Here is a 57,197-nt window from a genome sequence, read left to right as displayed (position 1 = left end):
GCCTGCTCGGGCATGCCGAGCACGTCACGGTAGAACCGCAGCGCCTCGTCGACGTCGTCGGTCTCGATGATCAGGCGCAGCTGGCGGGGAGCGTTCGTCATCGTCATGACGCCCAACCTATGCCCGGCGAGCGCCCGCCCGCGTGAACCCCCGCGACCACCCATGCTCTCGCATGACCCCGCCCGTCATCCGCGCTCATACGTCATCACGCGGGATCGCACTCGGTCACGTTCCTCGCCCGGCCCTGCCGGCCGTCTCTAACGTTCCGGGCAACCCGGCCGCTCTCCCCGAGCGATGCCGCAGCCACGTCGAGAGACCGGAACCACCCCGAGGAGACCCCGTGCGCCGTCGACCCGTCCTGATCGCGCTCGCCGCAGCCGGTGCCGGCACCGTGCTGGGCGGATGCGGCACCGCCGCCCCCGGTGCGGACCTCCCTCCCGGCACCAGGGACGGCGGGCACCTGGTGTTCGCGACCGACCGCGAACCCACCTGCCTGGACCCCCACAACTCCGGGGACATGCCGCAGACGTACATCGCCCGCCAGTACCTCGACTCGCTGGTGTCGATGAAGGTCGACGGCTCCGTGGTGCCGTGGCTGGCCGAGTCGTGGGAGATCTCCGAGGACGGCCTCCTCTACGACTTCACCCTCAAGCCCGGAGTGTTCTTCACCGACGGGGATCCGCTGACCGCCGAGGCGGTGGTCGCGAACTTCACCCACATCATGGATCCGAAGACCCAGTCCTCCACCGCGCTGCTGTACCTCTCCCCCTACTTCGTCTCCGCGACGGCGCTGTCGGAGCTGGTGGTGCGGGTGGAGCTGAAACGGCCCTACTCGCCGCTGCTGCAGGTGCTGGCACAGGCGTTCTTCGGCATCGAATCCCCGCGCTCGATGGCGCGCGGGCTGAGCGAGAACTGCGAGGGGCCGGTGGGCACCGGACCGTTCATCATCACCGAATGGAAGCGCAACCAGGAGGTGGTGATGGTGCGCAACGAGAACTACAACTCCGCCCCGGCCGACGCCCTCCACCAGGGCCCCGCCTATGTCGAGTCGCTGACCTGGCGGTTCCTCAAGGACAACACCGCCCGGTTCGGTGCGCTGCAGTCCGGGAAGGTGCATGCGATCTTCAACCTGCCACCGGAGTCCGTACCCGCCGCCACCGCTGACGACAAGATCACCACCGACGACTTCATCCACTCCTGCATCCCCTTCGCCTTCGACCTCAACACCACCCATCCCGCTCTCGCCGATATTCGGGTGCGCCGCGCGCTGGTGCATGCGGCCGACGCCGAAGGGATCGTCCGCAGCGCCTACGCGGGAGTGTTCCCCTACGAGGGCAATGCGATCTCCACCGGCACCCCCTTCTACGACCCCGCCTACTCCCTCCCCTACCCCTACGACGAGCAGACCGCGAACGCGCTGCTCGATGACGCGGGCTGGACCGGACGGGACGAGGAGGGCTACCGCACCAAGGACGGCCAGCGCCTCTCCCTGCGCCTGCCCTACAACTCCGATCCCGGTGAGACCCCGCCCGCTGATCAGACGATCCTGCAGAACTTCCAGGCGATGCAGAAGCGGGTGGGGGTGGAGATCCAGCTGCTGCCCAAGGACTCCGCCTCCCTCACCGCGATCCGCCGCGACCCGCTCGCCTTCGACATCCGGGCCGGGTACTGGAACAGCCCCACCGCCGGGGTCATGTACATCAAGTTCTCGCAGGAGACGTACGAGCTGGACAACGGCCAGAACGTCTCCTACGCCTTCGACGCGGAGCTCGACGAGATCCTGCTCGACGCCGCCGCGACCACCGACCCGGACCTGCAGCAGCGCCTGTACTCCCAGGCGCAGGACCTGCTGACCGCGCAGGCCTGGCACATCCCGCTCTACCCGATCCAGACCCGCCTCGCGATCCGCAGCGACCTGGTCTCGGACATCTGGATCGAACCCAGCGAGGGCGAGCCCGTCCTCCACGACGCCTACCTGAACCGAGAGGGGCTCTGACATGAACGTCGTGCTGATCCGCAGGATCCTCACCACGATCGCCTCCGCCGCGCTGCTGCTGTGGGCGGTGGCGACGATCGTGTTCTTCCTCCAGCACCTTGTGCCCGGCGATCCGGCCATGGCGATCCTGGGCGGCGCCTCCGCGAACCCTCCCGAGGAGACGCTGCAGGCCATCCGGGACCAGTACGGCTTCGAGGACCCGCTCCTGGTCCAGTACGGCGCGTTCCTGACGGGCCTGGTCCAGCTGGATCTCGGCGAGTCGTACACGATGAAGCAGCCCGTCACCGCGATCGTCTCCGAGCAGATCCTTCCCACCCTGCAGCTGACCGGGGCCGCTCTGGCGATCGCCTGGGCGCTCGCGATCACGCTGACCCTCCTCACTGCCGGCCGACGCGGCTGGCTGGGCCGGCTCGGCGCCGGCATCGAAGTGGTGTTCGCGGCGCTGCCCCACTTCTGGCTCGGGGTGGTGCTGCTGGTGGTGTTCGCGGTGGTGCTGCAGTGGCTGCCGGTGGTGGACGACGGGCCGCTCGGCCTGGTGCTGCCCGCCCTCACCCTCGGGATACCGCTGGGAGGGTTCCTCGCCCAGGTCACCCGGGACGAGTTCGATGTGGCGCTGCGCCAGCCGTTCGTGCTCTCCGCCCTCTCCCGCGGCGCTCGTACCGCCGATGTGCGCTTCCGGCAGGTGCTGCGCCACGCGGCCCTGCCCGGCATCGCCCTGTCCGGCTGGGGGCTCGGCTCCCTGATCTCCGGGGCGGTCGTGGTCGAGGTGATCTTCTCCCGGCAGGGGATCGGGCAGGTGCTCGTCGCCGCCGTCAACGCCCAGGATCTCCCCCTCGTCATCGGCGTGACCTTCGTGGTCGCCCTCGTCTACGTGATCGCGAACATCCTCAGCGACGCGGCCTCCGTGCTCGTCGACCCCCGCCTGCGCCACACGATCGGAGCCACCTCATGACCACCCTCGCTCCCCCGCTGCCCGAGGTCGAGAAGCCCGCGGCCCCACCTCTGCGCACCGCCCGATCCTCCCGCTCCCCGCTGCGGCATCTCGGGGTGGCGCTGCCCGGCGCAGTCGTCGGCGCGGTCGTGCTGGCCGCGCTGGCCCCGGGGCTGCTCGCACCGCAGGACCCGCTGGAGATCAGCCTCTCGGAGAGCTTCGCCCCGCCGAGTGCCGAGCATCTCTTCGGCACCGACCAGTCCGGCCGCGACGTGTTCAGCCGCGTGATCCACGGGGCGCGCCAGTCACTGCTGATCGGTCTCGGTGCGACCGCGATCGGTCTGCTCGGCGCGATGGTGCTGGGCCTCGCCGGTGGGCTCGGCGGGCGACTGGCCGACGGTGCCGTGACCCGGGTGATCGAGATCCTCTACGCCTTCCCCGGCATCCTGCTCGCTCTCATCCTCATCGCCGTGTATGGCAACAGCGCCCTGACCCAGATGGTGGCGGTGGGCCTGGCGACCATGCCCGGCTACGCCCGGATGGTGCGCAGCCAGGTGCTCGTGGTGCGCCGCTCCGCCTATGTCGAAGCGGCCCGCACCCTCGGCCACCCGCCGGCGCGAATCCTGCTGCGCACCCTGCTGCCCAACGCGTTCCGGCCCCTGACTGTCCTGATCACCCTGGGGGTGGGACAGGCGGTCGTGTGGGCGGCGGCGCTGGGGTTCCTCGGCATGGGCGTCCAGCCGCCCACCGCCGAATGGGGCGCGATGCTCAACGCCGGGCGCCACTACATCCAGCAGGCCTGGTGGATGGACTTCTTCCCCGGCGTCACCATCGTCCTGTTCACCCTGTCGCTGACCGTGCTCGGTCGGCGCCTCCAGCAGTCCACCGATGCAGGAGCACTGCGATGACCACACTGATCACCGTCCGGGATCTCTCTGTCGCCTTCGACGGCAAGGAGGTGGTGCGCGATGTGTCCTTCTCGCTGCGCGCCGGGGAGTGCCTCGGCATCGTCGGCGAATCCGGTTCCGGCAAATCCGTGACCGCCCGCAGCCTGCTCGGCCTGAACGGGCACGGCGCCCAGGTCACCGCGACCACCCTGGACGTGGGGGTCGACGTGCTCGAGGCGACCCCCGAGCAGCTCCGCCACCTGCGCGGCAGCCGCATCGGCTATGTGCTGCAGGACGCCCTGGTCTCCCTGGATCCGCTGCGCACGGTGGGCACCGAGATCGCCGAGCCGTTGCGCGCGCACCGGGTGCCCGCCGCGCAGCGCCCCGCCCGCGTCCAGGAGCTGCTGACCTCGGTCTCCGTCCCGGAGCCGGAGCTGCGCGCCCGGCAGCTGCCCAGCGAGCTCTCCGGCGGGCTGCGCCAGCGGGCGCTGATCGCCGCCGGGCTGGCATTGGATCCCCAGGTGCTGATCGCCGACGAACCCACCACCGCACTGGATGTGACGGTGCAGGCCCAGGTGCTCGAGCTGCTCGAGCAGAACCTCTCCGCAGGCCGCGCGATCATCCTGATCAGCCACGACCTCTCCGTCGTCGAACGGCTCGCCGACCACGTGCTGGTGATGCACCGGGGCCGCGTCGTCGAGGAGGGGCCCACCGCGCAGGTGCTCACCTCCCCGCAGGACCCGTACACGCGCCGACTGCTCGCGGCGATCCCCTCGGCCTCCTCCCGGGGCGACCGACTCTCCGACCTGCCGCCCGCCACGATCACCGCAGTGCCCCGCGAACGCGCCCCGGAGGCGGGCCCGGTGCTCGAGGCGATCGGGCTGGGCAAGAGCTACCGCGGGCCCGACGGGCGCACCCGCCCCGTGGTCCAGGACGTGTCCTTCACCCTCGATGCCGGAGAGACCCTCGGGATCGTCGGCGAGTCCGGATCGGGGAAGTCGACCACCGCCTGGATGGCGCTGGGCCTGACCCCACCGAGCACCGGGCAGGTGCTGCTGGACGGCGAGGCATGGACCGGCATCCCCGAGCGGAAGCGGCGCTCCCGACGGCACCGTATCGCCGTCGTGCAGCAGGATCCGCTCTCCTCCTTCGATCCGCGCTGGACCGTCGGCCGCACCATCGCCGATTCCCTGAGCGTCGGGCAGGGCCGGCGGGGTGGAGCGCGAGGCTCCGCCGGATCCAGCGGCCGCGAGAGGGACCGCTCAGCACGGGTCGCGGAGCTGCTGGAGGCAGTGGGGCTCGACCCCGCGTTCGCCGCCCGGCATCCGCTGACCATGTCCGGCGGGCAGCGCCAGCGTGCCGCGATCGCCCGTGCCATCGCCACCGATCCCGAGGTGCTGGTGCTGGACGAGCCGGTCTCCGCCCTCGATGTGTCCGTGCAGGCGCAGGTGCTGGACCTGCTCGGCGACCTGCAGTCAGCGCTCGGCACCGCCTATCTGTTCATCTCCCACGACCTCGGCGTGATCCACCACGTCAGCGACCGGGTGCTGGTGATGCAGGGCGGGCAGGTGGTCGAGCACGGCACCGCCGACCAGGTCCTGCACGCCCCGCAGCACCCTTACACCCGCCAGCTCGTCTCCACCCTCCCCCGCCGCGACCTCCAGGAAGCCTCATGACCACCACCCAGAACTCCCCCGCCACCGATCCGGCACTGCGCGAGTACGACGCACTGCGCGAGCGGTTCGCCCCTGTCCTCGACGAGATCGCTGCCGGCTCCGCCGAGCGGGACCGTGCCCGGATCCTGCCCTTCGCGCAGGTGCGAGCACTGGCCGATTCGGGCTTCACCGCCGTCACCGTGCCCACAGAGCACGGAGGCGGCGGCGCGGGGATCGAGACGTTCTTCCGGCTGCTGATCGATCTGGGCGAGGCCGATTCGAATCTGCCGCAGCTGCTGCGCGCCCACTTCGCCTTCGTCAACGGGCTGCTGCTCGGCGAGGAGGGAGAGGACACAGACGGAGAAGACGCTGCGAGAGAAGACGCTGCGCACTGGTTCCGTCTGGTCGCCGACGGTGCCGTGTTCGGCAATGCCAGCCACGAACGCACCAGCGCGACAGTCGGCGACCTGGTCACCACGGTCACCGCCGACGAGGACGGCTACCGCCTCTCCGGCGAGAAGCACTACTCGACCGGGTCGCTGTTCGCGGACTGGATCAACGTCTCGGCCCGCACCGGATCCGGCGGCCGTGCCCGTGTAACAGTGCGGGCGGACTCCCCCGGCGTCACGCTGCGCGATGACTGGGATGGTTTCGGTCAGACCCTCACCGGCAGCGGCTCCTCGCTGTTCGAGGATGTCGCGGTGCCGGCCAGCCATGTGCGCGAGCGTCTCGAGGGCGGGGACGGAGCGCCGACGCCGCAGACCGCGTTCCTGCAGCTGGTGCTGCTGTCCTCCCTGGTGGGGGTGGGGCGTGCGGCAGTGCGGGACGCGGTCGAGTTCGTGCGCACCCGCACCCGGGTCTACTCCCAGGGCAGCGGCGCGACTGCCGCGGAAGATCCGCTGGTCCAGCAGGTGGTGGGCCGGATCTCTGCGCGAGCGGCGACGGCGGAGGCGACGGTGCTGGCCGCGGCCCAGCTCCTCGCGACAGCGCAGTCGGCGACCGACGAAGAGCGTGCTCACCTGATCGACGCGGCGGAGCTGCGCACCATCCAGGCCCAGCTCACCGCGGTGCCCGACGTGCTCGCGGTGACCGCGGAGATGTTCGAGGTGGGTGGGGCGTCCGCGACCTCGACCGCACGGGCACTGGACCGCCACTGGCGCAACGCCCGCACCCTGGCCTCCCACAACCCGGTGATCTATCAGGAGCGCGCCATCGGCGACCGACTGCTGAACGGGACGGGGCTGGTCTACTTCTGGTCCACGGGCGAGAAGAAGAACTGACCCTCATGCGCACCTGCGGGACGCATCCGCATCAGGCCCCACTCACGCCCACCCCTTCCTCGCCGACGTCTTCCCCACCCCTGCGTTGAACATGTTCAGCGGATCCAGCTGTTTGAAGTGCTCGACCATCGGGCCTGGGGCAGGGTAGATACGGCCATAGTTGTGCTCGGCGGGGACTGCGGCGCCACGGTCCTCGAGCAGCGTCGTCATCTGCTGCTTCAGCGCGACGGGGTCCACGCCTTTCTTGGCAACGTGGTCCTGGTGGAGGACGTGGCAGAAGAAGTGGCCGAAGTAGACACTCTCGAGCAGCTGGTCGGCGATCTCCGTCGGGAGCACCTCCAGCCAGTCCTCGTCATCGCGGCGCAGCGCCACGTCGAAGGTGATCATCTCCGAAGCCTCCGCGCGGTGCATCGTGTAGTAGCGGCTGGCGGCGCTGGCCACGCCGAAGCGGATCAGGGTGGCGCTCTTGGCCTCGTTAGCGTCGCATTCGAAGAACTCGCCCTGGTGCGCGGGCTGGGCGAAGAACTCGGTGAGCAGGCGCTGGGTGGTCTCGCGCTGACTGCCGCTGACCACGAGCAGCAGGTGGTGGGCGAAGCGGTCGCGGAAGTCGAGGAGGCGGGGCGGGAACTTCTCGGGGATCGCGGCGAAGAGCTTCTGGGAGATCGCATCGGCCGTCGCGGGGCCGAAGCCGGGCAGCTTCGCGAACACGCCGTTGGCCCAGGATTTCAGGGCGAACATCTTCACCAGGGTGCTGGAGCCGGCGTGCTTGAGGGAGACGTAGGTGTCCTTGCCGTACTCGATCGCGAGGTCGAAGGCGTGGGAGCTCATGTACTCCCCCGAGATCGGCAGCGGGGAATCCGCTGCGAGGAACGCGCGACGCAGGGCCTCGAGGTCCGCAGGATCATCGGTGCCGATGTAGAAGGTCGCCTTGTCCGCCTCGAGTGGGAAGGTGCGGGTGCGCACCGCGAACACCATGATCTTGCCGGCAGAGCCGGAAGCCTCGTGGAGGAACTTCGGGTTCGCGTTGTAGCGGGCCGGGGTGTCCGCGAGCTCGCGCAGGTGCTCGGCGTAGTCGGTGCCGGTTCCGTCGGCCGGGGGCGGGGTGACGCCGGCCGGGTCCCAGTCGCCGCGCTGGAGGCGGTCGAGGATGTGGGTGGGGTCGGTGCCGAGGTCGATGCCGAGGTGGTTGACGAGGTGGATCTGCCGGTTCTCGTCCACGCGCGCGAAGATCGCCTGCTCGGTATAGGCGGGGCCCTTGCGGATCTGGGAGCCGCCGGAGTTGTTCGCGATGCCGCCCACCACGCTCGCGCCGATCGAGGTGGAGCCGATCACCGAGTGCGGCTCGCGGCCGTGCGGGGCGAGGGTGTCCTCGAGGGTGAAGAGGGTGGCGCCGGCCAGGCAGACCGCCTCGCGGGCATCGTTGATCAGGTGGATCTGGTCGATCCGCGTGGTGGAGATGATGACGATGTCGCGGTCGTAGTCCTGGTTGCCGGGCACCGAGCCGCCGGTCAGGCCGGTGTTCGCGGCCTGGGTGATGACGATCAGGTCATTGTCCACGCACACCTGCAGGGCCCGCCACATGTCCACCAGGGAGCCGGGGCGCAGCACGGCGAGCACATCACCGGCGCCGAAGCGGTCACCGGTGGTGTACGGGGCGGTCGCGCGCGGCGTGGTGAGGACGTGCCGCGAGCCCATGATCTGGGTGAAGGCGTCGACGGCCTCCGCTGATCGGCGGTTCTGGGATGCGTGCATGGGGGAAGCTCCTCTGCCTCGGGTCAGCATCCCGATGCTACTCACGACCGGTGCGTGCTCGCTTCGCGGACCGGACCCGCACGGCCCCGGGAGCCGGGTGCGCCGCCGGAGCCGTCGCTGCCCGGGCCTGCGCCCGATCCCGCCCCCGCTCGAGCCCCGCATCCGCAGGATCGTCGCCGTATCAGGCGGGTCTTCACGGTCAGCTGCTCCACGGGCAGCGAGCGGTCGTCAAGACGTGCGAACAGCCGCTCCGTAGCGAGCTCACCGAGTCGAGCCGGGTCCTGTCTCACGACGGTCACCGCAGGATCCAGCAGATCCGCGTGCCCGAAGTCGTCGAAGCCGATCAGCGCGATCTCGTGCTGTCGGCCGCGGCGCTGGAGCGCCCGCACCACACCGACGGCGATCGTGTTGCGCGCTGCGAACACCGCAGTGGGAGGATCATCCGCGTCCAACAGGGTATCCAGGATGCGGGCTGTGTCCTCAGCGGTGGATATCCCGTCGACCACCCGCAGAGAGTCCGCGGGCAGACCGGCGGCGGACCAGGCGGCGCGCGCGCCCGCGATCCGCTGCGCGGACGTCACCAGGGACGCCAGATGCGCCAGGACCGCGACCCGCCGGTGGCCGTGCTCGATCAGGTGCGTGAGTGCATCACGGGCTCCGCTCTCGTTGTCGACCATGAGCGTGTCGATGCAGATGCCCTTGGGCGGGCGGTCCACGGCGATCACCGGAGTGCCGAGGTCCAGCTCGTGCTGCAGGTAGGCGAGATCTCCGCTCGAGGGCATGAGCACGAGCCCGTCGACCCTCCGTGCCAGGAGGGTGAGGGCACGCTGATGCTCACGATCAGCGTCCTCATCGGTACTCGACGAGAACACGCTGACACGGCGCTCCTGGGCGGCGTCCTCCACGGCGCGGTGCAGCTTCGCATCGAACTCGTTGTCGACGCTCGCGACGAGGAGCCCGATGCTGTCGGTGCGCCCCGCGGCACGGCGAAGGTTTCCTGCGGTCATATCGCGCCGGTAGTTCAGCTCGGACGCGGCTCTGCGGACCTTCGCCGCCGTCTGTTCGGAGACCCCGGCTTCTTCGTTGATCACCCGGGAGACGGTCTTGAACCCCACCCCCGCGCGTGCCGCGACATCCTTCATGGTGGCGCGCTTCTTCGACATCTGGTCTCTTCCGATCCACAGCGACGGACGGTGGCCCCGGGGCGAGGAGCCCCGGGGCCACCAGTGTGTCCTCTCTCAGCCTTCGAGGAGCGCGAGGCGGTCGGGATCGTCTGCGAAGACCTCCTCCGCGTTCGCCTCGGTCACGACGATCGGATCCAGAGCATAGATCGGCACGTCGATCACGCCGTTGTTCTCCGACTCCTCGGTCGCCGGCGCCTCCTCACCCTTCTGGAAAGCGGTGATGATCTCGACGGTCTTGGCCACGAGGTCCTTCGTCGGCTTGTGCACAGTGGAGTACTGCTCACCGGCCCAGATCGACTTGATCGACTCCGTCTCGGCGTCGAGGCCGTCGACCACGGGGATGTCCTGCCCGGCGCCCTTGCAGGAGGTGATGATCGCGCGGGCGATGCCGTCATTCGGGGAGAGCACGCCATCGAGGGGCTTGTCCGAGTAGTTCGCGGCGAGCAGCGAGTCCATGCGGGACTGCGCCTTTCCGTTGTCCCAGTCCTGGGTCGCGACCTGCTGGAAGTCCGTCTGCCCGGAGACGACCACGAGGGTGCCGTCGTCGATCTTCGGCTGGAGGACCGACATCGCGCCCTCGAAGAAGTTCGGTGCATTCGGATCAGCAGGACCGCCGCCGAACAGCTCGATGTTGTACGGACCTTCGCCCTTGCGCTCGGCGAGACCATCGAGGAGGGACTGGCCCTGCAGCTCACCGGTGCGGATGCTGCCGAACTGCACCACACCGTCGACGGCATCGGTGTTCTCGATCAGCCGGTCATAGCCGATGATCCGCACGCCCGCGTCCTTGGCCGCCTTCAGCGCGCTGCCCAGCTGGGTGCCGTCGATGGGGCCCACCACGATCGCCTTCGCGCCCTGCTGGACCATCGCCTCGATCTGCTGCTGCTGCTGCGGCACCTTGTTGTCCGCCGCCTGGATCAGCGGGGTGAAGCCGGCGCTCTTGAGCTGCTCCTCGAACATGGCCTGGGCCTCGGCCCAGTTCTGCGTCCCCAGCCACGGCAGGGACACACCGATGGTGGCGTCGGCCTCGAAGCCGCTGCCGGCTTCTTCACCGCCGGCCGTCTCGCCACCGCTGCGGCCCTCGCCGCAGGCTGCCAGGAGCAGTGCACCGGCTGCGGCTGCGCTGCCGAGTGTGAAAGTCCTTCTCTTCATGATTTCTCCTCAGGTGATGTGGGAGCCCGCCATCGGGCTCCCGGGTTAGGTCAGTGGGTCAGGTGGGTTCAGTGGCCAGTGCTGCTGGCAGGATCCCGGGCGCTGGAGCATGCCCGGAGTCCGGGAGGGTCAGCTCTCGGCAGTTCCCGGCGCGGCGGGCGCGGCTGGCGCGACCTTCGTCGAGTCGGTGGTGCTCTCCGACGTCCGCCGGTCACCGAAGAGCCGGCCGGTGATCGAGGGGCGGCCCTGCTGCTTGTTGTAGACGTCGAACGCGACCGCCGCGAGGAGGACGAGCCCCTTGATGACCTGCGTCTTGTCCTGTCCCACGCCCATCAGGAACAGACCCGAGTTCAACGTGGCCATGACGAGCCCGCCGATCATGGTCGCCGCCACGGTGCCGATCCCACCGGAGACGGCGGCTCCGCCGATGAACACGGCGGCGATCGCATCGAGCTCCCACATATTGCCGTCGGTGGGCCCGGCGGACGTCGCCCGGGCGACGAAGAGGATCCCGGCGAGCGCCGCGAGGAACGACATGTTCATCATGACGAAGAAGTGCACCTTGGCGACGCTCACGCCCGAGAGCGCGGCGGCCTGCTTGTTGCCACCCACCGCATAGATGTGGCGCCCGAACGTGGTGCGCTGTGTGATCACGTGGTAGATGATCACGAGGAAGACGAGGACCAGGCCGGGCACCGGGAAGGACGTGCCAGGACGGCCGCTGCCGAACAGGAACGTCACGTAGGCCAGAACAGCACCGACCAGCACCAGGCGGATGATCACCGCCGTGAAGTTCAGCCCGGTCTCGCCATCGGCGACGCGCTGGCGGTACGTGCTGATCTGGCTCCAGGCGTAGAAGGCGATCGCGAGGATGCCGAGCAGCAGCGTCGAGTTGTTGAGGTTCGTGAAGGCCGGGCCCCACTCGGGCAGGTAACCCGCGCCGAGCACATTCAGCTCCGGCGGCACGGGAACGCTGACCGAACCGCTGAGCCAGATCACGCCCCCGCGGAAGATCATCATCCCGGCGAGGGTTGTGATGAATCCAGGGATGCCGATCTTCGCGAGCCAGAAGCCGTGCCAGGCGCCGATCGCGACGCCCACCACCAGGCCGGTGAGCAGCGCCGCCCACCAGGGGAAGCTCAGGTCGCGGGCGGACAGCGCCACGCACATCCCGACGAAGCCCGCGACGGAGCCGACGGACAGGTCGATGTGACCGATGACGATGACCATGACCATGCCGATCGCGAGGATCAGCACGTAGGCGTTGCCCGCGATGAGGTTCTGCATGTTCCCCGGCGTCAGCATGTTGCCGCCGGAGGCGATGTGGAACCCGAGGAGTAGTACCACGAGGGCGAAAACCATCGTGAACTGACGGAAATCCGTCCCGAAAATCTGCTTCACAACATTCATGAGTGTGCTCTCTCGTTACTGCGTGGGTCAGGCGGCGGAGCCGACGGTGGTGGTCATCATGCGCATGAGCGTTTCCTGATCGGCCTCGGAGCGGGGCACCTCACCGGTGATGCGCCCTTCGCAGATCGTGTAGATCCGGTCGCAGATCCCCAGGATCTCTGGCAGCTCGGAGGAGATGACGATGACCGCCTTGCCCTGATCAGCGAGCTCCTGGATGAGCTTGTAGATCTCGAACTTCGCTCCCACGTCGATCCCGCGGGTCGGTTCGTCCAGGATCAGCACCTCAGGATCGGGGAACAGCCACTTGGCCAGGACGACCTTCTGCTGGTTGCCTCCCGAGAGGGTCGCGACCCCGACATCGATGCCGGGGGTCTTGATACGCAGCGACGTGCGGTACCGTTCCGCGACTGCGCGCTCCTTCGACCCGTCGATCAGTCCACGCCGCACGACAGCGCCCAGGTTCGCGGAGACGATGGTCTGCTTGATGGTGTCCAACAGGTTCAGGCCGAGCAGCTTCCGGTCCTCGGAGACATAGGCGAGGCGATGACGGATGGCGTCCCGCACGGTGTTCAGCACCACGGGCTGGCCGTGGAGGAACAGCTGGCCGGAGCGGTGGATGCCGTAGGAGCGACCGAACAGCGAGCGTGCGAGCTCGGTCCGGCCCGCCCCCATGAGTCCGGCGAAGCCCACGATCTCCCCGCGGCGCGCGACGAAGCTCTCGTCATCGCACACGAGCTTGCCGGGCACGTTCGGATGCTCGACCGTCCAGCCTTTCACCTCGATGATCGTCTCACCCCCGGTGTTCGGCTCGTGCTCGGGGTAGCGGTTGTCGAGCGAGCGGCCCACCATGGCACGGATGATGCGGTCCTCATCGACATGACCGGCCTCGACCGCGTAGGTCTCGACCGTGCGACCGTCTCGGATCACCGTGACCGCATCGGACACGGCGGCGATCTCGTTGAGCTTGTGCGAGATCATGATCGAGGTGATCCCACGACCCTTGAGGCCCTTCATCAGCAGGAGCAGATTCTCCGAGTCGTCCTCGTTCAGCGCCGCGGTGGGCTCGTCGAGGATCAGCAGCCTGACGTTCTTCGACAGCGCCTTCGCGATCTCGACCAGCTGCTGCTGACCCACGCCCAGGTACTTCACCGCCATATCGGGATCGATGTCGAGGCCCACGCGAGCGAGCAGATCACGGCAGCGCCGCCGAGCTTCGCGCCGGTCGATGAGACCACCGGCGACGATCTCGTTGCCCAGGAAGATGTTCTCGGTGACGGAGAGCTCGGGGATGAGGGCGAGCTCCTGGTGGATGATGACGATGCCGGCGCTCTCCGAGGATTTGATGTCCTTGAACGCCATCTCTTCGCCCTCGAACACGATCTGCCCGCTGTAGGTGCCATGGGGGTACACGCCGGACAGCACCTTCATGAGCGTCGACTTCCCAGCACCGTTCTCCCCGCAGATCGCGTGGATATCACCGCGGCGAACGGTCATCGTGACGTCGTCGAGCGCGCGCACGCCCGGGAACAGCTTGGTGATGTTCCGCATCTCGAGAACTGCGTGCGGATCGACCATCTCTACCTCCGACTCCTCATTGAGTGCCACCATGCGGTGGCGTTGCCGTCCCGACGACGGTGGGATATAGCTGCCGTCACACCGAACAGACAACGTTGTCAGTGTAGGGCCGCGATTCGACTCTTCGGTCACGTGTGCATCACGATCCGATAACTCGTGCGCACCCGCTGGTCACGAGCGCGCGCACCGCGCCCCGGGACCGTTGCCCGGTCCCGGGGCGCGGCAGCCGCCTCAGAGTCGCCGCCGCCGGGCTCGGGCGATGACGATTGCTGATGCTCCGGCGACGACCAGCACGAGCGCTGCCGCCGCTCCTGTGAGGGCGTTGATGCCGGTCATGGCGAGGCCCTCACCGGCGCGAGGCGGCCCGGAGCTCTCCGGAGCGCCGCCCTGCGACTGGCCCCCGCCGCCGGGCCCTCCGGACGGCACTGCCTGCCCAGTCGGATCTGCCGGCCCGGTCGGATCAGCCGGATCTCTCGGCTCCGTCGGCGCTGCAGGCTCCGTCGGATCGGCCGGATCGGCAGGCTCCGTCGGATCGGCCGGATCGGCAGGCTCCGTCGGATCGGCCGGATCGGTCGGATCGGTCGGCCTCGCGTTGAACATTGTCTGCTCCACCGGCGTGATCGTCGCGTGGACGATCCGCGCATCCCCTCCCTCAGCGAACGCGAGAACCTGCTGGGAGTCGACGTCAGGGAAGACCAGCTCGGTCAGCGTCCTTGTGCCGTCCTGTGCAAACACCTCGACGGAAGAACGGTCCAGCCAGATGCTGAACGAGACCGTTCCATCCTCCTCGAGCGTGACAGGCGCTTCCACCTGGCCGGGGAAGGCGCTGTGGAAGTCGACTTCGCCCGAGCGAGTCCTGTCGACGAAGACCCTGCCGCGCTCGGCGTTGTAGCCCACCAGAGTCCCCTGCGCACCATCAGCACTGGTGGATGGATCGGCGGTGAATCCATCGGAAGCGCGCAACACGATCCCCGCGCGGTCCGATGACCCCGGATCGAGACTCAGATCGACGCGCAGCATGTCGCCGCCGATCGATCCGCCGTCGGCGCTGAGCGGTGCAGTGCCCGCCGACGCCAGTGCATCGGTGACCGTGCGGCTCGACGCCTCGTCGAGAAAGCCCTCGGCCTGCTCAACCGGGTGATGGACGAGCTCGATGCCGTGGTCGGTGCGGGTCAGCCCGACCTCGCGCGGAAGGGTCATCGCCGAGACCCACGGCGACACCGGGACGTCACCTGCGTAAAGCCAGTTGTTCATCCAGCCCTGAGTGATTCGCTTCCCGTCAGGTGCATCGGAGTAGGAGACGGTCGCGTAGTAGTCGCTGCCCCAGTCCAACCACTGATAGTTCTCCAACGACGAGGCGATCGGCGCGTCCGTGGCGACGAAGTGATCGACGAGGATGTGCCCCCACCCGCCGCTGCTGTTGTCGACGATGCGGAGCGAGGCCTGCTGGCCCGCGAACTCCGCCACGTCCCAGCTCTGCCAGTCCAGATTCTCGCTGTCGGAACCGGTCGCGGTGCGGACCACCTCGCCATCGACCACGAGGTTCACCGTGGTCTCATCACCCCGGGGCAGCGCGACCTCGTCGCCCATGACGACGTGGTCGAGGGTCAGGTGGCCCCAGCCTCCCGTGGCCTCGTCGACCACACGCAACTGCGCAGTACGCCCCTGCAGGTCCGAGATGTCCCAGTGGCGCCAGTTCAGTGCACCATCCCCGGGACCGGTCAGTCTCCGCACCACCTCGCCGTCGACCAGCAGCTGCACCTCGAGCGACTCCTCGGACGCCTCCGAACGTGCACCGCCGCCCACCAGCATGTTGAGGTGGTCGGCATCGATGGTGAACTCGGGGGACGTCAGCGTCCCCACGTTGTCGTCGCCGTGGGGCCCGCCCTCCCAGGTGTTGATGCGCTTGTCGCCGATCGCGTACTCGCCACCCTCGGTCACCGGGTTGTCGGCGGCAGCGAGGTCGCCGGTTCCGGCCCAGCCCATGTCCTCGAGGGTGACCGTGCCGTCGACTTCCTCGAAGCCGTTCCAGAGCAGGGTCCCCGCCGGCGGGTCGTTATCGGGCCGGGTGCCTTCCTGGTGCGGATTTCTCCCACCTCCGACTAGGAAGCTGAGGTAATCGCGCTCCACGGTGAACGGCTCGGACTCCATGGTGCCGACGGGTCCGTCGCCGCCGTGGAACGAGTTGACGAAACCTTCGCCCTCGACGCCGTGGACGGTTTGCTGCCCGCTGACAGGCCCCGACGCAGGGGCCCGCCCGAAGGGCCCGTTCTCGTCATGGTCCGCCTGGTTCGTGACGTGCCATCCGGAGAAGTCCCCGCCCTCGAAGTCCCACAGGACGTCACCGTCCGGAGCGGGGAGATCCTCCACGACGTTCTCGGCGGTGAAGGTCTTCCCGTCGAAGTCGCCCACGAAGTACTGGCCGCCGCTGCCCCCGGCCACAGAGCCGGGGTTGAGGTTCACGATCATGACCCAGCGGGTCTCCTCAGGGTTCCCGTCCACGGGGAGCTCGAAGAGGTCCGGGCACTCCCAGATGCCGCCGACCGCATTCGCGGGCCCGAAATCGGAGGCGAACTCCCAGTGGAGGAGATCGTCCGAGGTGTAGACGACAACCTGGTAGTCGGTCGCCTCGACCGCCACCATGACCCAATGGGATTCCGCCGGCGTGTCCCCCTCGTACCAAAACACCTTCGGGTCGCGAAAATTGCCCGAGTCGCGATCTGCGACAGGATTCCCCTCGTATTTCTCCCAGGTGAATCCTCCGTCCGTGGAGAACGCGAGGGACTGCGCCTGCTTCCCGGCATGCTCAGGGTGGTTGTCCGTGTAGGCACTGGTGTACAGCGCGATGAGCGGGTCCTCGTCGCCCGTGCCGAGCCCGCTGGTGTTGCCGTGATCCACCACGACGGAACCCGAGAAGATGTCCTCGATGCTGTTGCCGTCATCATCGAACGTCTGCCCGATCGCAAGGGGCTGCTCGGTCCAGGTCATGAGGTCGGGACTGGTCGCGTGCCCCCAGGACATGTTCCCCCAGGCGCTCCCCTCAGGGTTGTACTGGTAGTACAGGTGGTAGAGGCCGTCGTGGTACACCATGCCGTTGGGGTCGTTCATCCAGTTCCGCTCGGGGGTGTAGTGATAGCCCGGACGGTTCGGCTCGGAGCCGATGGAGCCCTCGGAGAAGCTGGGGGCTGCGCCCACTGCGAGGGTCAATGCGGCAGCGGCGCCAGCGCACATGAGGCGCAGTGCGAAACGCGGCGCGGTGGTATGGGCCATGTTCGTTTCCCTCCATTGGGAGCGTCTGGGGTGGCGTCGTCACGTCAAGCGCCGGAATCGGCGCAGCGATGACGTTCTGACAACGTTGTCTAGAATGGTGCCGAGTGAACCGTACCGAAAGCTCTGCGGGATGTCCACCAATTGCTAACCGCCACAGGCTTCGTCCTGGTGCTTTTCGCCCCGGGTGGCGACGAAGGCATGATCCGCAGGCCCGCCGGCCGCTGGGACAGCATGCGAACGCTCCCAGGCACGTGTGCACCGGCTACGGGATGAACACCAGGGCGATGTCGAACATCGCCAGCAGCCCGGGCGCCGCAGCGAGGAGCAGCGTGACCACGAGGTCCGTCCGGGTCACGTCGCCGCCGGGTGCATAGATGCCGCGGAGCGCGCCGGTGTTCCGCCACCAGGCGACCACCGCCACGGCCCACAGCAGCAGCCCCGCCCCGTCGATCACGAAGGGGAGGATCAGCTGCAGCGGGCTGTCGTCCCCGGTGAGCCCCAGCACCAGGATCAGGAACCCGGGCACCACCAGGGCGAGCCCGGTCAGCGTGGCGACGGTGAGGGACGTCGGCTGCAGCGGAATGCCTCGCGGGGTGATGCTCGGCTGGCGGACGAGCCGCACCACCGCCGCGACCACGAGCGCGAGCGGGATCAGCGCGCCCATGATCAGACCCTTCGAACTCATCTGCAGCACCGAGATCATGCCGCTGGCCGTCGCGTACGAGTCGTCCTCGTAGGAGTAGGTCCCCGGATACACGTCGGCGAGGATCATCGGCAGCGAGGAGGACATGAAGCCCAGCACCGCCGCGGTCACATGCATCACCGCGGCGAGGAGCAGCGCGAGGGCGAGCAGGTCGATGCGCAGCGCCATCTTCCAGGTGCCCGTGGTGAGGAACACCAGCCCCACGGCGATCATCGCGAATCCGCCCGTGAGCACAGGCAGGTGCAGATCGAGCCACGGCACCGCTTCTGTGAACAGCCGGGGCACCGGGCCCTCGTTCCACGCCATCGTCACGCTCGACCAACCTGAGGCCAGCACCACGGCCCCCGTGACGAGATACAGCCACCCGCGCGCATGGCGCCGCAGCGCGAGCGTTCCCACTATCCCCGCGAGGTAGTACGAGACGAGGTCGAGCCCGGCGGCGTAGAGCACCACCGCGATCAGCCCCAGCGCCACCGCGTCCGCGATCTGCAGGGCTCCGCGCGGAAGCCTCCACAGCAGCAGGGCGCCCGCCAGGCCGAGGAGGGTCAGCAGCGCGGGGAGCGGCACGGTGAGCACGATCGACGCGGCGACGTACACCAGCAGCATGCTGATCACGCCCACGAGCGCGAGGTGCATCCACCCGCCCCCACGGAGGCTGCCCGGCAGGCGGCGAGAGGCGCTGGGCGGAGCTGCGGCGGAGGCCGCGCGAGGGTTCAGCATGCGCACAGGGTATGCCCAGTTTCCGGCCTGCGAACTGACGCCTCGCTCCGCGGGCACCAGGCTCGATGACGAGGGACGAAGACCCGAGCCTCCTGACTCTGTCAAGGCGCTTGACAGCCGACGGTGGGGGCCGCGGCCTGTCACAGCCCTGCGAGAGGCTGAGGGCCTCACCGCAGGGGCACGCTCACCGCCCCTTCACGCCGATCTCTCGGAGTCCTCCATGTTCCCCACCCGTGACACCCTCGACGCCGCCGGCACCGTCCTGCAGCGCGACCGGATCAGGCACGCGATCCTCGCAGCCCACCCCCAGCTGGAGGGCACTCTCCTGGAGCACGAGGACAGGCCCATGCTCACCCTCCCTCACCCCGCCGGCGGCCAGATCGTGATCGCGAAGATGCGACGGGAGCACCTGGTGCGCTGGGTGCTGATGGTGCCCGCCTCCCCGGAGCCGACTCTGCACGAACCGTCATCCCTCGAGGAGTACCCGCGCCTGATCGGTGAGGCGCTGGGTATCGGCGAACCCCGGTAAGGTCACGGCGTGTCCAGCACTCGCCGCTCCACCACCCGCCGACGCCGCAGGTCCCCGCGCCGGAAGGGGTCCAGCTCCGCGCAGCGGCCGCTGCCGTTCGTCGGCCCCGGCGAGCGCACCTGGGTGCTGGACGTCCCCTACGGCACGCAGGTCGAGGGGGCGTCGTGGCATCCGGCGGTGAAGATGCACCTGTTCGTCGGCCGCCATCTGCCCGCGCATCTCGCGCCGTACGCGCCGGGCCCTCACACCCTCGGCCAATTCCTCGAGAACCAGCTCAACCCGGGCGATCCCGCACCGCTGCCCGCGCTGGCCGACGATCTCGAACCGCGCCAGCTCCAGTACGAGGCGGCCGACGCGATCGCCGCGCACGCCGCGGCCGGAGGTCGGCTCTTCCTGCTGGCCGACGAGCCGGGCGTCGCCTGGAGAAGGTCGCCGGTCATGTCTGGGACGTGATCATCGCGGATGAGGCGCACGCGCTGCGGCGCACCACCACCAAACGGTGGAAGCTCTGGGCACGGCTCTCCAGGCACTCGCACCCGCACGACGACGCGCCGTTCGTCATCGCGACCACTGCAACACCCGGGCATACCCCTCTCGAGCTGCCCTACCTCGCCCCCGCCTACGCACAGGCGCACCACGAACCGATGGCGCGCTGGACCTCGGTGAAACAGCCCGGCACCGACTTCGCGGCAGCGCTCGAACGCCACGGAGTCGCCCTGGAGAAGGGCCGCTACGGCGCCACCTGGACCACCGACGCCTCCCGTCGCGCGGAGGATCTCGCGCTGGTGCGGGGCTGGCTCGAGGACTCGCAGCCGCCCGCGATGCTGCACCGGGCAGCGCCGTGGGGACCGGTGCCGATCTCCGGGATGCCGGTGGCGCTCACCCCCGCCGAGCGGGACGCGTACGAGGCGGAGTGGGGCGAGTTCTGCCGCGAGATGGACATCGCCCGCCGCGGGCGCAACACCGCCAAGGGCCGCGCGGCGCTGCTGCGGTTCCGGCAGAAGGCCGGACTGATCCGGGTGGACTCCACCGTCGCGTGGATCGCGCAGCAGGTGGAGGCCGAACGGCAGGTGGCGTGCTCGGTCGAGTTCGTGGGCACCGCCGCGGAACCGATCACCGAGCGTCTGCGCGATGCCGGGCTCGAGATCGCCACGATCTACGGACAGGACCGCTTCGACGACGAAGCGGAGCGACTGAAGTTCCAGACCGGCGAGGCGAAGGTGTGCGTATTCACCACCGTCGCCTCGATCAGCCTGCACGTTGGGGAGACCCTGGAAGGCGGGCGACAGGCGAGCACCGAGCCGCGCGTGGGCGTGTTCCACCAGGCACGCTTCTCCGGCATCGCCGGACGGCAGGTCACCGGCCGCACCCACCGCGACCACCAGGTCTCGCCCTGGCACATCGCCTACGCCCAGGACACGGTGGAGGAGCAGGTCAGCAAGGTGATGGTGGAGCGGATCGCCGCCGCCTCCGACACCGTGGGCGGAGACACCGCAGGACTCACCGGCGTGGCCGAGCTGCTGGGCGCGGACTGGCTGCCGGCGACGAGCCTGACTGAGGGCAGCGGCTGAGCGGGCCGAGCGGCCGGGACGCCATGACGGAACCGAGCGGGCGCGATCGCATGGTGCGCGACGGCGGCCCGGTCTCCAGCGCGAGACCTGTGACCTCGTGCCCGCTCGGCCTGGATGCCCGGCCGGGAGTCACGCGCGCCGCAGCACCTCGGCCCGCTGCTCCGGCGCAGTGGCGACCAGTTCGCTCGCCGTCCTCACTGCGGAGGCCAGGGCATCCGCGGTGCTCTCTCCGCGGTGCAGGGCGGCCAGCAGCGCCGCGTTGAACGAGTCTCCGGCTCCGGTGGTGTCCACGACCTCGACGCTGGGAGCGGCGGCTCTCGTGACCTTCCCGTCCGCGGCCAGCAGTGCACCGTGCGCGCCGAGCTTCGCGATCACGGTGGTCCCGCAATGGGCGGAGAGGTGCTGCGCCGCCCGATCGACGTCATCGATGCCGGTGATACCGGTCAGCTCGCTCTCGTTGGGCAGGAAGTAGTCGGTGTGCGGCAGCACGTGCTCCAGCAGCTCCTTGCGCACTTCCTCGTTCCAGCCGCCGTCCGGGTGGCCGGTGTCGACGGCCGTGATCGCCCCATGTCGGTGTGCGGCGGTCAGCAGCGACCCGGTGGCCGCACCCTTCATCTCGGGCAGCAGGAAGTACCCGCTGCAGAGCACATACCGCGCCCTGAGCGCGGTATCGGGGACGTCGCCCGGGCCGAAGCGTCCCATCGCTCCGAGCGAGGAAAGGAAGGACCGCTCGAAACCTCGGTCCTCGGCGACCACGGTGAGCCCGGAGTCATGAGCAGAGTCCATGATCAGGTCGGTGACCAGTCCGTCCTCGCTGGCGAGGGTGCGCACCATCTCTCCTGTCGGGTCATCGCCCACCTTCGCCACCAGGCGCGTGGGCAGGCCCATCTGGGCGGAGCGCTGAGCGGCGATCGCGGCAGATCCTCCGAGCCTCACCTCGATGCCCGGCACGATCTGCTCGGTGCCCGCAGGCGGAAACGAACGGGCACGATGGACGATCACATCGAGGTTCGCGTTCCCGATCACGCTCAGCACCAGCCCTGGCTCTGCTGTGCCGACGAGCTCCTCTGCCGTCCGCACCAGCTCCTCTCGCGCTCCGTCCAGCGCTTCTCTGCGCTCGGAGAACGAGCTGGCGAGGCGCCCTGCCCGCTCCTCGGCCACACCCAACGCCACTGCGATGGGGCCGCGCCCGGGAGATCCGGGCTGCTCGCGATCCAGGATGCGTCGAGGCTCCCGGCCGGACTCGAGCACGAGATCGCGCAGCGCCCCGTCGTCCTCGATGCCGGCATCTACGAGTGCGTCTTCCACCTGTCGAGCGGTCCAGGTGGTGGGGTCTCCCTGGCGGAAGAGGATCCCCACCACGTCATGCGCGCCGCGCCACGGGACAGAACGGGTGGCCAGGGCTTCGGCGACGGCGGTCGTGGTCGCGCCTGAGCGAACGATCTCCTCGTCCGTGGGCAGCTCCTCCGGCTCGATCTCGAGGGTGAGGCCGTCCAGCAGCCGCACCACGCGCAGCACCCTTTCCGTGGACGACCACAGATGCTTCTGCACATCGGTGGTGGCGTTGTTGGAGTCCTCGTACCAGCCGGCGGCGATCGTCGTGAAGACCGAGGACATCTCACCGTTCGCGGCGCCTGACATCGAGACCAGATGTTCGAGGACCACCGGATTCTTCTTCTGCGGCATGATCGAGGATCCCTGGGTGAACTCCGTGGGCATCCGGACCCACCCCAGATTCATCCACTCCTGCAGCACCCGAGCCCAGCGCGCCCCGGTCGCGCCGATTCGGGCGTGCAGCGCGGCGAGACGCATGAAGTGCTCGGCTCCGGCGACGGCTTCGTAGGAGGCCGTGAACGAGCTTCCGAAGCCGAGCAGATCGGCGACGCGCTGCGCGTCGATCGCGATGTCCGTACCGGTGAACGCCGCTGAGCCGAGCGGTGACACGTTCATCTCGTCGTAGACGGACAGCAGCTCCTCGGCTTGGGAGAGCATGGCCTCGGCGAGCCCCGAGAGCACATGGGCGATGGTGGTGGGCTGAGCCGGGCGGCGGTGGGTGTGCCCGATCAGAACGGCGTCGACGGTGCGCGAGGCCGCGGCGGTGAGGTCCCGGACCGTCTGCAGCAGCAGCTCCGCCAGGTCGAGGATGCCCCGGCGCAGGATCATCCTGAAGACACCCGCATCGAGATCGTTGCGACTCCGGGCCAGCTGCACGTCGAGCTCGGCGGTGCTGATCCCGCAGGCGGCGGCGAGCTGCTGTTCGAGGTAGTAGTACGGGTCCTCCACCGATCCGTCGAAGGGGTGCGAGGAGACACGCGGTGTCCAGTCGCCGCCAGGGTTTTCGTCTCCCCAGCGTTGCCACAGCTGCAGCAGGCCACCCAGCAGGCGGTCGGCGCGCTGCTCGGTGAGCGCCCCTGTGCCGCGCAGCATGATCACGTGGGCCAGGGATGCCTCGACCATCGCCGGCAGGTCGTGCGGTGCGGACTGCTCGAAGGCGACGCGCAGGTGGTTGTCCCAGTAGATCGACAGGTCCTCCCGGCCCGTCAGAGGGATGCGGTCGGTCCCACCGGCGGGGCCGGGGGGCTTCTCGGCGACGGGGTCCGGGAGGTTCCGGTCCTCAGCGGGGTGTTGCTCCTGGGACAACAGGGGCTCCTCTCACGCTGCAGGGGCAGCGGCAGTGGTGGTGGCAGCGGTGGTGTCGGCTCCTGCGGGACGACGGCGGCGGCGGAAGCGCCCCGGTTTCTCGAGGAGCTCCGAGACGATCAGGACGATGAGGATCGCCAGCACCTGCAGCGAGCCGTAGGCGAAGGCGGATCCGAGGTCGTTGGAGTACTGACGGTTGTAGATCTCCACCGACAGCGGCACGTAGCGGGCCGGGTAGATGACCACGGAGGCGACGTACTCGCCGAAGCCCTGGACGAAGGCGAGCAGAGCACCGGCGATCACTCCGCGCGCCATCAGCGGCAGGGTGATCGTGCGCAAAGTGCGGAACGGACCTGCACCGAGGTTCTGCGCGGCCTCCTCGACCGAGGGATCGATCTGTGCGAGCGAGGCAGCGGCGTTGCGGAACACCAGCGGCACGAAGCGGATGAAGTACGCCAGCGGCAGGATCCAGAGGGAGCCGATGAGCACCTGCCCGAGGTTGAACGGGGTGGGCGAGGCGAAAGCGGTGACGATGTTGACGCCCACCACAGTGCCCGGCAGTGCCCACGGCAGCATGATCATGAGGTCGAGGATTCCGGCGCCCTTGCCCTTCCAGCGTGCGATCACCCATGCGGTCAGGACGCCCACCACGATCGATGCGGCCATCGCCACCGCGGACATCTGCGAGGAGACCAGGATCGGTCGCAGGCTGCGAGGCTCCGTGAAGATGTCGATGAAGTTCTGCAGGGTGTACTCGGGCGGGAGGATCTGGGTGGTCCAGGTGCCGTTGACCGTGAAGGCCAGCAGCAGGATCGACGCGACCGGCGCGACCAGGATCGCGACGATGACTGCGGAGCCGAGCGCGGCACCGATCTGAGGCAGGACCCCCTGGACGACCTTGAGCGCCTGTGGAGTTCCCTTCGACATGGAACGGGTGAGCCGACGGTTCTGGTACCAGCGCATCAGCAGCAGGAAGAGGATCGAGACCACGGACAGCACGGTGGACTGAGCCGCCGCGAGGTCGTAGGCGCCTGAGGTGCGGGCTGCGACGATCCGCATGGTCAGGGTGTTGACGTTGTAGAACTGCGGGGCCGTGAACGAGGCCATCGAGACCATGAAGGTCAGCAGCGCACCGGAGACCAGCGCCGGCGTGAGCATCGGCAGCAGCACTGTGCGCCACATGGTGGCCCGGCTCGCGCCGAGATTCATCGCTGCCTCCTCGAGGGAGGCGTCAGAACCGGAGAGCCCGGCGCTGACGGAGAGGTAGAAGTACGGGTACATAGTCAGCGTGTGCACGAGCATCACCCCGGCCAGGCCGTCGAACGACGTGGTGGACGCCGGGATCCCGATGACCTCCTCGAGCAGGCGCGGGATGATGCCGCTGGTGCCGTAGAGGTAGTAGAACGACATCGCACCGATCAGCGGAGGCAGCGCCAACGGCAGGAGCGCGAAGACCTTCAGGACCGAGCGCCCGGCGAAGGAGAAGCGGGTCAGCAGTACGGCGAGCGCCGTGCCCAGAACTCCGGAGGTGAGCACCGATGCCAGCGAGATCCCGACCGACAGGAAGAGCGCCCGGCGAGAGTTCCCGCCCAGGAAGTCTTGGTAGACGGCGCCGCCGCCTTCCATGGAGGTGACCACGGTGGCGATCATCGGGAAGACGATGTAGATCAGCAGGATGAGCACCAGCGGGATCGACAGTGCATAGACGAATCTGTCCGAGGCGGTGAGCTGCAACCGGGAGCGCCGCCTCCGCGGAACCGCCGCGGCCTGGGGTTTCGCAGTCAGTGTCACGGCGCCACCACCCAGGTCCGCTCGATGTCGGGACGCAGCAGGACGTCCTCCCCGTCCTGCGGGAGATCATCCGTGTCCGGAATGGTCGCGAGCAGATCCTGCTCTCCGTAGCGCAGCCAGACCACACAGCTCGACCCGGTGAACTCGGACATCCTCACGGTGGCTCGGATCGCGCCGACCGGGACCTCAGCGGTGTCCTCGAGCGGATCGATCCTCAGGGTCTCCGGGCGCAGCGACAGTGCGACGCGATCTCCCTTGACCACCTCGGAGGAGAGCGTGCCGTTCACGATCGGTGCGAACAGGGCTTCGCCGCCGTCCAGTCGTACAGCGAGTCTCGAGCTCTCGACACCCTCGATGGCTCCCTCGAGCACGTTGGAGCGACCGATGAAGCGGGCTACGAAGCTGGTCGCGGGCCGGCGGTAGATCTCTCGAGGTGCTCCCACCTGGTGGAGCACACCGGCGCTCATCACCGCGATGCGGTCCGACATCGCCATCGCTTCGGACTGGTCATGGGTGACGTAGACGCTCGTGGTGCTCGCGCGCTGCTGGATTTGGCGGATCTGGGCGCGGGTCTCCTCGCGCAGTTTGGCGTCCAGGTTCGACAGCGGTTCATCGAGAAGCAGGACCGACGGTTCGATCACGAGCGCGCGGGCCAGTGCGACGCGCTGCTGCTGGCCGCCGGAGAGCTGGTCGATCCGGCGGTCCGCATACCCGTCCAGCCCGACGATCTCCAGAGCCTTCGCCACGCGAGTGCGCTTCTCCTCCTTGCCGACTCGACGCATCGACAGGCCGTAGGCGACGTTGCCGGCGACGTCCATATGAGGGAAGAGCGCGTAGTTCTGAAAGACCATGCCCGTGTCACGCTTGTGCGGCGGCAGCGAGGTCACGTCTCGGTCACCGAAGCGGATCGTGCCCGATGTCGGGCTGATGAAACCGGCGATCATGCGGAGCGTGGTCGATTTCCCGCATCCCGACGGGCCGAGAAGTGTGAAGAACTCACCATCACCGACGGTCAGTGAGACGTCGTCGACCGACGGGGTGGTGCCGCCGTAGATCTTCGTGATGCTCTCGAGATCGACAGAATTCATGGTTCCCTCCGAAAATGGCATGGGGCCCGCCCGCCCGGGCGGGCCCCATCGTGGTCAGAAGACCTGGTCAGCCCTGGCCCTTGATGTTGCTCGCCCAGTAGCTGATCCACTCCTCTTCGTTCTCGGCGATGCGGTCCCAGTCGACCTCCATCTCCTTCAGTCCGAGGTCCACGAGCCACTGCGGCTCCTCCTCGAGCTCGATGGCGGGGATCTGGAAGTACTCCTCCGCCATCGCCGTCTGCACCTCTGCGCTCATCAGGTAGCTGATGAAGGCATCGGCACCGGCGCCCCCGGGGCCGTTCGCGATCTTGGCCAGTCCGTCCACCAGCATCGGTGCACCGGAGGCAGGGACCACGGCGTCGAACATCGGGAAGTCGCCGTGCTTCTGCAGCATGATGTCCTGCAGGTTCCACGGAGAAATGGCAGCTTCTTCGCGGCTTACCCGCTGGTACATGTCGGTGGGGTTGGCGGCGTACGCCACAGTGTTCGCATCCAGGCCGAGCAGCCACTCGTACCCGGGCTCCGGCGATTCCTCCTCCTCGTAGAGGCGATCGATCATGGCGCAGTAGATCGCGCGCATGGTGCCGGAGGCCTCGACGTCGCGGATCACGATGTTCCCGGCGTACTGCGGGTCCAGCAGATCGTCCCAGTCGCCCGGGATCTCGTCGCCGCTGATCATCTCCGTGTTGATCATGAACAGCTCAGCGAGGAGCATCTCGCCGACCCACAGCCCCTCCGGGTCGCGGTAGTCCTCCGGGACCGCGTCCACGACTTCCTGCGGCGCCGCTGCGAGCACGCCATCGGCGGCGCCCTGCGTCAGCTGCTGGCGGGTGCCTCCCCACCAGACATCACCCTGAGGATTGCTCTTCTCGGCACGGACACGCTCGAGCGCCTCCTGGGCGCCGAGGTTGAGGATGGTCGCCATGCCTTCCCATTCCGGGTGGGCCGCTTCGAAGTCTGCGACCACCTTCTCGGCGAGCGCACTGTCCCGGGCGGTGTAGATGGTGAACGGCACGGCGCCGCCCTCTCCACCGCCGGAGCTGCTGCCACCTCCGTCGAGGCCACAGGCCGCCAGAGCGGCAACCGTCCCAGCCAGTGCGGTGCCCTGCAGATACTTGCGTCGGTTGAACATCAGATCTCTCCTTCGAGGTGGGGTGTGTTCGTGTACGGGGTTTCGTTGTTCGGGTGCGGCTCGGCCATGGATTCGGGTCCGGGACGGCGCTCGGAGTCGGGAGCCGCGGGCTCCGGGGACTGCGGGTGCGGACTGTCTTCCTCGGGCAGGAAGATCCAGGGAGCGGTGCGCACCTGCGCGATGGCGCCGCTGACGATCGCGCGGTCGCCCAGCTCGGCATAGCAGACATCCACCGGCGACGGACTTCCCGCGCGGACGCGGTCGGCGAGTGCTTCACGGGAGGCAGGGCCGAGAGTGGCGGCATCACCGGCCAGGACGATCCGGCCGGGGTTCACCACGCAGGTGAGCACGATCGCGGCGTACGCCCACGCATCCAGCGCCTGCCCGAGGAGGATCGCGGCGTCGGGCGAGTCGCTCTGCTCGAGGGCCGTGACGATGTGGGTGGTGCCGGACTCGATGCCGATCGCCTCGGCCTTGGCGGACAGCGCCGGGACGGACCAGTCGTACTCCAGAGGCCCGACGGCGGTGCCGCTGACAGCGCGAGTCAGCGTTCCGCCGTCAGCTCCGCTCCAGGGCAGGAAGCCGATCTCGCCGGCGGAGCCGGTAGCGCCGCGGCGCACCTGACCGTTCAGCACCAGAGCACCGCCGATCCCGTCCCCGACGTAGATCAGTCCGAAGTCGTCACCGTCACGGACAGCGCCGTCCTCGGACTCGCCCAGTGCGAGGAGGTTGACGTCGTTCTCGCCGATGGTGTGCAGGCCGGAGATCTCGGCGACCAGATCCTGCAGCCGACGGCCGGGTGAGGCACCGAGAGCGGGAGCCAGCGAGACGTCGCCGTCGGCCGAGACCACGCCGGGCATCGAGATGATCGCGCAGGTGGATTGTGCCTCGGCGGCGTTCTGGAGCGCTTCGACGGCAGCGGTGACCGCCGCCTGCGGATGCTCGGGGTCCAGCTTGCGTCGCACCTGGACGTGCACGGTCCCGGAGAGGTCGACCTGTCTGGCCACCATGTGGCCCGCGTCGACGGACAGGATCATGAGCAGCACGCTGCGCCTGTCGAACTCCAGCAGGGTCCGGCGCCGGCCGCCCGTGGACCGGCCGCGCCCGGTCTCGATCACGTGACCAAGACGTATCAGGTGGCGGATGGACGACGTCATCGAGGACTGCGAGTAGCCGGTGATCTCCGCGAGCTCGGTGCGCGACATGGTGCCGTGTTCGAGCAGTGCGCTCACCACGGCTTCATGGCGGCGGAGGCGCTGGGCGCCATTCGCTGCGGAGGGGGTCACCATCGACATAGTTACTTTATAGCGTGCAGAAAGTGAGCGCGCAAGGCCTTGGCGACCGCCTCCCCCCTCCACGACGCCGCAAGAAACAACAGGAGATGAAAGAAAGAGTGCCCCTCCTGGAGCCCTTGCCACCGCCACTTACTTCGGGCTATGAAGTATGAGCGGCATCACGGAGAGGTGATGCCAGGCCCAGGAGAGGATCCTCATGGAGAACTGTCACAGCAGGTCGCGTACAAACGTGAGTCGTCGGCGGGTGCTGCAAGCCACCGGAGTGCTCGGCGCGTCGACCGCGCTGTCCACCACCGGGCTCGCGCTGACGCCTGCAGAACGAGCGATCGCCGAGGAGGCGCCGGAAGCAGTGAAGCTGAACATCCTGTTCATCGGCGCCCACCCTGACGATGAAGCCGGCACCTTGGCGGCCCTCGGCCAGTGGAACGAGTTCCATGGCATGCGTGTCGGAGTCATCACCGCCACCCGCGGCGAGGGCGGCGGCAATGCCGTCGGCCTCGAGGAAGGCCCGCCGCTGGGCCTCCTGCGCGAGTCCGAGGAGCGCGATGCCGTGCGACTCGCGGGCATCGAGCACGTGTACAACCTCGATGCCGTGGACTTCTACTACACCGCGAGCGCTCCCCTGTCTCGTGAGGTCTGGGGTGGGGACGAGCTGCTCGGACGGATCGTGCGAGTGGTGCGGGCGACTCGGCCGGAGGTCATCATCACGATGAATCCCTCCGCCGTCGCGGGAAACCACGGCAACCACCAGCAGGCGGCGATGTACGCGCTCGAGGCGTACCTGAGCGCCGGAGACCCCGACGCCTTCCCGGAGCACCTCGCGGAGGGCCTTACACCCTGGACACCTGACCGGATCCTGCGCAGCGGCGCGAACGGTGAGGGGCCGACAGGTCCTGACGGGGTCTCGCACGGCTACACCCCAACGGTGGCCAGTGATCTGGTGTTCGGCGTCTGGGAGGGCACCGAGAGCGCCCGGCACGGGAAGCGCTGGTCCGCTGTCAAGGATGAGGCGATCTGGACCTACGCCAGTCAGGGCTGGGCGGAGCGACCCGCCAGTCCCTCGAACCCGGAGGAGATCGGGAGCACCTGGCTGACGGTGCTCCACTCGCGCACCCCGCTTCCGGACCCGGCCACGGGAGGGGATGCCGCCCTGCGTGGAGCCGCCCTCGAGCTCGAGGACGGACTCCCCCATGGGACGCGGATCGAAGTCAGTCCCGAACGCTACGAGTTCGTCGGAGGCGAGCCGCTGTCCGTCTCGGTCATCGTCGCGGCCCCTGCAGATGCCGATCTCGAGTCCGGGACCATCTCGCTCACAGCTCCCGAAGGATGGAGCTGCAGCACGGAGCAGCCCCTTCCCGCGCTCGCTGCAGGGACCCTCCACGATTTCTCGTTCGAGCTCACCGCCGGTGCAGAACTCACCCCGGGCGAGACCGCCCGGGTCGAGGTCACCGTGGCCTCGGGCAGCGCGACGGGGACCAACAGCGCGCCGATACGGGTCGGCGGGGCGCTCGAGTCCACGATCGCTCCGCTCGAGGAGATCGGTGAGTTCCGGGAGTGGACCCAGGCACTGGAGCTCAAGCATCTTGATGCACTGGTGCCCGAGCTGTTCGCCGTCGCCCAGGGTCGGTCGCACACGCTGGAGATGATCACCCGCAACCTCTCCTCCCAGCCCCGAGGCGGAACGGTGGAGATCGACGTGCCGAACGGCTTCGAGGTCTCGCCCGCCCAGCTCGAGATCGCTTCCGTCGCCCCCGGAGAGAGTGTGTCGCACACCGTCGAGGTGATCAGCACGGATCCGGCTCTGCCCGCCGCGAACCGCTCGGAGAACGAAGGGGCTTGGCCGGTGGTGATCCGGACCGGCTCCGAAGGCTCTACTGCGGAACGCACGGTGACGATGAATCTCGTGCCGAGCTACGCCGCACAGCGCGCGGATGCTGCGCCGAGCATCGACGGAGTGCGCGATGCGGAGGAGTATCCCGGAGAGCCCATCCCGGTCGAAGCGATCTGGGAAGGAGAAGGCACGCCGGGCGGCACGACCGACTCCGTCACCGGCCAGGCCTGGCTCACCTTCGACGACGAGAACCTGTACGTGTTCGTCTCGGTCACCGATGACGTCCGCGGCACGATCCTTCCGGTCGACGACAACAAGCGCCAGCGTCGTACCGATTCCGTCGAGATCTACGTCGACCCGCGCGGCAATGCCGCGAACACGTCACAGACCTTCATCGCCGGGATCATGCCGTCGCTCGGGTCGATGACAGGGCCGGTGGGCGCTGGGCGCGATCGCGACAGCCATCAGGGAGAGGCCGAGGAGACCGCCCCCGGGATGGAGGTGGCCGTCACCATGGCGGAGACCGAAGAGAAGTACTCCGGATACGACCTCGAGGCGAAGATCCCCTTCGACGTGCTCCCCGACGGTATCGACCCTGCCCGCATGGGATTCAACGTGCTGATCAACGACTCAGATACCCAGAACCAGACGGCGCAGGTCCGGGTGGGCTGGTCCACGTTCCGCGGGGTGAGGGCAGACCCGTGGCGCTGGGGCCTGGTCACCCTCGAGGGGCTCGAGGACGCTGGCTCGGAGCCGAAAGAGGCGGTCGTGCCCTCGACCGCGGCCCTCTCCGTGGACTCCCCCGAGTCGATCCTGCAGAGCTCCGGCGACGGGGTTCCGCTCGGCGGGCACGGCCCCACCGATGGATCTCTCGAGATCGTCTCCGTCTCGACGAAGAAGGACCGGATCACCGCAGTGTTCGACGCGCCTGTCAAGGGCACTGCGAAGATCTTCGTGTGGGACGGGGACCAGGTGCTCGTCGAGGACCAACGAGTGATGCCAGCCGGAGAGCGGCGCGTGAACGTGAAGGTTGATGGGCTGACCCAGCTGTTGGAGGAGGGCGCTGAGCTCACAGTGCTGGCGTCCTTCGATGCGGACGGCAGGGTCTCGGCAGCGGCAGCGGCCGTGACCTGAGCCGGAGCTCCCTCGGGAGCCACCGGCTCCCGAGGGAGGCCTCCCCGGCTCGGCATGATCGCGAACGGGCATGTCAATTTTGCGACACGCGTACGATTCCGTCCATGGATCGACATCGGAAGCGCGCCGGAATCGCCTGCCTCCTGCTGGTCTCGACGCTGATGCTGGGCGGGTGCAACAAGTTCGTCAGCGAGAAGTGCAGCGGCTCGAACCACGAGATGTCCTGCAGCGCGTCGGTCGGTTCGTCGGAGGAGCAGTGGAGCACCGAGCTCGAGGGCGGCGAGGGGCACAGCACGATCGTCATCAGCGGCACCTTCTCCATCGCCGCGGGAAGCGGCACCCTGACCCTGTACGGCGACGGGGACGAGGGCATGGAGTACGAGCTGCGCCCTGGCGAGCCCGTGGTGGTCGAGGACCTCACGCTGCCGCTGATCCAGCGCTCGGGACCCGAGGACGAGACCTACGCGATGCTGCGGACCGACAGCACCGAGCCCATCGAGGACTTCTCCGCGGAGTACACGTTCTTCACGCAGTGAGCGTCGGCGCTCTGCGCCGTTGCGGAGGCGCAATCGGGTGAGCCGCTACGACTCATGAGGCGGCTGCCAGCGTGGGCGCCGTCGCGTCGGCCCACCACGCGCACTGCCCGCAGGGGCAGGAGCGGCGGTGACCGTTCGGGTGCCGCGCCTCCGGCACGCGCACCGGGGCGGGCACCTCGTGCCACTCGCGACGCTTGGTCAGGTGCCAGCCCTTGCAGTCGGGACAGCGGTAGGTGCGCAGCGGCAGCCCGCCCCGCCGGCTCGAGGCGATCGCGTTGCGGATCGCGTAGCCCTCATCGCTGTAGCGGTTCTTCCCGCACTGGGCGCTGTACCTCTTCTTCATCTCGTCCTCCTTGGCCAGGACCATAGGAGGAGGCGGTGACAGTCGAGGGCGGCGGGGTCCTCACCTCCGCAACCGCTCCGGCAGCCGCTCCGCATGCGCCGCCAGCAGCTCGTCGGTCATCGCGCGCGCGTCCTCGAGGGTGAGCAGCGCGGCGGTCAGCGGATCCAGTGCCACGGCGTGGTGGACGTTGTCCACGTTCCCGTCGAGCGCGGCACGCACGGCGAGGGTCTGCACGTTGACGTTGGTGCGGTTCAGCGCCGCGAGCTGCGGGGGCAGCTCCCCGATCGCGGTGGGCTGCACGCCGCGGGCATCGACCAGGCAGGGCACCTCCACGCAGGCATCGGCCGGGAGGTTGGTGATCAGCGCGCCGGCGTTCGGCACGTTCCCGTGGATCACGCTCGGGGTGCCGGTGACGATCGAGTTCGCGATCTGTGCGCCGTACTCGACGCTGGGCGCGAGCTCGGCCTTGAGCTTCTCGAGCTGGGCGTCGATGTCGCCCTGGTCGTCGTGGGCGGCGCAGATCTCGTAGTAGTCCCAGCGCTCGGGGATGAACTCCTCCACCAGCTCGGGGGTCTTGCGGAAGTAGGGCAGGTACTCCGAGGCGTGGTGGCTGGACTCGGTCTGGAAGTAGCCGAAGGCGTTCATGATCGAGGTGCGCACCTGCTCGTTCCCGCCCTCGTAGACGTTCGCGCCGTCCGCCACCTCGGAGTGGTCGCCATCGTCCCCCGCGAGCCCGTCGGCCCCGTGGCCGCGCTGGTGCTTCGCGGCCATCACCTCGCGCACCTGCGGATACAGGTCCTCCTGACCGCGCATGAACTCGAGGATCCAGGCCTGATGGTTGATGCCAGCGCAGCGGTAGGAGACCTCCTCGTAGGGCACGCCGAGGGTGCGGGCGAGCATTCGCGTGGTGCCCTGGACGCTGTGGCACAGCCCCACGGTGCGCAGCCCCTTGGCATTCAGGTACGCAGTGGCCATCGCCATGGGGTTGGCGTAATTGATGAAGGTGGCGTCCGGGCACACCTCGAGGGCGTCGGCCGCGATCTGGTCGTAGGCGGGCACGGAGCGCAGGAAGCGGAACACCCCGCCGGGGCCGATGGTGTCGCCGACGGTTTGGTCGATCCCGTACCTCCGCGGGATCTCCACGTCGTGCCGGTAGGACTCCACCCCGCCCACCTGGAAGGTGATGATCACGATGTCCGCACCCTCGAGCGCTGTGCGACGGTCGGTGGTCTCCTCGACCGCGGTGGGGAAGCCGTGGTGGGCGATCAGCTCGCGCGTGGCGTCCGCGACCGGGCCGAGCTTGTCGGGGTTGATGTCCATCAGGCTCAGCGTCGACTCGCGCAGCGCGGGGAAGGAGAGGATGTCCCCGATGAGCCGGAACGGGAACACGAAGCCGCCGGCGCCGATGAGGGTGATCTTGGGGTTCTTTACAAACGTCGTTGTCATGGCTTCACGCTAGGGCCGCAGCTGGGCGGAGGTCTCCCGGAATCCTCGGCGAAAGTTCCAGGATCCTACGGTCGCCGCGGCGAGATGCGGTCTACAGTGGGGCGATGAGCCAGTGGCCGATCAGCGATGCCGTCGAGGAGATGCCTCCTGGGCTGTGGGTGCGCCGCGGGGCGCCGCCGCCGATGTTCTCGATGCACCGCCATGACGACGTCGAGATCAACCTGGTGCTCGATGGCCAGCTGAACTATCTCTTCGGCGGGCATCCGCTCACGATCCGTGCCGGGGAGATCGCCGTGTTCTGGGCCGCGCAGCCCCACGGCCTGGTCGACTCCCGCACCGGGGACATGTGCTGGCTGCACGTGCCCTTCAGCATGTTCCTCAGCTGGGGCCTGCCCGAAGCGCAGACCGCTCCCCTGCTCAGCGCCCAGCCGCTGATCACCTACGCCCCCGACCTCGCCGCGCACATCGCCCGAATGGCCGATCGCTGGGGCCGCGAGTTCGCCGGCTCCGAGCACGGCGACACGGCGGGCACCGCGCCTGAGGCCGACGACGACTCCGCCGAGATCGCCCTGCTCGAGATCCAGGCCGCGGTGCGGAGGGTGCTGCGCGCGTCGGCCCGCGCCGATCCCGAGGCACCGCTCGGCGCTGCGGGCGCGGTGCCCGCCGCCAGGCTTCGCCAGGTCAGCGCGATGGCGCAGTACGTGCGCGAGAACCATCGCGCACCTCTGAGCGTCGCGGAGATCGCCGCCGCCGTGCACCTGGCGCCCTCGCACGCGATGACGGTGTTCCGACGCACCGCCGGGGTGACCCTCGGGGAGTACGTGACGATGTGCCGGGTCGCCGAGGCGCAGCGGCTGCTGCTGACCACCTCGCTGCGGATCACGGAGATCGCAGACGCCGCCGGCTTCGGCTCGCTCAGCAGCTTCTACCAGCACATGAGCGCGGCCTGCGGGATGACGCCGCGGGAGTACCGGCGCCAGGGGCGCTGAACAGCCTCCGGGCGCGCGCGAGGATCCCGTCGCTGGCCTGCTGTGGCAATGGGGAGAGGTCCCCATAGGGGTGGGGTGTTATCAATTCGTCATCATCCCTAGGGTCGTGGGCGTCGACGCGGCGGCCTGCCCGGCGGCGAAACGGAACGACGAACCCGACATCATCTCTGAGGGGACGAAGAACCATGAACGCGACCACTGTCTCGAAGCGAGTCCTGGGCGGCGCCGCAGCGGCGGCCTTCGCCGTCGCGGGTTTCACGATGCTCGGCCAGCCCGCGCATGCCGCGGCGCCCGGCACCACCACCGATGTGCTCAGCATCCGCAGCGGCTCCGACACCAGCTCCGCGATTCTCGGCCAGATCCCGGCCGGCACCACCGTGGACCTCGAATGCCAGACCGCCGGCGAAGCCGTGCAGGGCACCTACAACACCGAGTACTGGGCGAAGGTCTCCTACAACGGTGTCGAAGGCTTCGTCTCCCGCGCGTATGTGACCGTGCCGGATGCCAGCGGGCTCGGCGCCTGCGACGGGGATACCGCCCCCGAGGATCCCGTCCCGGAGGATCCGGGCCTCTCCGCGGACCGCCAGACCGTGCTCGACCGCGGCCAGAACTGGGTGGACCGCGGGATCCCCTACTCGATGGAGGCCTACACCACCGGGCCCGACGGTCGCTCCTACCGCACCGACTGCTCCGGCTTCGTCTCCATGGCGTACGGCCTGGACCAGTCCTACTCCACGGTGACGCTGCCCGAGCACTTCACCGAGATCAAGAAGGACGACCTCCAGCCCGGCGACATCATCGGCAACCTCGGCGCAGGCTCCGCCGGCGCTGCCGGTCACGTCGTGATCTTCACCGGCTGGACCGACTCCTCGAAGACCTCCTTCACCGCCATCGAGCAGACCGGCGGAGTGGGAGCCACCTCGAGCACCCACACCTGGGGCAGCTCCTTCTGGAACAACAACGCCTACCGCTACAACGGGTTCTGAGCGACCCGAGCCCTCGGCGAGACGGCGGGCCCTGGCAGCGTGGAGGCTGCCGGGGCCCGCTGCTGACACATGGATCACTCGGCACTGTTCGGTTTCGCTGCGACAGACTCCTTTGAAGTCCGCCGTCCTGCGACAGTTCGAGAACCTCGGCAGCGTCGTCGCCATGTGCTGCGGCGCCGGCACGCAGCGGCTGCAGCTGACCGCATCGATCCGGATCACAGAGAACGCCGAGCCGCGAGACTCATTCCACAGGTCCGTCGCGCGCTCCCACCGCGAGGCGGTGCGGGTCATCAGCGAAGGGGCCTGCTGGAGCCGCTGTACCGCTCGGCACTCCGCCTCGCTCGGGAGAACTCGGACGCGGTGCCCCGCGAACCTCACGACCGGCACCATCTCGAGCTCGAACGTCTGACACCTGGCGGTCGCCGCGGCGACGGTCCCTTCCCCGTACGCGCGCCTCTCCGCTGCCGTGGACCCCTGCTCACCTCAGCGGGCGGGTCTGTACTCGGCTGGCGTGCGAAGGCGAAGCCGTCATGGCGAGACCCCGCAATACGAGCGAGCAATCGCTACCCTGAGCGCGTGAACTGCAGAACCATCAGCGATTGCCGGTGCGACAGCCGCCAGCTCGGGTCAGGCCTCGAGCGACGCGTCAACGGCCATCTCCGCTCAATCCACAAACCGTACTCACAGCATGGATACTGCGTCAGCGAATCTGAGAGGGAGGTGTATGACGTCGCTGTGGTACAGGGCAAAGCAGCCAGTATCGCCTCCGCAGGGAATCTTCTGGCCCTGCTGGCAGTGGTGTTCGCCTCCGCCACGATGGTGCTCACGATCGTCACCATGAACAGTCTCGAGGACACCTGGGTCTCTGCGGCCGCGCTCGTGATCCTCACGTTCACGGGTGCACTGGCCGCCGCATTCATGGTCGAGTTCAACTTCGGCAAAGCAATAGCCCGGCGGGCCGCGCTCCATATCTACGAAGAGAGAAAGAACGGGACGTCGACCGATCATGCGTCGCCTGCACCCTCGTGCCCGCCACCAAGCTGCTGCAGGCACTGCCACGCTTCCTGCCCTCCCAGCACGGGATCCCAGGAGGCCTCCTAAGCTCGAGCCATGACATCGACGTCCTTGATCACCGGCGCCAGCTCCGGGCTCGGCACCGAATACGCCCGCCAGCTCGCACGCCGCGGTGACCGACTCGTGCTGGTCGCCCGCAACGAGGCCCGACTCGAGGAACTTGCCGGCGAGCTGACCGGCGCAGGAGCCGCAGGGGTCGAGGTGCTCAGCGCTGACCTCTCCTCCCCCGCCGGCGCCGCCTCCGTCGTCGACCGTCTCACGGATGCGGCGCGACCGATCGACGTGCTGATCAACAGCGCCGGGTTCGGGCTGCCGCTCGCCTTCGAGAACAGCGATATCGAGGACGAGGCCCGCCACCTCATGCTCCACGTCGAAGTGCCGATGCGGCTGATGCACGCCGCCCTGCCGGGCATGCTCGCGCGGCGCAGTGGCACGATCCTGAACATCGCCTCGGTCGCCGCGTTCATGCCCCGCTCCACCTACGGCGCCGTGAAATCCTGGCAGGTGATGTTCTCCCGCTGGGCCAACAGCCGGTACCGCTCCCGCGGCGTGACCGTCACCGCCGTGTGCCCCGGCTACACGCACACCGAGTTCCACGAGCGACTGGGCCTGGCCAAGGGCGAGGAGGGCATCCCTGACTGGCAGTGGCTCGAGGCGCCGCGCGTGGTCGAGGAGTCGCTGCGGGACGTGGCCAAGGGCAAGGCCGTCTCCGTGCCGAGCAAGCGCTACAAGGCGATCACCACCGTCGCCAAGCTCGCGCCGACGGGGCTGATGGCGAAGCTCGCGGCGCGGGGGCGCTGAACGCTTCCTCTTCACACGCCCCGATGCTCACCGACCGGCGCGAGAGGCGTTCGGACCCGTCTCCTCAGGCCTCTGTGATGGGGCGCACCATCGAGTGCACCACCGGGCCATCCGGGACGTGCGTCGTCGCTGTCAGGCCGAAGCCGTGTCGCTCGTAGAGCGCCACGTTGCGAGGATCCGAGGTCTCGAGGGAGACGGTGCGCGCCTCGGAACGATCCACTTCCTGCAGCGCGCCGGCGAGCAGTGCGGAACCGCAGCCACGCCCCCAGCTCCTGGGATGCACACCGAGGGTGGCGAGCTCCCAGGCGCCCGATGGCGCAGCGGGAAGCTCTGCCGAGACGAGCGCGGCGAGCCGGTCCCCGAGGAGCTCGGCGATCCGTGCCTGGTCCTCGTGCGGGGGAGCGGGAGCATCGGGCGGCAGCAGTGCCACCACCCCGAGCGCGTCCTCGCTGACGAGCACCAGCCCGCACCGCAGGGCGTGACGCAGATAGATGTCCTGCAGCGCTTCCAGACGCTGGGCGTAGCCGTCGGCGGGAATCGACCAGCGGGTCCACGGATACTCGTCGAAGGCGCGGGCGAGAACGCGAGCGGCCGGCGGAATATCGGCGGCCGCTGCGCGGCGAACACGGGATGTCACCGCGTCACCGTAGCGTGAACCCGACGATCGGCTCGACCGCTTTCTCGTCGGAAGCGACCCGCGCCCCGCGAACTCCCAGGCCCGCGCCCACGTCATGCTCCTATCCTGGCCAGGCATAATGCCCCGCCGCCCGAGGAGATCACCCCACCATGCCGAGCTATGACCGTCCGTTCATCGACTCCCTGCCCAAGGCCGAGCTCCACCTGCACATCGAGGGCACCCTCGAGCCGGAGCTGAAGCTCGAGCTGGCGCGCCGCAACGGCGTGGACATCGGCCAGAGCACCGTGGAGCAGGTGCGCGACACCTACCAGTTCACGGACCTCACCAGCTTCCTGGCCGTGTACTACCCGGCGATGGAGGTGCTCGTGACCGAGCAGGACTTCCACGACCTGACCATGGACTACTTCCGCCGCGCCGCGGCCGACGGGGTGGTGCGCGCGGAGATCTTCTTCGACCCACAGGCGCACACCAGCCGCGGCATCCCCTTCTCGACCGTGATCGACGGGCTCTGGTCCGCGGTGGAGGAGGCGCAGAGCCTGGGCGTGGATGCCGCGCTGATCATGTGCTTCCTGCGCGACCACAGCGCGGAGTCGGCGAAGGAGACGCTCGAGGCGTCCCTGCCCTACCGCGACCGGATCGTGGGCGTAGGCCTGGACTCCGATGAACGTGGCAACCCGCCGGAGAAGTTCGCGGAGATCTTCGCCGCCGCAAAGGAGGCCGGGTACCGGCTGACGATGCACTGCGACATCGATCAGGAGCAGTCGATCACCAACATCGCCACCGTGCTGCACCAGATCGGGGTGGAGCGCATCGACCACGGCACCAACATCCTCGAGAACCCGGATCTGGTGGCGGAGGCGAAGGAACGCGGCATCGGCTTCACCTGCTGCCCGCTGTCGAACTCCTTCGTCACCGAGCAGATGAAAGGCGAGGAGATCACCACGCTGCTGCGCCAGGGGCTGAAGGTCTCGATCGCCTCGGACGACCCCTCCTACTTCGGCGGCTACGTGGGCGACAACATCGAGGCGCTCGCCACCGCTCAGCAGCTCACCCGTGCCGAGGTTGTGCAGCTGGCCCGCAACTCGCTCGAGATCAGCTGGGCCGCGCCCGAGCGCGTGCGGGGCTGGGTGGGCGAGCTCGAGGAGATCGCCGCCCGCTGAGCGGTGTCGCCAGCAGGACGGGCCGGGGTCAGCGAGTGATCGCGTACGCGAGCTCCACGAGCCCCGGCCCGTCCTCGCCGGGCCAGCCGTGCACCGCATCGACCCACTGCGCCGGGATCTCCTCCGCCCCGGTCCACGCGCCGAGCAGCGAGCCGGTGATCGCGGCGATGGTGTCGGTGTCATCGCCGAGCGCGACCGCGGCGGCGATGCCGGTGCGGAAGGCCGAGTCCCGCGCCGCGGAGGCCCGCTCGATGCTGCGGAGTGCGGCGTACAGGGCAGTGACGGTGAAGCCGTTCGGCGCCAGGGCCGCCTCGCGCCAGGTGCCGTCGGCGAGCGCCGCCCAGGCGCTGCGGCGTTCGGGCGGCAGCAGGCCGAAGCCGTCCTCGGGCCGTCCCTGCACCCCGTCGACGATCGTGCGCCGGATCGCTTCGCACCACAGCACGCACGAGTCCCCGGCGAGGGGGTCGGCGTGGGTGAGCTCGGCGATCAGCCGTGCCGCGCGGGCGGTGCGCTCGGGGTCCTCGAGGAACGCGAGCGCGACGGGGGCGGTGCGCATCAGCGCGCCGTTGCCGGCGGTGCGACCGGAGCGGGCATGCAGCTCTGCGGACAGGGCGGTCATCCGTGCGCCGAGGCCGGGACCGTCGTCGTCGGCCTGCAGGGCGCCGAGCACCTGGCGGGTCTGGGTGCCCACGTCGCTCGCGCCCTCGCGCATCCAGTCCAGGAAGCCCTGCGCGATCGCATCGAGGCCCTCCTCGGAGTCGATCGGGGTCTCCGAGGCGGCGACGCGCGCGATGCACAGCGCCATCTGCGTGTCGTCGGACCACTCCCCCGGTGCGTACGGGCCGAGCCCGCCGCCGATCATCTCGGGGCCGCGCTGCGGATCATACGGGGCGCTCGCGAACTCGTAGGGGACGCCGGCGGCGTCCCCGCAGGCGAGCCCCAGCAGTGCTCCGGCGGCGCGGTCTGCGCGGGTGGTGGTCGTCATGAGGGAACGGTAGCGCGAGGGCCCGACGCTTCCGACGACACCGCGACCGGCACCAAGGTCGCTCCGCCCAGCTCCACCTCGACCCCCTCCGCCGGCCAGCCGAAGCCCTCCGGCAGATCCCCTGCCGCGATCCGCAGCACGCCCGGGTCTCCCACGACGAACACGTGGCAGCGCCCGTCCTTCTCGACCGCCCGGGCCCAGTCGGCGCCGGGGATCTGGAGCTCCCCGAGGCCGCGGGATCCGGCGAGCGCCTGCTTGTGCTCGGCCATGAACTCACCCAGCTGCTCGAGCACCTCGACCTGGGGCTCGGGCAATGTCCCGTCGGCCCGGGGCCCCACGTTCAGCAGCACCCTCCCGCCGCGGGAGACGGCGTCGATCACGTGCCGCACGGCCTGGGTGCCGCTCATGTACTGCTCGGGGCCCTCGAGCTGGTTGTAGCCGAAGCTCTGCCCGATGCCGCGGCAGTTCTCCCAGGCCTGCTCTGCGGGCGCCTCCCCCGCCTGGTACTCGGTGGTCACGAAGTCGTGGTGGGCGCCGGAGAAGCGGTCGTTGATCAGCCCCTCGGGGCGCTCGCGGTAGAAGTGCTCGAGCAGCTCGCCGAGACCGCCCGTGCCGAAGTGCATGTTCTGGTTCGGCCAGCCGATGTCGTTCCAGAGCACGTCGGGGCGGTAGCGGTCGATGAGGTCGCGCACCTGGGCGCTGCAGTACTTCCCGTACTCGTCGTCCCGGGGTCGCTTGGCGTCGTGGACGTCCTCGCCGTGCACGAGCGGGGACGTCGGCCGCACATGCCAGTCCAGGCCGCCGGAGTAGTAGACCCCGAAGCGCAGCCCGGCCCCGCCGGCGGCGCGGGCGACCTCGCCCACCAGGTCCCGGCGTGGGCCGCGACGGGCGGTGTTGCGCTCCCCGGAGCCGGGGGCGTCCCACAGTGGGATCCCGTCGTGGTGCTTGGTGGTCAGCACGACGTAGTCGGCGCCCGCGCGGCGGAACAGCTCCGCCCAGGCGCCTGGGTCGAAGCGCTCGGCCTGCCAGGTATCGAGGAAGTCGTCGTAGGGGGCGCCGTCGTGGACGGTGCGGTGGTGCTCGGCGGCCGGGGAGCCCTCGATGCGGATGGTGTTGGCGTACCACTCGGAGTAGGGGTTGCGGGTGAGGCGGTCCGCGCCGTCATCGGCCGCGCCGAGCTCGGCGCCGAGCTCCGCCCAGGCGGGCACGGAGTAGGCGCCCCAGTGGATGAAGATCCCCAGCGGCGCGTCACGGAACCAGTCCGGCAGGCGGGTGGGCAGGGCGTTCCAACGGTCCAGGTCATCCTTGACGGGCACAGCGCTCTCCGGTTCTCCGCGTCGAGTGGTGCGCCCTACGCTACGGGCTCCGTCGCGCTCGTGCCCAGCACGCCCAGTACCTGCGCGATCTCACGCCGTCGCGGCCGACGGGGCGGGCACCACCCGGTTCAGCCGCTCGGACATCACCAGTCCCAGCACCGTCAGCACACCGATGTACACCGGGAAGATCCACATCCCGGTCCAGGTGGACAGCACCCCGAACAGCGGCGGGGCGAGGGTGGAGCCCACATAGGCGGCGGCCATCTGGATGCCGATGATGGCCTGGGAGTTGCGTCGGCCGAAGTTGCCCGGTGTGGAGTGGATGATCGCCGGGTACACCGGTGCGGAGCCGAGGCCGATGATCACCAGGCCCACGAAGCCGACCACGTCGGTGGGCAGCGGCAGCACCAGCAGCACCGCACCCACGCCGATCGCGACGAAGCCGCCGCGGATCAGGGCGCGGTCCCCGATCCTGTCGGCGAAGAAGCCGGCCAGGAAGCGCCCGGCGGTCAGGCCCAGGATGAACAGCGCGCCGAGCTTCGCCGCGAGGGCCGGCGGGGCGCCGCGCTCGGCGACCATGTACGAGGCCGACCACACCAGCGCCGTGCTCTCGAGGGAGCAGTAGGCGAAGAAGGCCAGCAGGATCAGCACCACGCCGGGGACCTTGAGCGCCGTCGCGAGCGGCACCGGGGCGCTGCCCTTCTGGGCGGGCGCGTCGGCGTCGGGCTCATGGGTCTGGACGTCCCGCGCACGGGTGCGTTCGCGGTCCACCTTCCCCCACAGCGGGATGCTGAGCAGCAGGCCGAGGGTGAGCACGGCCTGGACCACGCCGATCGCGAGGTAGGCGCTGGACCAGCCGCCGCCGGAGGAGATCGCGTAGCCCATCACGAAGGGGCTGATCGAGGCACCCACACCCCAGAAGCTGTGCAGCCAGTTCATATGCCGCGCGGCGTAGTGCAGGGCCACATAGTTGTTCAGGGCCGCGTCCACCGCGCCCGCCCCGAGCCCGTACGGGATCGCCCACAGGCACAGCATCCAGAACGCGCTCGAGGTGGAGAAGCCCAGCAGCGCGGCGGCGGTCATCCCCACGCTGACCACGGTGACCGCCCCGGCGCCGAAGCGCAGGGTGAGGCGCTCGGAGGCGAGGCTGGAGATGATCGTGCCGATCGCGATGATCATCGTGACGATGCCGGCGAAGGCGACGGGGACGCCGAGGTCCTGGTGCATCACCGGCCAGCCGGCGCCCACGAGGGAGTCGGGCAGGCCGAGGCTGATGAAGGCGAGGTAGATGATCGCGAGCAGGAGGGAGTACACGGTGTGCGGTGACGACTTTCGCGAGAAGTAGGAGGTGGGCGCGACGGTCCGACGCCGCAGGGGACGATCGTACACAGCGTGTGTACGCCCGTACATAGGTGGGGTAGGTTCTCCCCCATGACCCCGGCCGATGCTCCGCGACGCGACGCCCAGCAAGCGCCGCGCGGTGCTCGCCGCCGGCGCCATGACCCCCAGCGGAGGGACCGCATCATCGACGCCTGCCTTCAGGTGCTCGCCGAGCACGGGGTGGCCGGCACCTCACACCGGCGGGTCGCGGCCGCGGCCGGGGTGCCGCTGGGGTCGATGACCTATCACTTCACCGGGATGGACGAGCTGCTGCGGGAGGCCTTCACCCGCTTCGCGCTCTCCGTGAGCTCCACGATCGCGCAGCGCATGGCGCGGGCGAGCACCCGCGAGGAGGTGGCCGAGGCGATCTCCGCGCACATCCTCGAGGACATCTTCGACTCCCCGCGCGAGCTGGTCCTCACCCACGAGCTGTACACCCTCGCCGCGCGCCAGCCTGCGTACCGCGCGCTGACCAACGCCTGGATGGCGGCGAGCCGCGCCGCGCTCGAGCAGCATCTGGATCCGCCGACGGCCCGCATGGTCGACGCCCTCATCGAGGGGCTCACCATCCACCGCGCCCTGGACACCGAGCCGCAGGACGCGGCCGTGGTGCGGGAGGCGGTGCGGCGCCTGCTGCGCGAGGACCGCTGAGCCCCGGCGAGTGCACAGACGCCGTGCTAGGTTGCGCCGACGCCGCAGAAAGGACCCGTCCCGTGCAGCGACGCCGCTTCCTCCAAGGTGCCGCAGCCGCCATGGCCACGAGTCTGCTCGCCGCGGCCTGCACGTACGGCGACGTGCCGAGCATCGCGAACAACCCCGAGATGCTCCTGACCGAGGGCGGTTTCCTTCCCCCTGACCTCGAGATGCAGCTCGCAGAGGGTCCGCTCGAGAGTGCTCATGGCTGGGGGCACATCGTCGTGTTCAGCGGCCCGGTCGGAGAGGTCGAGCACTGGGTGCGGGCGAACTTCCCCGAGGGCATCGAGTCGCGGGCCGAGCGTGATGATCTGCCCGTGGTGGTGGCCGAGCTGGGCGAGGGTGTGCAGAAGCAGGGTGATCGCGTAGCCAGCGGCACGATCGGCTCCACCATGGATTACGTGGTGGTGATCAGTCAGGACACCGAGCCGACGGTCCATGTGGCGGTGTGGAGCAACATCCGCTGACGCCGCTGGCACGTCCCGCCGCGGGGCTGCGTGACGCAGTCTGCGGCTCGCCGGCCGGGCCCGTCGGCCCTTCCGCCGGCCGGCCCTGTCGGCTTCTTCCGCCGATCGGACCCGTCGGACCCGCAGCTCGAGGCTCAGGCGCCCTTGCGCACCGTGATGCTCCAGCCGGCGTCGCCGGTGCGGTCGAAGGCGACCACCTCGTGGCCGTCCTCGGCCGCCCATTGGGGCAGCGAGTCGGTGGCCTGGGTGCAGTCGAAGCCGATGATCAGGTCATCGCCGGTGTTCAGCTGCTGCATCGCGTTCTTCGCGTCGATCAGCGGGAACGGGCACACGGCGCCGTTGGTCTGCAGGGTGTAGGCAGGCATGAGAGGTCCTTCCGGTGGGTCGGGTCGAGGCGTGCCGCTCAGCCGGCGGGGCTGAGCACGGGGGCGGGACGGTTCTGCGCGGCGGCCTTCTGCGGGCGCATCAGGAAGAACCAGGCCGCGCCCCAGGTGCCGAGCATGATCGCGGCGAAGGAGACCCAGCCCTGGTAGCTGAACAGACTGGTCTCCACCAGGGAGTTGCCGATGGTGCAGCCGCCGGCGAGCGCGGCGCCCACGCCCATGGCCACGCCCCCTCCGGCGCTGCGCAGGATGGTGGCGGAGTCCGGCACCCGCCAGCGGAACTCGCCCGAGAGCTTGGCGGCGATGAACGAGCCGAGCAGGATGCCGAGCACGAGCATCACCGACCAGTCCACGAGGGTGACGTCCCCGGTGGTCAGGAAGGTGACGATCTTGGCCGAGGGTGTGGTGATGCCCAGGCCGCCGTTGCGGCCGGAGGCGGTGGAGAGCACCCAGGCCGCGATCGCGATCAGGCCCAGCAGCACGCCGCCCACCCACGGGTTCCAGGCGACGTCGGCGAGGTAGTGGCCGATGCCGGTGCGGCGGGCGGGCAGGCGCACGGCCTTCTTCCCGGCGTTCTTGCGCACCTGGCGCACCACGAGCGCTGCGACCAGGGCGGAGAACAGGATCGTGGGCACCCAGACGCTCACGCCGAGCGTCTCCTGGATGGTGGTGGCGCCGACGGTGCGGGCGCGGGCGGCCTCGGTGAATCCGCCCAGCGGCCCGTACTTCATCACGGCGGCGAACAGGGCGTAGAAGATCAGCGCGACCCAGGAGCCGATCAGGCCCTCGCCAGCGCGGTAGTAGGTGCCGGTGGCGCAGCCGCCGGCCATGATGATGCCGACGCCGAACAGCAGGCCGCCACCGATCACCGCGAGCGGTGCGAAGGACGCGGCCTCGGGGGCGATGACGCCCGCGCCGGTGAGCGCGGCGACGCCGATCGCCTGGATCGCGATGGCGAGGAGGAAGGGGATGAAGTAGCGCGCGGAGCGGGCCATGTACAGGTCGCGGAACGCGCCGGTGACGCAGAACCGCGAGCGCTGCAGGACGTAGCCGAGCACCGCGCCGAGGAGGAGGCCAGTCAGAATCATGGGCGCCACGCTAACTTATGTGGGGCATAAGCAAAACCATCGGTGGTCAGGGGTGGACATCGGCCCCTTCCGAGCGAGGCGCGGGGATTGCCGCCCAGACCGTGATGCGCGAGAGGTGTATCGGGGGCTGAAGGTCGAGTACAGGCGCAGGGGCCGCACGCGCCGGGCCCGATGACCGCACACGCCGGGCCCGGTCGTCGAGTACGGACCCAAGGGCCGCACGTGCCGGGCCCGGTCGTCGACTACGGGCGCAGGAGCGAGTTGTACGGCGATATAGCCATAGAGGTCGCTGTGGCGCCAGTACTCGACCATCGGCCCCCGAGCACCCGGCGGGCAGCTCAGCCCATCCGAGCACCCGGCGGGCAGCTCAGCCCATCCGAGCACCCGGCGGGCAGCTCAGCCCATCCGAGCATCCGGCGGGCAGCTCAGCTCATCCGAGCATCCGGCGGGCGGCTCAGTCCATGCGAGCACTCACAGGGCGGATCAGTCCATGATGCGCTTGCCGCGCTGGGCGGCTTTGTCGCGCAGCCCCTGCACGGCGCGGCCGAGCGCGGTGGAGGTGTCCTCCTCCTCGGGGATCTCCACATAGTTCACGATCGCGCGCATGGTCGCGACGTCGATGCCGGGCATCCCGCCCTCGAGCAGGGTACCGATCCGCTTGCCCACCAGCTGCTCGAGGTTGTCGGCGGCGTCGGCGCCACGGCTCTGGCGCACGCTCTCGAGGCGCTCGCTCAGCATCCGTGCGGCGACGGCGGAGGCGGGGACGGGCTCGGGGTGACCGGCGACGGTGATCTGTTCCATGGAGACATCCCCTCGGATCGACGTCCGCGCGCCGGGTCCTCGGGCGCGCGGGGCCAGGCTGCTGTGGCCGGCTCGTCAGCACACTACCGGCATCACCCCCGCCCGGCGCCCTAGGTCCCACGGCACGGAGCGCGAGGCGCCCGCTCGCCGCGCCGGAACGCCTCTGGCGAGACGGAGATGACACCTCTGGGCCCCTCCCTGCGCCTGGGGGCGACCTAAGATCTTCTTGGTAGGGCGGTAGCCGCCCGCCGGTGCGACCGGTGCGTTCCGACGCTCCGTGCAGCTGGTCTTCCAGGACCCCCGCTCCTCGCTGGACCCGCGCATGAGCGTGGACCAGATCCTCCGCGAGCCGCTCGAGTCCCTCGCGATCCCGGGGGACCACCGCATGCGCGTGGCCGAGCTGCTCGAGGCCGTGGGCCTTGCCCCCGAGATGGCCTCCCGCTATCCCGGGGAGTTCTCGGGCGGGCAGCGTCAGCGCATCGCGATCGCCCGCGCCCTGGCCCCCTCCCCCCAGGTGCTGGTGGCCGACGAACCGGCCAGCGCGCTCGACGTCTCGGTGCGCGCCCAGATCATCGAGCTGCTCGCGCAGTTGAAGGACGAGCTGGGGATGACGCTGGTGATGGTCAGCCACGACATCGCGATCGTGGGCCGCCTGTGCGAGGAGACCGTGATCCTGCACGACGGCCGGATCGTGGAGCAAGGCCCCACCCTGGACGTGCTCACCGCCCCGAAGGACCCGTACACCCAGAAGCTCCTCGCCGCGGTGCCGCAGCTGCCGTGAACGAGACGGCGGCCGGTGACGCGCCGGCACCGGGTTAGGCTCGATCCCATGGACACGGAGCGGGGACCGTCGCCCGGGGGCACCACACGGCACGGCCAGGAGCTGGCCCGACACGTGCGCGAGGGCAGGCTCGATGCCGCCCGGCACGCGGTGGACGGGATGCTCGAGACGGAGGGCCTGGACGAGGTGCTCGCCGTGCTCGCCCCTCTCACCTCCACCGGCCATGACGCGCTCACGTTGTTCCTCGAGACCCTCGACGGCTCCGGGGTGGTGCGTCGTTTCGCCGGTGCCGCGCTGCTGGACCCGGTCGCGGTGGAGGACGTCGCCCAGGACTCCCTGATCTCGATCGCCCAGTCGATCAGCGGGTACGACGGTCGGGCGAAGGTGACCACCTGGGTGCACAGCATCGTGCGGCGCCGGGTGGCCGATCATCTGCGCCGCCAGCGCGAGACCGTCGAGCTGCAGGAGTCGGACCGCCCTTCGGCCCGGATGAGCTCGCTGATCGCGGACCGGGTCACCGTGCACCAGCTGCTCGAGCAGCTGCCGGAGCTCTACCGGATCCCGGTGGTGCTGCGCGATCTCGAGCAGCTGCCCTATCGCGAGATCGCCGAGCGTCTCGACCGCAGCGAGGGCACCGTGAAGTCGCAGATCAGCCGCGGCCGCGCGATGCTCGCCGGCCGGCTCGAGGCAGGCGGCACCGCCGCCGCGGAGCGCTGATGGACGAGCTGCTGGGCCACTACCGGCTGCTCGAGGTGGTGGGCGTCGGCTCCTTCGCCACCGCCTATCTCGCCCACGACCAGCGGCTGGATGCGACGGTCGTGGTGAAGGTCCTCGCCGAGAACCACAGCCTGAACCCCGAGATCCGCGAACGGTTCATCGCCGAGGGCCGCAGCCTGCGCCGCGTGGGCGGCCCCCACGTGGTCGCCGTCCACGACATCGACCAGACGCCCCGCCAGCAGCCCTACCTGGTGCTCGAGCACGCCGACCGCGGCACCCTGCGCGACCGCGTCGCGATGCTGCGCAGCGACGGGTGGCGGGCGAGCGCCGAGGAGGTGCTGGCTCTTGCGCGCCCGCTCGCCGCCGCCGTGGACGCCGTGCATCGCGCCCGGCTGGTGCATCGCGACCTCAGCCCCGGGAACCTGCTGCTGACCAGCGCCGGAGGGACCGTCAGCGAGGTCGAGGCAGGGACTCCCGCGGGGACAAGCGCGGGGGCGGGCGCAGGTGTCGGGGCCGGGGCCGACGGCGGCGCCGGCACCCGGGCCGCCCGGACCGGCGCGGTGCTGCTGGGGGCCGATGAGCGCCTGCTGGTCGCGGACCTGGGGATGTGCAAGGACCTCGCCGTCAGCTCCGGGCTCACCGTCGCGGCCGGCACCGAGGGATTCCGCCCGCCCGAGCAGTCCCGTCCGGCGGTGGTGGACATCCGCGCCGACATCTGGGCGATGTCCGCGCTGCTGCGCTGGCTGATCCAGGGCGCCTCCCTGCCCGCCGCGCTCGATGCGGTCATCGAGCGGGGCCTCGCGGAGGATCCCGGCGCCCGCCAGAGCGACGCCCGGGAATGGCTCGCCGAGGTCGAGCAGGCGCTCACCCCTCCGGCCCCGGAGAGCGCGACGCCCCCGTCGGCCCCAGCGAGCACGAGCGGAGGGCGCGTCGGCCCTCGCCGCCGACGCGCCCTCCGCTCCCCCCGCCCTGCGCCGCCGCACGGTCCTGACCGCGCTGGTCGTCGTGGCCGCGCTGCTGCTCGGCCTCGGGGCGGGGATGCTGCTCGGTCGCGGGGACGCGGTGCCGTCGGCCGTCGAAGGGGCGTCGCTGACGATCACCGGCCCCGAGGAGGTCGCCGTGGGCGAGGAGGCGGTGTTCACCGCCGAGGTCGAAGGGGTGGACTCCTGGGTGTGGTCGCTGCCCTCCGGCTCCCATGTGGCCGATGCCGAGCAGGTGACGATCATTGCTGCGTCCCCGGGCACCGCGGAGGTGGTGCTGCAGGGCCACAGCGCGGACGGCCGGCAGCTCGAGGCGCGCGCTACGGTGAACGTCTCGGGATGAGGGCTGTTCACCTCCCGGAAAGATTCTCGCGATGGGATGCAACCATTCCGCTCCCCGCGACGACATACGGGTGACACCAGCTCGAGGAGAGCCGCTGCAGCGGCCCGATGAAGGAGATGACCATGACCCAGCTCCGCAAAGTGACCCTCACCCGCCGGCGGGCCGCGCTGGCCCTCACCGCCCTGGCCGCGCTGCCCCTCGCCGCCTGTGGCGTCACCGAGCAGGCGGACTTCGAGGACGGCCCCGACTCCCCCGCGGCCGAGGTCCCGGAGGAGTCCGACGCCGAGCAGCCTTCGCCCTCGGACGGCGGCGGCGAGGAGCAGCAGACCGGCGCCGACGACGCCTCCGGCGGAGCGCCGGAGGTCATCGATCCCGCCGACGCGGTCGACACGATCAGCTACACCCTGCCCACCGACGAGATCGACGGCACCATGACCGTGGGCCTGCACCACCTGATCCAGCGCGGCCGGACGATGGAGCTGCTGCTGACCTACACCCCCGAGTTCCGCGAGTCCGGCACGTTCTCGCTGTGGGAGCTGCACGGCGACAACCACTCCAACGTGCCGCCGGCCCTGTTCGACCGCGAGAACCTCAAGCGCTACGACATCCTCGGCACCGGCAACGGCTGGGACACCCCCAATGTCTGGAACAGCAAGCAGGCGGAGCACAAGCTCGCCTCCGGCGACACCCAGGCGTACTGGGCCACCTTCGCCGCCCCCGAGGACGACATCGACACGATCAACATCGCCATCCCCGGCGCCCCCGAGTTCGAGGACGTCCCGATCGAGCAGGGCGCCGCCGCGGACGACGCCACCGCGGAGGGTGGGGAGTGACCATGATCCGCACCTCCCCTCACGCGCGCCGACGCCTCGCCCGCCTCACTGCCGGCTCCGCGACCCTGCTCGCCGTCGCGCTCGTCACCCCGCACGCCGTCGCCGAGGTGATCTCGGACGGCCCGCCCGAGCCGGGCTTCGAGGTCACCGAGGAGGTCCTCTCCGACTCGATCACCCGGTTCGACGCCGCGGAGTCCATCACCCGCTTCGACGCCACGGAGTCGATCACCTCGCTCGGCGGCACGGACACGGACACGGAGGAGGACGTGATCGTGCTGGAGACCGACATCCTGTTCGCCTCCAACGCCTGGGACCTGCCCGCGCCCGCCGCCAGCAAGATCGTCGAGCTCGCCGCCGAGGTGCCCGAGGGTGCGACGGTGCAGGTGGGCGGGCACACCGATTCCCGCCCGGTGGACCGCTCCCAGTACGACTTCGACAACCAGCAGCTCTCCGAGCACCGCGCCCAGGCGGTCGCCGATGCCCTGGCCGCCGAGCGTCCCGACCTCACGCTCGAGGTGGAGGGCTTCGGGGACGGGCAGCCCGCCGTCTCCGAGAACCCTGATGACCCCTCCACCTACGCTGCGAACCGTCGCGTGGAGCTGCGCTACGGGGAATGAGCCCGGCCGTCGTCGGCCCGTCGGCCCGTCGGCCCGAGGCCGGCGGGCGGGTGGCCTGACCACGCGGCCGAGATCCCTCACCCTCCCTGGCCACCTCGCGCTCACGGCTCTAGGATCGAGGGGTACTCACCGCTACCAGCGTCGGCAGCGTGTCCCTGACCCCCGTCGCGCTGGAGCCCCATGACCTCGCACCCCGCCCCTCAGCCCGCTGTCGCGGCCGCGCCGCTGCCGCCCGGCCGCCTGCGGCTGGTCATCCTGGCCATGTCGCTGGGCGCCTTCGCGATCGGCACCACCGAGTTCGCGAGCATGGGGCTGCTACCGCAGATCGCCCGCGACCTGGGCGTCTCCATCCCGCAAGCCGGGATGCTGATCACCCTGTACGCGCTCGGCGTGGTGGTCGGGGCTCCGCTGGTGACGATCGCCGCGGTGCGGATGCCTCGCGCCAGGTTGCTGGTGCTGCTGATCGCCCTGATCGGCCTGGGGAACCTGCTCTCGGCGATGGCGGACAGCTACACCGTGCTCGCCGCCTCCCGCTTCCTCTCCGGCCTGCCCCACGGCGCCTACTTCGGAGTCGCCTCCCTGGTCGCCGCACGCCTCTCCCCCGCCGGGCGACGCGCCCGCTCGGTGTCGCTGGTGATGCTAGGCCTGACCATCGCGACGATGCTCGGCGTCCCTGCCTCGACCGCGCTCGGGCAGAGCGTGGGATGGCGCTCGGCGTACGTGACCGTGGTGGTGATCGCTGCGATCACCACCCTCGCGGTGTGGCGCCTGGTGCCCGAGCCTGAGGGGAGCGGCACCACCGGGTCGATCCGCGCCGAGCTCGGTGCGCTGCGCCGTGCCCAGGTGTGGTTCGCGCTCGGCATCGGATCGATCGGCTTCGGCGGCATGTTCGCCGTCTACAGCTACATCGGCGAGATCGTGCCCGGCGTGATGGGGCTCGGCGAGCGCGCCGTGCCCGTGGGTCTGTTCGTGTTCGGCCTGGGCATGACGCTGGGGAACATCCTCGCCGGCCGACTCGCTGATCGCAGCGTCTACGGCACGATCTTCCTGGGCCTGATCGGCATGGCACTCAGCCTCGCAGTGTTCGCGCTGGTCGCCCACAACGCGATCGCCGGGATGCTCCTGCTGCTCGCCCTCGCGATCACCTCCCAGATGATGGGCCCCTCGCTGCAGCTCTTCCTGCTGGATGCCTCGCCGGATGCGCCTTCGCTCGCCGCGGCGCTGCATCACTCGGCGCTGAACATCGGCAACTCCCTCGGGGCGGCGCTCGGCGCGGCCGTGCTCGCCGCCGGCTGGGGCCTGCTCGCCCCCGCCTGGACGGGCATGGGCCTCGCGATCCTGGGCCTGGGCATCGCCGGCTGGTCCTTCGCGGTGCACCGCCGCCAGGAGGCCCGACGGGTCGCGGCCGAGGCCGCCGAGAGCGCCGAGGTCCCCGCAGCCTGCTGAGCCGGCAGGCCCCGTCACGCGCCAGGCTCGCTTGCGCTGGATCGTGCGTCGGGGAAGACCCGCAGACGCCGCTGCGCCGCCTCGCGGAGCACCTGTCCGCGCATCCCGAGCAGAAGCAGGTGTGCTGGGCGGACAGCCTCGCCACGATCGGTCTGCTCGAGAGGGTGCTGCCTGCCCGATCGCGGGTCGGGGTGTTCGTGGAGCTCGGGTCCGACGGGGCCCGCACCGGCTCCCGTACCGAGCAGCTCGCCGTGCGGATCGCGAGCGGGTCGTCGCCTCGCCGCTGCTTCGAGGAGCCGCAGGCGATGCGGACCGGGATGCGCGCCTACGCCCGGGTGGTCCTGCTGCCGGAGCCGGGGCTGGCGGGAGCAGTTCGCGCTCGGGGAGGTGGTCGCGCTGGGACTCTCCCATCCCCGCACCGCTCTCGACGAGCGGCGGCTGACCCCTGTGGTCGATGCGGAGAGCGGGATGGTGCGTGTAAGGACAACTCACAGGTGGGCATCGAGGAGGCCGGTCGCCCGCGGCTGGAGGACGTCAGCTGGGAGGTGCCCACCGGCGGACGTCTCGGCCTGATCGGTGAGTCCGGCTCCGGCAAGTCGCTGACCGCCCAGGCCGTGCTGGGCCTGCTGCCCGAGGGCATGCACGCCACCGGCTCCATCACCCTGGACGGGGAGGAGCTGCTGGGCCGCGGCGAGCGCGCGCTGCGCGCGGTGCGGGGCCGACGCATCGCGATGGTGTTCCAGGAGCCGCTGACGGCGCTGGATCCGCTGATGACCGTCGGCCGCCAGATCGCCGGGCCGCTGCGCCTGCACACCCCGCTGCGGGGCGCGGCCGCGCAGCGCCGCGTGCTCGAGCTGCTGGAGCTGGTGGCGCTGCGCGAGAGCGAGCGGATCCTGCGCTCCTACCCGTGGGAGCTCTCCGGCGGGCAGCGTCAGCGGGTGGCGCTCGCGATGGCGCTCGCCTGCGAGCCCGAGGTGCTGATCGCCGACGAGCCGACCACTGCCCTGGACGTCACCCTCCAGGACGAGATCCTCACCCTGCTCGACGCGATGATCGAGCGCACCGGGGTGACGCTGGTGTTCGTCTCCCACGACCTGCCGGTGGTGGCCCGTGTGGCCGAGGACCTGGTGGTGATGCGCAAGGGGAAGGTGGTCGAGACCGGCCCCGCCGCCCGTCTGCTCACCTCCCCCACCAGTGTCTACGCCCGTTCGCTGGTGACCGCGGCCCGCGCCGTCACCGCCCTGCCCACCCGGGAGGAAAAGCGATGACCGCGACCCCTGCGCCGACTGCTGGGACGACCTCTCAGCCGCCGCTGCTGGCCCTGCGCGAGGTGCACCGCACCTACGGCCACGGCGCTCGCGCGAACACCGTGCTGCACGGCATCGACCTGGAGGTCCATGCCGGGCGGAGCCTGGGGATCGTAGGCGAATCCGGGGCCGGGAAGTCCACCATCCTCTCCCTGCTGATGGCGCTGTCCTCTCCGAGCGCCGGGCAGGTCGAGTTCCGCGGGGCACCCCTGCGCCGCGCCCGCGCCTCCCGGATGCGAGAGTTCCGACGCTCCGTGCAGCTGGTCTTCCAGGACCCCCGCTCCTCCCTCGACCCCCGCATGAGCGTCGACCAGATCCTGCGCGAGCCGCTCGAATCCCTGGTCGTCCCGGGCGACCACCGTGCCCGCGTGGCCGAGCTGCTCGAGGCCGTGGGGCTCACGCCCGATATGGCCGCCCGCTACCCCGGCGAGTTCTCCGGCGGGCAGCGTCAGCGGATCGCGATCGCCCGCACGCTCGCCCCGTCCCCGCAGGTCCTGGTGGCCGACGAACCGGCCAGCGCGCTCGACGTCTCGGTGCGCGCCCAGATCATCGAGCTGCTCGCGCAGTTGAAGGACGAGCTGGGGATGACGCTGGTGATGGTCAGCCATGACATCGCGATCGTGGGCCGCCTGTGCGAGGAGACCGTGATCCTGCACGACGGCCGGATCGTGGAGCAAGGCCCCACCCTGGACGTGCTCACCGCCCCGAAGGACCCCTATACGCAGAAACTCCTCGCCGCCGTGCCACAGCTCCCCGGATAGCCCTCCTCGCCCCGGCGGCAGCACCCCCACTGCGCATCGCGCACCCTTGCACGCTGCGCCTCTACGCTGTGAGTGAACATAATCTGGCACTCTTCGGGGTCGAGTGCTAATCTCGGCCACAGTTGAGTCGATCCGGCTCAAGGTGAAGTGGCCGCCGATGGCGGCGGCCCTGTGGAAAGGAGATGCGATGACCACTTTCGATCAGCTCCGAGACCTGGAGCACTTCACGAACGCCTTCTTCGACAACGGCCGGCGTGGCCCGCGGCAGATGCCGATGGATCTCTACCGCCTGGGCGACCGGTACATCCTGTCCGCTGACCTGCCGGGGGTGGATCCCGGCTCGGTGGACATCGATGTCGATGGGCAACTGCTTACCATCCGCGCCGAACGAACCCTCACCACGGACGAGGGCGCCAGGTGGATCTCTCGCGAACGCACCGGCGGCAGCTTCCTGCGTCAGCTCACCCTGGGCCAGGGGCTGGACACCGAGGCGATCACCGCGAGCTACGACAACGGCGTGCTCAGCGTGACGATCCCGCTCAGCGAGAGGGCCAAGCCCCGAAAGATCGAGATCACCTCCGCGCAGAGCGCGCCCCAGCTCGAGTCCTCCGTCGGCTGATTTCGGTGCGGGGCCCGGTACCCCCGGGCCCCGCACCGACCGGTCGAACGCCGCAGCGTCCCTCAACCCCTCGCACGTCCGGGGCGCGTCTGTACGAGCGCGCCCATCCCAGAGCGCCACCATGAAACACACGATCTCCCTGCTGATCCGAGCCGATCTGGATCTCGAAGCGATCGAGCTGATCGCCACCGGATGCCTCACCGAGCAGACCTTGCCGGTGCTCCTCGAACATGTCGCACGCGCACGCATGCTCGACCCCGCAAGTCCCATCCGGGTCGACCTCACCGAAGCGAGGCACCTCGAAGCCGCCATAGTCGCCCAGCTCGAGGCGCGCATGGCCGCACCCGATCCCTTCAGCGACGGGTATTTGCCGGTGAGCCTGGACCTGCCCGCGCCTCTGCCGCGGTGCGCCGAGACCGTTGAGACCTCCGAGGAGCACGCTCCCGCACCCCTCACGGGTGAGGACGACCAGCCGTCGAAGAGCGACGAGCCAGCGTCCCAACCATCGAGGACCAGTTTCCCGGCGCCGATTCTCGCGGCCTGAGGGGCAGGTCCCGGCGTGCGCGTCCGCACGGTGCGGCCAGCTGAGGCGGGTAAGGTCAACTCGCCCGTCCCGCCACCGGAAGGTGCGTCATGTCCGTGCGTCGCTCCCCTCGTCCCGATCCCGCCGCCGGGAAGACTCGGCGCAGCACCTGGCCGCGTACTCTGGCCCGCCTCGCATTGGGAGCGATGCTGGTCGGCACCGGTATCAGCCACCGCACCGTCGCGCGGGAGGAGTTCCAGGCCCAGGTGCCGGACTTCGTGCCCCTGGACCCTGACACCACGGTGGTCACCTCCGGGATCGCCGAGATCACCCTGGGCAGCGCCCTGATGCTGCTCGTACGCCGCCAGGCGACCGTCGGCTGGATCGCCGCGGCGTTCTTCGTCGCCGTGTTCCCCGGCAACATCGCCCAGTGGCTGCACGAGCGCGACGGCTTCGGGCTGGACACCGACGCCAAGCGCTTCGGCCGTCTGTTCTTCCAGCCGGTGCTCATCGCGCTGTCGCTGTGGTGCACCAACGCGCTGCGACCTCGGCGCCGCGGCCGCTGAGCAGAACGCTGACCGTCGGCAGCTCAGGTGCTGAGCAGGAGTTCGAGATCCGAGGCATCCACCAGCGGGTCATCGAGGTCCACGGTGAGTCGAGAACGGGCCATCAGCCGGGCCGAGCCGGTGATCGTCGAGTGCCAGGCGGGAAAGTCTCCCACTCTCGTCTCCCCGACCACGGTGCCCACAAAGCGGTTGCCACGTGGGGAGATCGTCTCCAACGCATCGCCCGGCCCCAGCGCACCTTGCCCGGCCAGGAGCGCGAGCCGGGCGGAGGTGCCGGCCCCGGTGGGGCGGCGGCAGATCACCCCGGGGTGGACGTAGGTGGTCGAACGGGACTCGGCCGCGCCGATGCCCAGAGAGTGCCCCCGTCCCATGAAGTGGACGAAGGACAGCGGTCCCACGTCCCCGAGCGAGGGATGCTCCTGGCGCAGTCCCGGTCGGGCTGCGCGTACGAAGGCGTCCCGAAGGCGGTCAGGGCGATCTGCTCGTCGGCCGTGAGCGCGAAGCCGTGCACTGAGGCATCGATCATCGCGTAGAAGGCGCCGGACCAGACCAGGTCGAAGTCCACCCGCCCGTAGTCCGGGACCTCCGCCGAGAGTCCGCGGTCGGCGACATAGGCGGGCTCACCCTGGGTGGTGACCTGCTCGACGCGCCCGCCCGCCGTGTGCACGGTGATCCGGGCCAGGCCCGCCGGAGACTCCAGGACGATCCTCTGCTCACCGCCGGTCATCTCGATCATCCCGCTCTCGAGCAGGGCGGTGCGGACGCGAGCTTCGACGCCTACCCATACACGCGCGGCGCGTGGCTGCTGTGACGGCTATGGGGCGCTCGAGCCGAGCATCATGGCGGAAGCGAGGGTGGTGCACGGGATCAAGGGACCACCGCCGCGGGAATGGTAGCCCAGCCAACGCGCGTGGCCTTCCGAGTTTTGGGCATAAAAAATGGGAGTGGAGGAGGCGAACACCCATAAGGGGTTCAAGCACTCCTCCACTCCCAGTGAAGATGTCCGGCGGCGACCTACTCTCCCACACCCTCCCGAGTGCAGTACCATCGGCGCAATCGAGCTTAGCTTCCGGGTTCGGAATGGAACCGGGCG

At 69.7% G+C, this 57,197-nt stretch carries 49 protein-coding genes, 1 rRNA gene and 2 pseudogenes (1 of these 52 running past the window's edge); 28 read left to right on the top strand and 24 right to left on the bottom strand.

Features of this window, described 5'->3' with window-relative positions; all coding sequences use genetic code 11:
• Positions 1–107, bottom strand: the 5' end (the start) of a protein-coding gene (locus tag BN4251_RS04545) for a VOC family protein (protein ID WP_087483960.1). The gene continues 358 nt to the left of window position 1, outside the view; 107 of the gene's 465 nt are visible here — the first part of the coding sequence; its start codon is at positions 105–107; its stop codon lies beyond the left edge, outside the window.
• Positions 108–340: 233 nt separating this feature from the next.
• Here BN4251_RS04545 and BN4251_RS04540 point away from each other — a divergent pair, with 233 nt between their 5' ends.
• Genes BN4251_RS04540 through BN4251_RS04520 form a run of 5 tightly spaced genes read left to right on the top strand, consistent with a single transcriptional unit; the run spans position 341 to position 6,749 of the window.
• On the top strand, positions 341–1,996 hold the full coding sequence (locus BN4251_RS04540) for an ABC transporter substrate-binding protein (protein WP_245810200.1): 1,656 nt from the start codon (positions 341–343) through the stop codon (positions 1,994–1,996).
• 1 nt (position 1,997) lies between these two features.
• Positions 1,998–2,948, top strand: coding sequence for an ABC transporter permease (locus BN4251_RS04535; RefSeq protein ID WP_087483959.1), 951 nt, complete (start codon positions 1,998–2,000; stop codon positions 2,946–2,948).
• Positions 2,945–3,835 (top strand): ABC transporter permease, encoded by an 891-nt coding sequence (locus BN4251_RS18445; RefSeq protein WP_087483958.1) that lies wholly within the window; start codon positions 2,945–2,947, stop codon positions 3,833–3,835. The genes BN4251_RS04535 and BN4251_RS18445 overlap by 4 nt, the downstream gene beginning before the upstream one ends.
• Positions 3,832–5,490 (top strand): dipeptide ABC transporter ATP-binding protein, encoded by a 1,659-nt coding sequence (locus tag BN4251_RS04525; RefSeq protein ID WP_212647583.1) that lies wholly within the window; start codon positions 3,832–3,834, stop codon positions 5,488–5,490. The genes BN4251_RS18445 and BN4251_RS04525 overlap by 4 nt, the downstream gene beginning before the upstream one ends.
• Positions 5,487–6,749, top strand: coding sequence for an acyl-CoA dehydrogenase family protein (locus BN4251_RS04520; RefSeq protein WP_087483956.1), 1,263 nt, complete (start codon positions 5,487–5,489; stop codon positions 6,747–6,749). The genes BN4251_RS04525 and BN4251_RS04520 overlap by 4 nt, the downstream gene beginning before the upstream one ends.
• A gap of 42 nt (positions 6,750–6,791) precedes the next feature.
• On the opposite strand, the gene dld is transcribed toward BN4251_RS04520, so the two are convergent.
• From dld to BN4251_RS04485, 7 genes are all read right to left on the bottom strand, one after another.
• A complete protein-coding gene (gene dld, locus BN4251_RS04515; RefSeq protein WP_087483955.1) occupies positions 6,792–8,501 on the bottom strand; it encodes a D-lactate dehydrogenase in 1,710 nt (569 codons plus the stop codon).
• Positions 8,502–8,542: 41 nt separating this feature from the next.
• The gene (locus tag BN4251_RS04510; RefSeq protein WP_245810199.1) at positions 8,543–9,664 is read right to left on the bottom strand and encodes a LacI family DNA-binding transcriptional regulator; all 1,122 of its coding nucleotides are present in this window, start codon (positions 9,662–9,664) and stop codon (positions 8,543–8,545) included.
• A gap of 75 nt (positions 9,665–9,739) precedes the next feature.
• On the bottom strand, positions 9,740–10,837 hold the full coding sequence (locus BN4251_RS04505; protein WP_053917797.1) for a substrate-binding domain-containing protein: 1,098 nt from the start codon (positions 10,835–10,837) through the stop codon (positions 9,740–9,742).
• Positions 10,838–10,966: 129 nt separating this feature from the next.
• Positions 10,967–12,247, bottom strand: a complete 1,281-nt coding sequence (locus BN4251_RS04500) for a sugar ABC transporter permease (protein ID WP_087483954.1) — start codon at positions 12,245–12,247, stop codon at positions 10,967–10,969.
• Between the two features lie 27 nt (positions 12,248–12,274).
• Positions 12,275–13,822 carry a multiple monosaccharide ABC transporter ATP-binding protein gene (mmsA, locus tag BN4251_RS04495; RefSeq protein WP_087483953.1) on the bottom strand — a complete coding sequence of 516 codons (1,548 nt, stop codon included), beginning with the start codon at positions 13,820–13,822 and terminating at the stop codon, positions 12,275–12,277.
• Positions 13,823–14,053: 231 nt separating this feature from the next.
• Positions 14,054–17,092 carry a glycoside hydrolase family 32 protein gene (locus BN4251_RS04490; protein ID WP_087483952.1) on the bottom strand — a complete coding sequence of 1,013 codons (3,039 nt, stop codon included), beginning with the start codon at positions 17,090–17,092 and terminating at the stop codon, positions 14,054–14,056.
• A 262-nt stretch (positions 17,093–17,354) separates the two neighbouring features.
• Positions 17,355–18,515: a hypothetical protein gene (locus tag BN4251_RS04485; RefSeq protein ID WP_087483951.1), complete on the bottom strand. Its 1,161-nt coding sequence runs from the start codon at positions 18,513–18,515 to the stop codon at positions 17,355–17,357.
• Positions 18,516–18,735: 220 nt separating this feature from the next.
• On the opposite strand from BN4251_RS04485, the gene BN4251_RS04480 reads away from it, so the two are divergent.
• From BN4251_RS04480 to BN4251_RS04475, 3 genes are read left to right on the top strand one after another with little or no spacing between them, the layout of a single operon-like run.
• The gene (locus tag BN4251_RS04480; RefSeq protein ID WP_087483950.1) at positions 18,736–19,044 is read left to right on the top strand and encodes a hypothetical protein; all 309 of its coding nucleotides are present in this window, start codon (positions 18,736–18,738) and stop codon (positions 19,042–19,044) included.
• 9 nt (positions 19,045–19,053) lie between these two features.
• Positions 19,054–19,497, top strand: a complete 444-nt coding sequence (locus BN4251_RS18605) for a hypothetical protein (RefSeq protein WP_245810198.1) — start codon at positions 19,054–19,056, stop codon at positions 19,495–19,497.
• Positions 19,494–20,615 carry a DEAD/DEAH box helicase gene (locus tag BN4251_RS04475; RefSeq protein ID WP_245810197.1) on the top strand — a complete coding sequence of 374 codons (1,122 nt, stop codon included), beginning with the start codon at positions 19,494–19,496 and terminating at the stop codon, positions 20,613–20,615. Before BN4251_RS18605 ends, BN4251_RS04475 begins: the two co-directional genes overlap by 4 nt.
• 129 nt (positions 20,616–20,744) lie before the next feature.
• Here the strand turns inward: BN4251_RS04475 and BN4251_RS04470 are convergent, their stop codons facing one another.
• The 5 genes from BN4251_RS04470 to BN4251_RS04450 all read right to left on the bottom strand — a co-directional run bounded on the left by BN4251_RS04470 (position 20,745) and on the right by BN4251_RS04450 (position 28,561).
• Positions 20,745–23,255: a PfkB family carbohydrate kinase gene (locus BN4251_RS04470; protein ID WP_170931831.1), complete on the bottom strand. Its 2,511-nt coding sequence runs from the start codon at positions 23,253–23,255 to the stop codon at positions 20,745–20,747.
• 12 nt (positions 23,256–23,267) lie between these two features.
• Entirely contained in the window at positions 23,268–24,989 is a 1,722-nt protein-coding gene (locus BN4251_RS04465) for an ABC transporter permease (RefSeq protein WP_245810196.1), read from the bottom strand.
• Between the two features lie 53 nt (positions 24,990–25,042).
• Entirely contained in the window at positions 25,043–26,134 is a 1,092-nt protein-coding gene (locus BN4251_RS04460) for an ABC transporter ATP-binding protein (protein WP_087483948.1), read from the bottom strand.
• Positions 26,135–26,201: 67 nt separating this feature from the next.
• The gene (locus tag BN4251_RS04455; RefSeq protein ID WP_087483947.1) at positions 26,202–27,266 is read right to left on the bottom strand and encodes an extracellular solute-binding protein; all 1,065 of its coding nucleotides are present in this window, start codon (positions 27,264–27,266) and stop codon (positions 26,202–26,204) included.
• The gene (locus BN4251_RS04450; protein WP_087483946.1) at positions 27,266–28,561 is read right to left on the bottom strand and encodes an ROK family transcriptional regulator; all 1,296 of its coding nucleotides are present in this window, start codon (positions 28,559–28,561) and stop codon (positions 27,266–27,268) included. Before BN4251_RS04450 ends, BN4251_RS04455 begins: the two co-directional genes overlap by 1 nt.
• 229 nt (positions 28,562–28,790) lie before the next feature.
• Between BN4251_RS04450 and BN4251_RS04445 the strand changes: the two genes are divergently transcribed.
• A complete protein-coding gene (locus BN4251_RS04445; RefSeq protein ID WP_170931830.1) occupies positions 28,791–31,526 on the top strand; it encodes a sugar-binding protein in 2,736 nt (911 codons plus the stop codon).
• A gap of 104 nt (positions 31,527–31,630) precedes the next feature.
• The gene (locus BN4251_RS04440; RefSeq protein ID WP_087483944.1) at positions 31,631–32,062 is read left to right on the top strand and encodes a hypothetical protein; all 432 of its coding nucleotides are present in this window, start codon (positions 31,631–31,633) and stop codon (positions 32,060–32,062) included.
• Positions 32,063–32,114: 52 nt separating this feature from the next.
• Here the strand turns inward: BN4251_RS04440 and BN4251_RS04435 are convergent, their stop codons facing one another.
• Together BN4251_RS04435 and melA are read right to left on the bottom strand one after the other, a co-directional pair.
• Entirely contained in the window at positions 32,115–32,405 is a 291-nt protein-coding gene (locus BN4251_RS04435) for a hypothetical protein (protein WP_140398385.1), read from the bottom strand.
• 60 nt (positions 32,406–32,465) lie between these two features.
• On the bottom strand, positions 32,466–33,851 hold the full coding sequence (melA, locus tag BN4251_RS04430; RefSeq protein ID WP_087483942.1) for an alpha-glucosidase/alpha-galactosidase: 1,386 nt from the start codon (positions 33,849–33,851) through the stop codon (positions 32,466–32,468).
• A gap of 104 nt (positions 33,852–33,955) precedes the next feature.
• On the opposite strand from melA, the gene BN4251_RS04425 reads away from it, so the two are divergent.
• The 4 genes from BN4251_RS04425 (at position 33,956) to BN4251_RS04405 (ending at position 37,701) form a co-directional block, all read left to right on the top strand.
• Positions 33,956–34,840 carry a helix-turn-helix domain-containing protein gene (locus BN4251_RS04425; RefSeq protein WP_087483941.1) on the top strand — a complete coding sequence of 295 codons (885 nt, stop codon included), beginning with the start codon at positions 33,956–33,958 and terminating at the stop codon, positions 34,838–34,840.
• Positions 34,841–35,025: 185 nt separating this feature from the next.
• Complete coding sequence (locus tag BN4251_RS04420) at positions 35,026–35,826, top strand: SH3 domain-containing protein (RefSeq protein WP_087483940.1); 801 nt, start codon at positions 35,026–35,028, stop codon at positions 35,824–35,826.
• A 720-nt stretch (positions 35,827–36,546) separates the two neighbouring features.
• Positions 36,547–36,927, top strand: coding sequence for a hypothetical protein (locus BN4251_RS04410; RefSeq protein ID WP_087483938.1), 381 nt, complete (start codon positions 36,547–36,549; stop codon positions 36,925–36,927).
• Between the two features lie 9 nt (positions 36,928–36,936).
• A complete protein-coding gene (locus BN4251_RS04405) occupies positions 36,937–37,701 on the top strand; it encodes an SDR family NAD(P)-dependent oxidoreductase (RefSeq protein WP_087483937.1) in 765 nt (254 codons plus the stop codon).
• A gap of 64 nt (positions 37,702–37,765) precedes the next feature.
• Here the strand turns inward: BN4251_RS04405 and BN4251_RS04400 are convergent, their stop codons facing one another.
• Positions 37,766–38,338 (bottom strand): GNAT family N-acetyltransferase, encoded by a 573-nt coding sequence (locus BN4251_RS04400; RefSeq protein WP_245810195.1) that lies wholly within the window; start codon positions 38,336–38,338, stop codon positions 37,766–37,768.
• A gap of 149 nt (positions 38,339–38,487) precedes the next feature.
• Here BN4251_RS04400 and add point away from each other — a divergent pair, with 149 nt between their 5' ends.
• Complete coding sequence (add, locus tag BN4251_RS04395; protein WP_087483935.1) at positions 38,488–39,498, top strand: adenosine deaminase; 1,011 nt, start codon at positions 38,488–38,490, stop codon at positions 39,496–39,498.
• A 28-nt stretch (positions 39,499–39,526) separates the two neighbouring features.
• Here add and BN4251_RS04390 read toward each other — a convergent pair whose 3' ends face one another.
• From BN4251_RS04390 to BN4251_RS04380, 3 genes are all read right to left on the bottom strand, one after another.
• Positions 39,527–40,483: an ADP-ribosylglycohydrolase family protein gene (locus tag BN4251_RS04390; protein ID WP_087483934.1), complete on the bottom strand. Its 957-nt coding sequence runs from the start codon at positions 40,481–40,483 to the stop codon at positions 39,527–39,529.
• On the bottom strand, positions 40,480–41,799 hold the full coding sequence (locus tag BN4251_RS04385; RefSeq protein ID WP_170931829.1) for an alpha-L-fucosidase: 1,320 nt from the start codon (positions 41,797–41,799) through the stop codon (positions 40,480–40,482). Before BN4251_RS04385 ends, BN4251_RS04390 begins: the two co-directional genes overlap by 4 nt.
• A 90-nt stretch (positions 41,800–41,889) precedes the next feature.
• A complete protein-coding gene (locus BN4251_RS04380) occupies positions 41,890–43,188 on the bottom strand; it encodes an MFS transporter (protein WP_245810194.1) in 1,299 nt (432 codons plus the stop codon).
• A 42-nt stretch (positions 43,189–43,230) separates the two neighbouring features.
• On the opposite strand from BN4251_RS04380, the gene BN4251_RS04375 reads away from it, so the two are divergent.
• Both BN4251_RS04375 and BN4251_RS04370 read left to right on the top strand, forming a co-directional pair.
• Positions 43,231–43,830, top strand: coding sequence for a TetR/AcrR family transcriptional regulator (locus BN4251_RS04375; protein WP_087483932.1), 600 nt, complete (start codon positions 43,231–43,233; stop codon positions 43,828–43,830).
• Between the two features lie 101 nt (positions 43,831–43,931).
• The gene (locus tag BN4251_RS04370) at positions 43,932–44,339 is read left to right on the top strand and encodes a hypothetical protein (RefSeq protein ID WP_087483931.1); all 408 of its coding nucleotides are present in this window, start codon (positions 43,932–43,934) and stop codon (positions 44,337–44,339) included.
• 134 nt (positions 44,340–44,473) lie between these two features.
• Here BN4251_RS04370 and BN4251_RS04365 read toward each other — a convergent pair whose 3' ends face one another.
• The 3 genes from BN4251_RS04365 to BN4251_RS04355 all read right to left on the bottom strand — a co-directional run bounded on the left by BN4251_RS04365 (position 44,474) and on the right by BN4251_RS04355 (position 46,611).
• Positions 44,474–44,704 carry a sulfurtransferase TusA family protein gene (locus tag BN4251_RS04365; RefSeq protein WP_087483930.1) on the bottom strand — a complete coding sequence of 77 codons (231 nt, stop codon included), beginning with the start codon at positions 44,702–44,704 and terminating at the stop codon, positions 44,474–44,476.
• A 38-nt stretch (positions 44,705–44,742) separates the two neighbouring features.
• Positions 44,743–45,810 carry a YeeE/YedE family protein gene (locus tag BN4251_RS04360; RefSeq protein ID WP_087483929.1) on the bottom strand — a complete coding sequence of 356 codons (1,068 nt, stop codon included), beginning with the start codon at positions 45,808–45,810 and terminating at the stop codon, positions 44,743–44,745.
• Positions 45,811–46,293: 483 nt separating this feature from the next.
• A complete protein-coding gene (locus BN4251_RS04355) occupies positions 46,294–46,611 on the bottom strand; it encodes a hypothetical protein (protein WP_087483928.1) in 318 nt (105 codons plus the stop codon).
• Between the two features lie 274 nt (positions 46,612–46,885).
• Between BN4251_RS04355 and BN4251_RS04350 the strand changes: the two are divergent.
• The 11 genes and pseudogenes from BN4251_RS04350 to BN4251_RS04305 form a co-directional block, all read left to right on the top strand.
• A pseudogene (locus BN4251_RS04350) lies at positions 46,886–47,392 on the top strand (ABC transporter ATP-binding protein); the annotation flags it as partial.
• A 48-nt stretch (positions 47,393–47,440) separates the two neighbouring features.
• Complete coding sequence (locus tag BN4251_RS04345) at positions 47,441–48,109, top strand: RNA polymerase sigma factor (protein ID WP_087483926.1); 669 nt, start codon at positions 47,441–47,443, stop codon at positions 48,107–48,109.
• The gene (locus BN4251_RS04340; RefSeq protein ID WP_170931828.1) at positions 48,109–49,506 is read left to right on the top strand and encodes a serine/threonine-protein kinase; all 1,398 of its coding nucleotides are present in this window, start codon (positions 48,109–48,111) and stop codon (positions 49,504–49,506) included. Before BN4251_RS04345 ends, BN4251_RS04340 begins: the two co-directional genes overlap by 1 nt.
• Before the next feature lie 48 nt (positions 49,507–49,554).
• Positions 49,555–50,265 (top strand): hypothetical protein, encoded by a 711-nt coding sequence (locus BN4251_RS18200; protein ID WP_170931827.1) that lies wholly within the window; start codon positions 49,555–49,557, stop codon positions 50,263–50,265.
• Between the two features lie 2 nt (positions 50,266–50,267).
• Positions 50,268–50,882, top strand: a complete 615-nt coding sequence (locus BN4251_RS17935; RefSeq protein WP_140398384.1) for an OmpA family protein — start codon at positions 50,268–50,270, stop codon at positions 50,880–50,882.
• 180 nt (positions 50,883–51,062) lie between these two features.
• The gene (locus tag BN4251_RS04330) at positions 51,063–52,328 is read left to right on the top strand and encodes an MFS transporter (protein WP_087483925.1); all 1,266 of its coding nucleotides are present in this window, start codon (positions 51,063–51,065) and stop codon (positions 52,326–52,328) included.
• A gap of 494 nt (positions 52,329–52,822) precedes the next feature.
• On the top strand, positions 52,823–53,596 hold the full coding sequence (locus BN4251_RS04325) for an ATP-binding cassette domain-containing protein (RefSeq protein WP_087483924.1): 774 nt from the start codon (positions 52,823–52,825) through the stop codon (positions 53,594–53,596).
• On the top strand, positions 53,593–54,396 hold the full coding sequence (locus BN4251_RS04320; RefSeq protein WP_087483923.1) for an ABC transporter ATP-binding protein: 804 nt from the start codon (positions 53,593–53,595) through the stop codon (positions 54,394–54,396). The genes BN4251_RS04325 and BN4251_RS04320 overlap by 4 nt, the downstream gene beginning before the upstream one ends.
• Positions 54,397–54,583: 187 nt before the next feature.
• Positions 54,584–55,015, top strand: a complete 432-nt coding sequence (locus BN4251_RS04315; protein WP_087483922.1) for an Hsp20/alpha crystallin family protein — start codon at positions 54,584–54,586, stop codon at positions 55,013–55,015.
• A gap of 121 nt (positions 55,016–55,136) precedes the next feature.
• Positions 55,137–55,559 (top strand): hypothetical protein, encoded by a 423-nt coding sequence (locus BN4251_RS18195; protein ID WP_170931826.1) that lies wholly within the window; start codon positions 55,137–55,139, stop codon positions 55,557–55,559.
• Between the two features lie 89 nt (positions 55,560–55,648).
• On the top strand, positions 55,649–56,104 hold the full coding sequence (locus BN4251_RS04305; protein WP_087483921.1) for a DoxX family protein: 456 nt from the start codon (positions 55,649–55,651) through the stop codon (positions 56,102–56,104).
• A gap of 23 nt (positions 56,105–56,127) precedes the next feature.
• Here the strand turns inward: BN4251_RS04305 and BN4251_RS18600 are convergent.
• Positions 56,128–56,831 (bottom strand): annotated as a pseudogene (locus BN4251_RS18600) (proline racemase family protein).
• A 274-nt stretch (positions 56,832–57,105) separates the two neighbouring features.
• Positions 57,106–57,197: ribosomal RNA gene (gene rrf / locus BN4251_RS04295) — 5S ribosomal RNA — on the bottom strand; the annotation flags it as partial.

This window comes from Brachybacterium massiliense, from assembly GCF_900184245.1.
Taxonomy (GTDB): domain Bacteria; phylum Actinomycetota; class Actinomycetes; order Actinomycetales; family Dermabacteraceae; genus Brachybacterium; species Brachybacterium massiliense.
This window is presented reverse-complemented; position numbering and strand designations above follow the sequence as displayed.

Bases quoted from the DNA above. Each gene is read 5' to 3' on its own strand.
- BN4251_RS04535 (WP_087483959.1), top strand. From the start codon at position 1,998: ATGAACGTCGTGCTGATCCGCAGGATCCTCACCACGATCGCCTCCGCC.
- BN4251_RS18445 (WP_087483958.1), top strand. From the start codon at position 2,945: ATGACCACCCTCGCTCCCCCGCTGCCCGAGGTCGAGAAGCCCGCGGCC.
- BN4251_RS04525 (WP_212647583.1), top strand. From the start codon at position 3,832: ATGACCACACTGATCACCGTCCGGGATCTCTCTGTCGCCTTCGACGGC.
- BN4251_RS04520 (WP_087483956.1), top strand. From the start codon at position 5,487: ATGACCACCACCCAGAACTCCCCCGCCACCGATCCGGCACTGCGCGAG.
- dld (WP_087483955.1), bottom strand. From the start codon at position 8,501: ATGCACGCATCCCAGAACCGCCGATCAGCGGAGGCCGTCGACGCCTTC.
- BN4251_RS04510 (WP_245810199.1), bottom strand. From the start codon at position 9,664: ATGTCGAAGAAGCGCGCCACCATGAAGGATGTCGCGGCACGCGCGGGG.
- BN4251_RS04505 (WP_053917797.1), bottom strand. From the start codon at position 10,837: ATGAAGAGAAGGACTTTCACACTCGGCAGCGCAGCCGCAGCCGGTGCA.
- BN4251_RS04500 (WP_087483954.1), bottom strand. From the start codon at position 12,247: ATGAATGTTGTGAAGCAGATTTTCGGGACGGATTTCCGTCAGTTCACG.
- mmsA (WP_087483953.1), bottom strand. From the start codon at position 13,822: ATGGTCGATCCGCACGCAGTTCTCGAGATGCGGAACATCACCAAGCTG.
- BN4251_RS04490 (WP_087483952.1), bottom strand. From the start codon at position 17,092: ATGGCCCATACCACCGCGCCGCGTTTCGCACTGCGCCTCATGTGCGCT.
- BN4251_RS04485 (WP_087483951.1), bottom strand. From the start codon at position 18,515: ATGCTGAACCCTCGCGCGGCCTCCGCCGCAGCTCCGCCCAGCGCCTCT.
- BN4251_RS04480 (WP_087483950.1), top strand. From the start codon at position 18,736: ATGTTCCCCACCCGTGACACCCTCGACGCCGCCGGCACCGTCCTGCAG.
- BN4251_RS04460 (WP_087483948.1), bottom strand. From the start codon at position 26,134: ATGAATTCTGTCGATCTCGAGAGCATCACGAAGATCTACGGCGGCACC.
- BN4251_RS04455 (WP_087483947.1), bottom strand. From the start codon at position 27,266: ATGTTCAACCGACGCAAGTATCTGCAGGGCACCGCACTGGCTGGGACG.
- BN4251_RS04450 (WP_087483946.1), bottom strand. From the start codon at position 28,561: ATGTCGATGGTGACCCCCTCCGCAGCGAATGGCGCCCAGCGCCTCCGC.
- BN4251_RS04440 (WP_087483944.1), top strand. From the start codon at position 31,631: ATGGATCGACATCGGAAGCGCGCCGGAATCGCCTGCCTCCTGCTGGTC.
- BN4251_RS04435 (WP_140398385.1), bottom strand. From the start codon at position 32,405: ATGAAGAAGAGGTACAGCGCCCAGTGCGGGAAGAACCGCTACAGCGAT.
- melA (WP_087483942.1), bottom strand. From the start codon at position 33,851: ATGACAACGACGTTTGTAAAGAACCCCAAGATCACCCTCATCGGCGCC.
- BN4251_RS04425 (WP_087483941.1), top strand. From the start codon at position 33,956: ATGAGCCAGTGGCCGATCAGCGATGCCGTCGAGGAGATGCCTCCTGGG.
- BN4251_RS04420 (WP_087483940.1), top strand. From the start codon at position 35,026: ATGAACGCGACCACTGTCTCGAAGCGAGTCCTGGGCGGCGCCGCAGCG.
- BN4251_RS04405 (WP_087483937.1), top strand. From the start codon at position 36,937: ATGACATCGACGTCCTTGATCACCGGCGCCAGCTCCGGGCTCGGCACC.
- add (WP_087483935.1), top strand. From the start codon at position 38,488: ATGCCGAGCTATGACCGTCCGTTCATCGACTCCCTGCCCAAGGCCGAG.
- BN4251_RS04390 (WP_087483934.1), bottom strand. From the start codon at position 40,483: ATGACGACCACCACCCGCGCAGACCGCGCCGCCGGAGCACTGCTGGGG.
- BN4251_RS04375 (WP_087483932.1), top strand. From the start codon at position 43,231: ATGACCCCGGCCGATGCTCCGCGACGCGACGCCCAGCAAGCGCCGCGC.
- BN4251_RS04370 (WP_087483931.1), top strand. From the start codon at position 43,932: ATGGCCACGAGTCTGCTCGCCGCGGCCTGCACGTACGGCGACGTGCCG.
- BN4251_RS04365 (WP_087483930.1), bottom strand. From the start codon at position 44,704: ATGCCTGCCTACACCCTGCAGACCAACGGCGCCGTGTGCCCGTTCCCG.
- BN4251_RS04360 (WP_087483929.1), bottom strand. From the start codon at position 45,810: ATGATTCTGACTGGCCTCCTCCTCGGCGCGGTGCTCGGCTACGTCCTG.
- BN4251_RS04355 (WP_087483928.1), bottom strand. From the start codon at position 46,611: ATGGAACAGATCACCGTCGCCGGTCACCCCGAGCCCGTCCCCGCCTCC.
- BN4251_RS04345 (WP_087483926.1), top strand. From the start codon at position 47,441: ATGGACACGGAGCGGGGACCGTCGCCCGGGGGCACCACACGGCACGGC.
- BN4251_RS04340 (WP_170931828.1), top strand. From the start codon at position 48,109: ATGGACGAGCTGCTGGGCCACTACCGGCTGCTCGAGGTGGTGGGCGTC.
- BN4251_RS18200 (WP_170931827.1), top strand. From the start codon at position 49,555: ATGACCCAGCTCCGCAAAGTGACCCTCACCCGCCGGCGGGCCGCGCTG.
- BN4251_RS17935 (WP_140398384.1), top strand. From the start codon at position 50,268: ATGATCCGCACCTCCCCTCACGCGCGCCGACGCCTCGCCCGCCTCACT.
- BN4251_RS04330 (WP_087483925.1), top strand. From the start codon at position 51,063: ATGACCTCGCACCCCGCCCCTCAGCCCGCTGTCGCGGCCGCGCCGCTG.
- BN4251_RS04320 (WP_087483923.1), top strand. From the start codon at position 53,593: ATGACCGCGACCCCTGCGCCGACTGCTGGGACGACCTCTCAGCCGCCG.
- BN4251_RS04315 (WP_087483922.1), top strand. From the start codon at position 54,584: ATGACCACTTTCGATCAGCTCCGAGACCTGGAGCACTTCACGAACGCC.
- BN4251_RS18195 (WP_170931826.1), top strand. From the start codon at position 55,137: ATGAAACACACGATCTCCCTGCTGATCCGAGCCGATCTGGATCTCGAA.
- BN4251_RS04305 (WP_087483921.1), top strand. From the start codon at position 55,649: ATGTCCGTGCGTCGCTCCCCTCGTCCCGATCCCGCCGCCGGGAAGACT.